Raw genomic sequence first — 56,045 nt, 5'->3', positions numbered from 1 at the left:
GCGACCGCGGAAGCGAAGGTCGCGGCGCGGAAAAACAGCGTCCCGGAGATCTCGTACCCGGCCGAGCTGCCGGTCAGCCAGAAGCGCGAGGACATCGCCGCCGCGATCCGCGACCACCAGGTCGTCATCGTGGCCGGGGAGACCGGTTCCGGGAAGACCACCCAACTGCCGAAGATCTGTCTCGAGCTGGGCCGGGGCATCAAGGGCCTGATCGGGCACACCCAGCCGCGCCGGCTCGCCGCCCGCACCGTGGCCGAGCGCATCGCCGACGAGCTGCACACCGACCTCGGCGACGCCGTCGGCTACACGGTCCGCTTCACCGACCAGGTCAGCGACGGCACGCTGGTCAAGCTGATGACCGACGGCATCCTGCTGGCCGAGATCCAGCGCGACCGGGACCTGCGCCGGTACGACACGATCATCATCGACGAGGCCCACGAGCGAAGCCTCAACATCGACTTCCTGCTCGGGTACCTCAAGCAGCTGCTGCCCCGCCGCCCGGACCTGAAGCTGATCATCACGTCGGCCACGATCGACCCGGAGCGGTTCGCCCAGCACTTCAACGACGCGCCGATCGTCGAGGTCTCCGGCCGCACCTACCCGGTCGAGGTCCGGTACCGCCCGGTGATCGACCCGGACGACGAGAACGCCGACAAGGAACGCGACGTCACGACCGCGATCATCGACGCGGTCCACGAGCTGTCCGGCGAAGGCCCCGGCGACATCCTGGTGTTCCTCTCCGGCGAGCGGGAGATCCGCGACACCGCCGACGCGCTCACCAAGGAGAACCTCCGCAACACCGAGATCGCGCCGCTCTACGCCCGGCTGGCCGCCGCCGAGCAGCACCGGGTGTTCCAGCCGCACACCGGCCGCCGCATCGTGCTCGCCACGAACGTCGCCGAGACGTCGTTGACCGTCCCCGGCATCAAGTACGTGATCGACCCGGGCACCGCCCGGATCTCCCGCTACAGCCTGCGCACGAAGGTGCAGCGGCTGCCGATCGAACCGGTGTCCCAGGCCAGCGCCAACCAGCGCAAAGGCCGATGCGGACGCTTGAGTGACGGGATCTGCGTCCGGCTCTACACCGAGGCCGACTTCGAGTCGCGCCCCGAGTTCACCGACCCCGAGATCCTCCGCACGAACCTCGCGTCGGTCATCCTGCAGATGGCGAACCTCGGGCTCGGCGACATCGCCGCCTTCCCGTTCGTCGAGCCGCCGGACAAGCGCAACATCACCGACGGCATCCAGCTCCTGTCGGAGCTCGGCGCGCTCAACAACGCGAAGTCCAAGTCCGACGGGGTGCAGCTCACCCCGGTCGGCAAGCAGCTGGCGCAGATCCCGATCGACCCCCGGCTGGCCCGGATGGTGCTCGAGGCCGACAAGAACGGCGTCGTACCCGAGGTGCTGGTCATCGCGGCCGCGCTCTCGATCCAGGACCCGCGCGAGCGCCCGACCGAGCATCAGCAGGCCGCCGACGAGAAGCACAAACGGTTCGCCGACCAGCACTCCGACTTCTCGTCGTACCTGATGCTCTGGAACTACCTGCGCGAGCAGCAGCGCGAGCTGTCCGGCTCGGCGTTCCGCCGGATGTGCAAGGCGGAGTTCCTGCACTACCTGCGCGTACGCGAGTGGCAGGACCTGCACGGGCAGCTGCGCCAGATCGTCCGCGGGCTCGGCATCACGGTCGACCGCCAGGCCGACCCGGGCGGCGACGGCCAGAAGGTCGTGAGCTCGCTGCTGGTCGGCCTGCTCTCGCACATCGGCATGCGTGACGACCGCACGACGACCAAGGACCAGCCCAAGGGCCGCCGCCCGCTCACCGAGTACTACGGCGCCCGCGGCGCGAAGTTCGCGATCTTCCCCGGCTCGACGCTGGCCAAGCGGCCACCGCGCTGGGTCGTCGCCGCCGAGCTCGTCGAGACCTCGCGGCTGTGGGGGCGAATCACCGGGCGCATCGAGCCGGAGTGGGTGGAGCCGCTCGCCGGTCACCTGGCCGTTCGGACCTACAGCGAACCGCATTGGGACGCCGAGCGCGGTGCCGTGCTGGCCACCGAGAAGGTCACGCTCTACGGCATCCCGCTGATCTCCGGCCGCACCGTCACCTACTCCAAGGTCGATCCGGAACTGTGCCGTGACCTGTTCATCCAGCACGCCCTGGTGGAAGGCGAGTGGCGCACCCACCACAAGTTCTTCGGACGCAACCGCAACCTGCTGAAGTCCGCGGCCGAGCTGGAGAACCGGGCGCGCCGCCGTGACCTGGTCGTCGACGACCAGACGCTCTTCGACTTCTACGACGAGCGGATCCCGGCCGAGGTCGTCTCCGCGCGGCACTTCGACGGCTGGTGGAAGAAGGAGTCGCGCGAGCAGCCCGACCTCCTCGACTTCTCCGCGTCGATGCTCGTCAACCGGGCTGCGGGTGAGCTCGACATCGCGACCGCGTACCCCGACTTCTGGGACGCGGACGGCGCGCGCCTGAAACTGACCTACCAGTTCCAGCCCGGCACCGCGGCCGACGGCGTCACCGTCCACATCCCGCTGGCCGTGCTCAACCAGATCACCCCGGACCAGTTCGGCTGGCAGGTGCCCGGGCTGCGTCAGGACCTGGTGACCGCGATGATCCGGTCGCTGCCCAAGGAGATCAGGCGCAACTTCGTGCCCGCACCGGACGTGGCGCGGGCGGCGCTGGCCGGCATCTCGCCGGCCGACGGGCCGTTGCCGGTGGCACTCGCCGCCGAACTGCGTCGGCTGACCGGTATCTCGCTCCCGGTCGACGCCTGGCAGGACGACCGGATCCCGGACCACCTCTCGATGACGTTCCGGGTCGAGGACGAACGGGGGCGCCGGGCCGCCGAGGGCAAAGACCTGGTCACGCTCCAGCGTCAGCTCGCGCCGCAGGTCCGCGACGCGATCGCGACCGCGTTGACGGCCCCCGAGGAGCCGCGGAGGTCCCGCCGGGGTCGCGGCCGCCGCGGTTCCGAAGGCGCGGCGCCGACCGCGGCCCGCCCCGACGGGCCGGGCGGAGAGGGTCACCGTGGCTCGGCGTCGGTAACCAAAGACGGAAGCGCTACGGCGGAGCCACCGAACATCGAGCGGACCGGGCTGAAAGCCTGGACTTTCGGGTCGTTGCCGGAGGTGGTCGAACGGCGACGCGGCGGGTTCCTGGTCAAGGCCTACCCGGCGTTGGTCGACGAGGGCGACAGCGTGGCCGTGCGTCTGCTGGGGAGTCCGGGCGAGCAGCAGCGGGCGATGTTGACCGGGACGCGGCGGTTGGTGCTGCTCACCGTGCCGTCGCCGAACAAGGCCGTGGTGTCGTCGCTGTCGAACAGCGCGAAGCTCGCGCTCGGGCGGAACCCGCACGGGAGTGTGGCCGCGCTGCTGGCCGACTGCGTCGCGGCCGCGGCGGACGAGTTGATCGCGGCCGCCGGCGGCCCGGTGCGCGACGAAGCCGGGTTCGCGGCGCTGCGTGACGCGGTGCGCGGATCGCTGGTGGGCACGACGCTCGATGTGCTCAAGACCGTGGAGAAGGTGCTGGCGGCGTTCCACGCCGCTTCGGCGCTGCTGCCGTCGGTGCCGCCGGCCGCCCGCGCGGACGTCCAGGCGCAGTTGGACGCGCTCGTCTACCCGGGATTCGTGGCGGCCACCGGGCGGCGGCGCATGGTCAACGTGCTGCGCTACGTGCAAGCCGTCCAGCGGCGGCTGGAGAACCTGCGTCGCGACCCGGCCCGCGACAAGGGCTGGCAAGACCGGATCGCCGCCGTCACCGAGGTGTACGCCGACTGGCTGCGGCGGCTGCCGCCGGAACGGCGCGAGGACGACGCCGTGCGCGAGATCCGCTGGATGATCGAGGAGCTGCGGGTGAGCCTGTTCGCGCAGTCGCTCGGCACCGCGTACGCGATCTCCGAGCAGCGGATCTACAAGGCGATGGACGCGGCCGGCGGCGGAGTGGTGGCCTGATGCTTGCCTTGACGTCCGCGTGAAGCTTTAGCGTCGGTAACCGAGGAGGTCGGGCGATGCGGATCGGTGAGTTGGCCGAGCGGGTCGGCACGAGCACCCGTGCGCTTCGGCACTACGAGTCGCTCGGGCTGCTGGCCGCGCGGCGCACGTCGAACGGTTACCGCGAGTACGACGAGGACGACGTCCGCGTGGTGCGCGAGATCCGGACGCTGGTCGGGATCGGGTTCGCGCTCGAGGAGACCAGGCCGTTCGTCGAGTGTCTGCGAGCGGGGTACGAGACCGGTGACTCGTGCCCGGCGTCGGTCGCCGTGTACCGGCGGAAGATCGCCGAGATCGACGACTGCGTGGCGAGCCTGGCCGCGGTGCGTGAGCGGTTGTCCTCGGCGGTTTCGGGCGGATCGCTCGACGGGGGCGTACCGGAACCGCTCTGTGCGTTCACACCGCTGCGCTGATCTCCTCCCGATGTGAGGGAGGTTCTTGTGGAAGCTGTTACCGATTCGACCTGGACTGCGGAGGTCTTGGCGTCGGAGATGCCGGTGCTCGTCGATTTCTGGGCGGACTGGTGCGGGCCGTGCCATCGCCTTCGTCCGACGCTGGAGGCGCTGGCCGAGGAGTGGGCCGGGCGGGTGCGGGTGGTGTCGCTGGACATCGACGCGAACCCGAACGTGGCCCGTGACTACGGGATCCTCAGCGCGCCGACGCTGACGCTGTTCCGGGGCGGGGAGCCGGTCCGGACCGTCGTCGGTGCCCAGCCGAAGTCGCGGCTGGTGGCGCAGCTGGAGCCCGCGCTCTGAGTGACGGAGCCGCCGCTCTCGGCGGCTCCGTTCTTCGTTGGCCTTACGGTCGGTCGAATTCCCCGAGCTTGACGCCGTGCAGGAACGCGGCCCAGCGGGCCACCGGGTAGGCCAGGACGGCACCTTCCGGGTTCTTCGAGTCACGGACGCCGATGAGGTCCGGGGTCTCGGCGATCTCGACGCAGTTGATCGTGGCGCTGCGTCGGCTCTTGCGCCATGACGCCGTAACGAATGCGGTGCTGTCCATATGGTTGTCCCTTGAGACGTGGTCGATGGTGGCTTTCGCGCCCTCGGGTCGGCCGGGCACGGCGGTGCTGCACCTTGTGGGACACGCGTTGTGGGCGGCCGGTCAGGAGTGCTCAGGTGGGCGGATCCGGTCGCGCACCGCAGCGATGAAATCCACTGAGTTCTTCGGCGAGAGAGCGATGGATCTGAGCTGGTCGAATATCCGCCGGAAGCGTTTGAGGTCCACGGACCCCTCCAGGTAGAAGTCCCCGTGGTGGCCCTCGACGAAAACGATGCTCGATGCCGGGCTCTCCTCGATCTCCACGATGCCGAAGCTGCCCGGTAAGCCCGGGTGGGCGCCGGCCTCGAAGTCGAGTACCTGCAAGCTGATGTGCGGCCGTTCACAGGCCGCGAGCAGGGCGTCCAGTTGTTCCGCCATGACCTCGCGACCGCCGACGAGGCGGCGGGTCGCTGCTTCGTCGAGGATGAACGACACGTACGGCGGATCAGGGCGATCGAGGATCCGCTGGCGGTTGATCCGCAGCTTCACTTGTTCGTCGATCTCCTGGGTCCGTCGCTCGCCTGCTCCTTCGATGAGCGCCCGGGCGTAAGCGGGCGTCTGGAGCAGGCCCGGTATCGCGGTCGGCTGGTAGTCGGAGATGGCGGTCGCCGCCGACTCCAGGCCGATCAAGGTTCGATAGGTCGCCCCGATGTCGTAGCCCTGCCACCACGCACGCTCTTTGCTGGCCCGCGCGAGCGACATCAGTTGCTCCTGCTCGGCGGGCGAGACGTCGTAGAGGCGGCAGAGATCACGGACATCGCGGAGAACCGCGCCGCGTCGACCGGTTTCGATTCGACTGATCTTCGTCGGGGAGCACAGTAACTCCCTGGCGACCTCCTCGATCGTCTTGCCCGACTCGTGCCGGAGAGCTCGCAGCCGGGCGGCGAGCTCGCGCCGACGCAGCGTCGGAGCGTGTTCCCCTACCACGGCTGGACCATGACAGTGAGTCGCCGTTTCGAGGAACCCCGAAATGGCACTTGCCACGGCCAGGCGGGGACGTTACCAGCCGACCGAACACAATGGTCACAGGCGTCGCACTGGGCAATTACGTGTCGGGGAAGAGATCGCCCCGGATGGGATGGGATTCCCGTTCCAGCAGGTAGAAGGGGTCTTTCTGGAAATTTCTTGCTGGTGGGGCCCGCGGGGCAGAAGTGGTTCGAGTGAGCTGGGCCAAGTGGGGTCTCTGTCGGCTCGACGACTGCCAATGGCACTTGCCCTCACGCTCCCGAGCGTGCCAGGATTTCACTAAACGTCATCAAGGGTAGCCAACGAGCGACCGGTACCGCTGGCCCGGGCATCGGGAGGGGACGGGCCCTTTCGTATCGCGAGCTTATTGGCTGCGTAAGTTTCGCTCGAAACGAGCGGCCATCGACGCACGTCGTTGTCCAGTGGGAACCCACCAGGTCACATTCCGAACCCCCGCGCTCACCGGCGCGCTCTTCGTCGCCGGACGGGTCCCGGCTTGGTGCTCTGCACAACCGGACACCACGGCATGGAGGGATGCCAGGATGAACACGGGGCCGAAAGGCTGGCATCAGGGTGGGGCGGACGAGGACTCGTTCGTACCGGCTGACTTATCCGAACTCGAGTGGCCGACGCGCACCGCGGTCGCGCGTCCGCTGCCCACCACCGTCCTCTGGCGGTGGCGCTACGAAACCGCGGTGCTCGGCGGTGCGCCGCTGCTCTGGTGGGCGAGCGTCCGATCCATCGGCGGGCTGGTGGGGCTGGGCCTCGTCACCGGCGTGGTGGCGGTGCTCGCGTCGATTCCGGCGTTGCGGCGCTGGCTCTCGGCGCTGCTCTGGACCGTCGTCACACCGCACCGGCTCCGGGTCGGCTGCGTCGAGGCCGGCGTCGTGTCGCCGCAGGGCAAATTACCCGCGGTGCTGTTCACACTGCGCAAGCCGTACGGGGAGCGCGTGTACCTGTGGTGTCCGGCCGGGCTGGGTCCGGCCGACGTAGCCGCAGCACGTCCGGCCATCGCCGCCGCGTGCTGGGCCGACGACGTCGTCTTCTACCAGACGAGCGGGCAGTACCCGCCGCTCGTCGCGGTGGACGTCGTCCGGTTACCCGGCACGGTGCTCGACACCGAGCCGCAGACCGTTTCCGCGGTGTGGAAGCGGTTCGTTCGTCACGACGGGCGCTTCGAGGGCTTCCCGCCGCACTGACCCGCTCGACAGCGAGGGCCCACCCCGTCGGGGTGGGCCCTTCGCGTTTCCGGGGCCGGTGATAACGTTCCGTGCAATTCTCTATTCGTATCGGTTCTCGCCGGGACAATTGTCCCGAGAGCTCGGGAATGAGTCCCGGGTGGGCGGGCATTTATCCGGGTCGATTACCGCAATTTCCCGAGCTCGACATCGGGTGCAAATCGCCTTTACTTTGTTACGGAAAGACAACGATCCCGAGCGGGTCTCGGAAAGCGACTTTTGGCCACTCTCCGGATGTTCCGGCCACCGTGGAGTTGCTGCTGGGGGAACGCGCTGACCAGCGGCATCATCGGGTCCAGAGGCTTGCCAGTTGACGGTGTGACGAGTGTCGCCGGTCGCCTCAGCTTCTGTTAAGGGACGACCGATCGGGCGTGCCTTCGAGTGGCTTTCAGTCACACCAGTAACAGCAGTCACTAAGCATCTATTAACGGCGAAATGAGTCGCCACTACGAGGCGAATTGGTGCGGCGGTGCCATGATCGGTTTATTCGCCGAAGCCGATTGTTGCCGGGTGAGTCGTCGACTCCCGGAGCGGCCGGAAGGTGAATGACTGAGCGAGTCCGTAGGCGAAGGACAGGGGTGCTGGCATGGCACGGAACATTCTCACCGACGAGGGCAGCCGCAGAGCGTTGGGTATCGTGCGGGTCGGGTCCACCGTGCCACCGGCATCAGCGCGGGCCGGGGCCGAGGCGGGCTCCGCCCGGGTCGAGGCGCCGGGCTGGGCGGTCTCGTGGACGCGGGTCGGGGTGTCCCGATGAGCGCGCGGCTCGAGCGCGCGGTCCTGGCCGCCGCGGCCCACGAATACCTGCGGGTCGGGTGGCCGGTCGCGCCCGGCGCGTGGTGGTCCCCGCAACTGCAGCGGTACCGCTGCGGACGCCCGCGCTGCCGGACGTCGAGCCCGCACGCGGTCGACCCCGGCATCGGGCCCTCCGGCGACCGGTGCCGCGCCACGGTCGCCGAGTGCGTCGTCACCAGCCCGACCGAGGTCGACCGCTGGTGGACCGGCCACCCGTACGCGCTGCTGATGCCGACCAGCACGGGCCCCGGGGTCGTGGACGGCACCCAGGACGTCATCGACCTGATCGACGAGCGGCTGCGCGCCGAGGGGTACCTGGCGCCGATCTCCAGCTCGAAAGTCGGGCAGGCCCAGCTGTTCTGCCAGCAGTTACGCCCCGGCCAGGAGCTGTGGCTGGCGGCGGCCGGCGCCGGTGTGCTGCTGCACGGCGAGGACTCCTGGGTCACGCTGCCGCCCTCCACGGTGCGGACGGGACAGGTGCGATGGCTCCGGTCCCCGCAGGAATGTGGGTGGAGGCTGCCACCGGCGGCCGTGGTCTGCGCCGCACTCCGGGTCGCGTTGACCTTTCGATCCCGGCCTGTGATCACCGGACGGCCGGGATGACCGGGAGCCACCGGCCGGACTCCGCGACGATGTCGATCATCCGGGAGTCCCGGACGGCGCTCGCGGCCCGGCCGGTGGACCTGGCGGCAGCGGTCTACCGGCACCTGCCGTCGTTCGCTCCGCGAACCAAGGAACTGCTCGCGGCGGACGTTCGGCTGCACGGCGACCGGCTCGTCCGTGACCTGCTCCGAGCGGCGGAGGTGCTGGATTCGCTGGCACTGCTCGAGGACGATCTGCGCCAGTTGGGTGCGGAGCACGCCTCGCACCCCGGGGTGCGGTCGGAGCTGGCCGAGCACCTCCCGTACCTGGGACAGGCGTTGGTGCGGGCGGTGCGTGAGCTCTTTCCGAACTCGGAGGGCGGGCCGCTCGGGTCGGCGTGGCTCGAGGTGTTCGAGTGGCTCGCGGACGAGATGATGCGGGGCGCTCGGCGTGGTGTGGAGGATTCGGCGCCCGCGTACTGGCGGTCTTACGTCGACGATATCGGCGTGGGGTCTGGGTCTGGGTCTGGGTCTGGACCCGGGTCTGGGCCTGGGTCTGGACCCGGGGCCGGGTCTGGGCCTGGGTCTGGGCCTGGGGCCGGGCCTGGGGCCGGGTCTGGGTCTGGGTCCGACCGGTCGGTGTGGGGTGATCCGGGGCTGCGGGGTGGGGCGGGGTTCGAGTACGAGGAATCGGGTTCCGGGGTCGAGGGGGCGCGTGAGCCGGCGGCGGGTGTTGATCCTGCGCGGGATCTGACGATTTCGTTCGACCGGGCTGAGCTGTTCGAGCGGTTGGCTCGCATCGAGGAGATCAAAGCCGCTCGGCCGGTGTCGCCGGCGGCACGACCGGTCTCGCCGGCCGGACCCCGCCCGAGCGGGACCGCATCGCCTTCGGTGGCTTCGCCTGCAGTGGTGCCTTCGGTGGCGCCTCCGGTGGCGCCGGTTCGGCCCGAGCGGGCGGATGTGGCGCCGGGGCCGTTGGTGGAGCGGTCGCCGGGGCCGTCGATGGTGCAGTCGCCGGAGCGGTTGCCGGTGCCGCCGGAGGGGGCGGCGGTGCGACCCGAGCGATCGGCGGTGCAGTCCGAGCGGTCGGCGGTGCAGTCTGCGGAGCGGTTGGCCGTGCTGCTGGGGTCGTCGGAGGCGCAGTCTCCGGAGCGGTTGGCCGTGCTGCTGGGGTCATCAGAGGCGCAGTCTCCGGAGCGGTTGGCTGGGTCGCACGGGCCGTCGGCGGCACAGTCATCGGAGCGGCCGCCCGTGTCGCCGGAGTCGTCGGTGGCGCAGTCACGGGAACGGTTGTCGGGGCCAGCGGTGGCGCAGTCTCCGGAGCGGTTGGCTGGGTCGCCGGGGCCGTCGGCCGCGCAGTCGTCGGAGCGGTTGCCGGTGCAGGCGGAGTTGTCGGCTCGGCGCCCGGAGCCGTCGGGGGCGTTGTCCGCCCGGTCCGAGTCGGCGCGGGTTCGCCCCGCCTCGCAGGCGGCGCGGGTTCGGCCGGTTTCCCCGGCGGGGCCGCGGGGCGGTGGGCCGGTGTCTCCTGCCGGGCCAGGGCATCGTGAGTCGGGCGTGGTGCGCCCGGTTTCACCTGCGGCACCGCGGGTCGGTGGACCGTTGCCGCGGCCGGTGTCTCCTGCTGGGTCCGGGTATGGCGAGCCGCCGGTGGTTCGGCCCGTTTCGCCGGCGGGGCCGCGGGGCGGTGGGCCGCTACCGCGGCCGGTGTCTCCCGCTGGGCCCGGGTATGGCGAGGCGCCCATGGTGCGCCCGGTCTCGCCAGCTGCGCCGCGGGGCGGTGGGCCGTTGCCGCGGCCGGTGTCTCCTGCTGGGCCGGGACATGGTGAGTCTCGGGCGGTGCGCCCGGTCTCGCCGGCTGGACCGGCGGTACCGGCTGGACGGGCTGCGGTGGTGCGGCCGATTTCTCCGGCGGGTGCGCACGCGGCGGGTTCGCACGTGACCGACCCGCACGCGACCGATCCGCATCTGGCGGGTTCGCATGCTGCGGGTGGGCACGTGCCTAGTTCGCACGTCGCCGGTGCGCATGGAGTCGGTGCGCATGCGGAGGGTGCGCGTGCGGTGGAGGAGCCGCGGCGGGGTGGGAGGCCGTGGCGGGCGCGGAATCCCTGGAGTTGGGCGTCGCGGGGGCGGAAAGTGGAACCCGAGCCGCAGCCGGAGCCCTGGCCACCACCGCCGCAGATCGATCCGTCGATGTACGACTCACCGCCGGAGGTGGCCCCGCCATCGGGTCGCCATCCCGAGCTGCCGGTTCCGGAGGCACCGCTCCAAGGGCCGCCGCTCCAGGGGCCGCCGGCTCCCGAGCTGCCGGTTCACGGTCCACCGCTCCAGAGCCAGCCGCTCCAGAGCCAGCCGCTCCAGCACCAGCCGCTTCAGCACCAGCCGCTTCAGGGGCAGCCGCTTCAAGGGCCTCCGGGTTCTGGGCCGGTGATGCCCGGTCACCCGGCGGCGCTACCGCGGGGCGGGGAAGGGGAGCACCCCGCACCAGGGGCAACGGAGGTGGGAGGCGCGGCCGTCGGGGAGTCGGTCGTGAGCCCGCATCCGGACATCGATGCCCTCACCGAATCGGGCGGAGCGTTGCGAGGGGTCGGCACCGGCTGGCCTCGGGCCTCCGCCGGCCGACCGGTTCGACCCGTGCCTCACACGGCGTCGAACCCACCGGACCTGGGCGACGCCCCCGCCCAGGAATAGGGGAGGGGGCGTTCCGGAGTGACGCACCGGGACGCCCCCTCCTCGCGGGGCGACGGCGAGGCTCAGGCGAAGATCGGGAGCGGTTTGAAGGTTCGCCCCGGGAACACCGCGGCCACGTCGGACGCCGACAGATCGAACTGTTGGCGGGCGATCGTGCCGAACACGTCGAACATGTTGTTGAACTCGGGCACGTCACCGTTGTCGAGCGACCCCAGCCCTCCCCACTCGCCGATCACCGAACTGCTCAGCTTCTTCCCCGACAGGATCGTCACGACATTTCCGTGGCCGTGGTCGGTTCCCGAGCCGTTCTGCGCCACCCGGCGGCCGAACTCCGAGGACAGCACCACGGTGACGTCCTTGCGGGCGTCGCCGAGGTCGTCGAAGAAGGCACGCAGCGCCTGGGCGATCTGGGTGAACTGGTTGAACAGGTGGCCACCGTTGGTGCCCGCGTTGCTGTGGGTGTCGAAGCCACCCATCGACACCGCGGCGGTTCGCACGTTCGCCCCGCCCTTGATGAGCTGCGCGAGCGTCTTGAATCCGTCGCCGAGCCCACCGGGGTACCGGGCGCCGTTCGCGGGGGCGTAGGCCACCGAACTGAGCTTCGACGCCGTGGCCAGTGCCCCGACGGCGGCCTTCACCGACTCGGCGGCCGGGTGGTCGAGCCCGGTGAACATGGTCTTGATCGCGTCCGCGGTCGGTTGCCGGAACTTCTCGTCCCCGTTGATCGCCAGCGCACCGACGTTGCGCAGCGCCAGCGCCCCCTGCGTTCCGACTAGTGATCGGCGCAGCGTGCTCCCGACGCCGATCGACCGGAACGCGGTTCCCGGTCCGAGCTTCTCGGTGAGCACGTCCAGCCAGCCGCGACCCGTGGTCTCGCTCGGCAACCCACCGAGCTCGCACGCGTCCTGGCACTGGAAATGGCTGCGTGACAGCCGGGGGTCGGAGACGCCGTGGACGAAGCCGAGCTGCCCGGCGTCCAAATAGGTTTTGAGTGGTTCGAACGCGCGGTTGAGCGCGAAGCCGCGGGCCAGCGCGATCGAGGAGCCGGTCGGCAGCGCCAGCGACGGGCGGACTTTCGTGAGCACCGGGTCGTTGCCGGGCGCCACCAGGCTGAGCCCGTCGAGCCCGCCGAACAGGAACACGTGGATGAGCGTGCCGGTCCCGGTGGCGCCGAACGAGGCCCGCACGTTGAGGAACTGGCTGGTGAGAAGCGTCGTGGCGCCGAGGCCGGCGCCCATGAGCACGGTGCGGCGAGTGACGCCGCGGCCGTCCTCGGCGGCCTCCTCGGCCTCGTTCAGGCGGGTCCACTCGTCGCGGACGGCGGCGTTCTCGGCCCGCACGGCGGCGGCCTCCGCGCGCAGCAGAGCGTCGGATAAGCGCATCGAAGACCTCACCGGAACGAGTGGTAGGGAGAAGCGAGGATCGTGCGGGCCAGCTCGATCACGGGGAGGTCGTCCTCGGCACCGCCGACGGACAGCACCGCGGCCCGGTCCTTCGCCGGGAGCTTCTGCCCGACCAGCCGGACGCTCAGCGCGTCCACGAACTCCCCGGCGGTTGCCGGCGCGTCCTCGAGCAGCTCGGCCGGTTTGACGAACGTGAAGCCCTTACGGCCACCGGCGACCAGCGCACGTGCCTCATTCCACTCCTCGATCATGGTTCCGGCCGACGCCCACGCGGTGAACACGCGCGGATAGCCGTTCGGCGACGGCTGGCCCATCGGGTACTGGCCGAGCTCACGCATGCGGTTGTGCACGCTCGCCAGGCCGTTGCGCAGGTCGTCGCCGGGGCGTACGCCGAGCGCGCGGTGCGTGGCGACGACGTACTCCATCGGCCGACGCACCTTCGCCCCGACCGACCCCCAGAACTCCGACGACGAGAACAGCGTCGTCAGCACCGGGACGATCGCCGACCGGTTGTCCAGGTAGGACTTCTTCAGCCGGGCGACGAGCGAGTCGGGCGGCGTGTCGGAGACGAAGTGCAGGCAGAGCTGGCGCGCGATGTGCTCGGCCGTCGACGGGTGCAGGGCCAGGTAGCTCAGGTACTCGTCGCCGGCTTCGAGCCCGCCGTCGGCGTCGTCGTTGGGATGGCTGAACCCCATCACCGTGATCGCGCCGACGTGGTGGGCGTTCGGGTCGTAGATGAACTCGTCGTCCTTGATCAGACGACCGGTCTGCAGGAGCGCGGCCTGCCGGACGTCGACCTCGGTGTAACCGCCGTCGACGCCGACCGTGTACAGCTCCATGTTCTCGCGGGCCAGGTTCTCGTTGACCCGGTCTTTGCGTGACTGGTCCTGGTTGAGGTAGCGCAGCAGCGCCGGATGCCGGTTGCCGGCCAGGAACATGTCCTTGTACGTGCCGAGCGCGTGTTTGCGGATGACGTCGGTGTCGAACGAGGCCCGCACCAGCTCCGAGCCGTCGAACGGGCTCGCGACGTGGAACAGGTCGTTCCAGAAGTCGACGACCACCTCGAAGAGCTGACGCTGCGACCAGATCTGGCGTGCGATCGTGAGCCGGACGTTCTCCTGGTCGGCGATCGGACGCTGGTCGCCGAGGCGCTCCTTGTCGGCGCGCAGCTGCTTGATCGTCCGGTCGTAGGTCGGGAAGGCCGCCTCGGCGGTGCGCACGTCGTCGGACTCCGGGACCGAGTCCGGCTGGAGCTGTCTGCTCAGCCACGCGTCGATGCCGGTCTTGCGTACCTCGGCGACCAGTTCCGGCGTCGCTCCGAACGTCGTGCGCCGGACGAGGTGCAGCACCGGGTCGTCGGTGAAGACGAGCGGCGAGTTGACCTTCGTGCCGGCCGCGGCCGCCCCCGGCCCGCTGTAGAGCTTCGCCGGCACGCTCGGCCGGCGTCGAGGCTTTCCGGCGGCGGCGTAGGACTGGTCGCGGTCGCTGTACGTGCGGACGGTTCGCGCCTGGCGTCCGGACGCGCGTTTGGAGTTTCCGCCGGTGGAGCGGTCGAGCGACTTCGTGGCGGTGTCACCACCGGTCGGTGACGTGCCACCGGTGGTGTCGATCGGTGTGCCGCTGCTGTCGGCCCCGTTCGTGCCGCCACCGACGGTGGTGGATTCCGGGGCGGCCCGCGACGACTTCGGTGGTGTCTCGTCGTCGTCGCTGCAGGCCGCGACGGCGAGGCCGGCGGCGGCGAGCACACCGGTGACGAGTCCGCGGCGACCCCAGTGCCGCGGCTCGGATTCGAGGGTGGATCTACCAGGCCGCTCAGACATGCGGCAGGGCTCCTTTGAAATTCGTGGCGATTTACCGCCGGAAGTTAGTAACGCCGAGAGCTGGTGCCAACGTTCTTGCGACGCTCTTAAGCCTGCAACGGAAGCTTTTAAAGTGACTGGTGGGTACTGATGGTCACTTTGTCGCGAAAGTAGACATCATCGTCATGTCCTCGTGTTCGAGGTTGTGGCAGTGCAGCAGGAACCGTCCGCGGTAGTCGGTGAAACGCACTGCTATCTCGACGGTCTCCGCCGGTCGCAGGTCGACGGTGTCCTTCCAGCCCGCGTCGAAGTCGCCGGGGGAGTGGCCGTTGCGGGAGAGCACCTGGAACGGCGACAGATGGACGTGCACCGGGTGGTGCAGGTCGGTGGAGAGCGTCCAGATCTCGACGTCGTCGAGGCGGGGCGTGGCGTCGATGCGGCCGGGGTCGAACGGCTTGCCGTTGATCACCCAGCCCTTGCGTTCCCCGCCGAGGCCGTCGGGAACGATGCCGCGGCTGAACGCGAAGCGCCTCCTCGGTGCGTCCGCCGGCGGGGTGAGCCGCGGGACCCGTGCGAGCACGGTCGGGATCGTCGTGTCGTCCCGGGCGCGGCGGACGACCCGGAACCGCATGATCCGGCCGGCTCCGCCCCGGCTGGGCGGGTTGCTCATCGTGATCACCGTGCCCGGCCGGAACGTGCTGAAGTCGACGATCACGTCGAAGCGTTCCGCCGGTGCGATCGTCAGAGCCGGGTGCTCGATCGGAGCCCCGAGCAGCCCGGCGTCGGATCCGATCTGGACGAACTTCGCGCCCTGATCGAGGGTGAGCTGGTACCGGCGGGCGTTCGAGGCGTTGAGGACGCGGAAGCGGTAGCGGGCGGCGTCGACCTCGAGTTCGGGCCAGGGTGCGCCGTTGACCAGCACGACGTCACCGAGGACACCTTCGATGAAGTCGCCGTGGGTGCCGGCCGAGTGTTCGGCGGCGGGGTATTTCAGTGCTCCGTCGGCGTCGAAGGCGCGGTCGGTGATCATCAGCGGCACGTCCCGATCGCCGGCCGGGAGCGGGAGCGCCTCCTCGACGTCGTCGCGGACCAGGTGGAAGCCGGCCAGGCCGCGGTAGACCTGCGGACCGGTGAAGTCCATCCGGTGGTCGTGGTACCAGAGCGTCGCGGCCGGTTGGGCCAGCGGGTAGACGTAGTCGCGCCGGCCCGTCGTGACGTGACCGACGTGGTGGTGGGTGTGGTGGCCACCGGAGCGGGGGAGCACGAGGTCGGTGGGCCAGCCGTCGTGCTCGGCCGGGGTGTGTCCACCGTGGAGGTGGACGACCGTGGGCACGTCGGTGTGGTTCAGGTGCCGCACCACCGTGCGACGGCCGCTGCGTGAGGAGATGGTGGGGCCGGGGAAGACGCCGTCGTAGCCGAGGATCCGCGTGCTGACGCCGGGCAGGAGCTCGACGTCGGCCCGGCGCTGGACGATCTCGTACCAGTCGGTGGTGGCGTCCCGGCGGACCGGGCGTTTGACCGGGGGAATCGGGAGCGGCAGCCGGAACGGGTCCGGGAGCGGCCGGTCGCTGCGGAGCTGCTCCCCGGTCGAGCCCTCCGCCGCGCAGCCTCCGACGGCGATCGCGCCGGCCGCCGCTCCGACCAGCCCCAGGAACCGGCGCCTCTTCACGACTGCTCCACCCGGTCGAGCGCGCTCCGCGGGGACTCGCGGCGTCGTCGGCGTCGGCGGGACGCCCGGGGGAGCCAGCTCCAGACGGTGAGCCAGATCGTCAGTGCCACGATCGTCACGCCCAGCGGGAGGTGGACCGCGAGCACGCGGGCGTACCCCATACCGATCTGGAAGCCCTCCGCGAGCCACAGCACCCCGTACGCGAGCAGCGGCCAGCCGGCGCCACCGGCGATCCAGAACGCGAGCCCGGCCGCGCCGACGACCATTCCGGTGGCCGGGAGGATCGACCCGTTCAGGCTGTGCACGCCGAGTGCGTCGTACGACCCGTCCAGGTACAGGCCGGCGAGGATCGGCTGAGCGAGCACGCACACGGCGTGCACGGTGAGGCTCAGCCGGAACAGCCAGAGCGTTGTCTTCATGACGACGACGCTATGAGTAGGCAGCCTACCTATGGATCCGGTGCGAGCCCGGATCCCGACCCTGAGCCGGTCCCGGGGTTGCCCCGGATAAGTAGGGTGCCTACTTGTGAAGGACAGTGTGCGCGGCCATCTGGACGCCATGCTGCTGGCCGTCCTCGAGCCCGGACCGCTGCACGGCTACGCGGTGATCGAGGCGCTCCGGCAGCGTTCCGGCGGCCGCTTCGACCTGCCGACCGGCACCGTGTACCCGGCGCTGCGCGCACTCGAGCGGGCCGGTTACCTGTCCGGCAGCTGGAGCACGGTCGGTGGCCGCAAGCGGCGCACCTACGCGCTCACCGGTTCCGGCCGGCACGCGCTGTCGGCCGAGCGGACCGACTGGCGGGATTTCAGCCGGGCCCTCGACGCGACGCTGGCGGGGGAAGCATGAGCACCCTGGTCGACGATCTGCGCGCCCGCCTCCGCGGTCCCCGTGGCGTCCGCCGAGAGCTGTTGCGCGAGGTGGAGGACGGCCTGCGTGACGCCGCCGAGGCCTACGAGAACGCTGGTCTCCCGCCGGCCGACGCGGCCAGGAAGGCCGCCGACGAGTTCGGCGATCCCGCCGCACTCGCACCGCTCTACCAGGCGGAACTCGACGCCAGTCGCGGACGGCGCGCCGCGCTGCTGATCGCGCTCGCCTATCCGACGCTGACGCTGGCCTGGGACGCGCTCTGGCGGTACACGAGCGTCGGCGACGGGGCGGCTCCGGACGGCGTGGCCACGGTGGCGGGCGCGCTCGACACCGGTAGTTACGGGGCGGCGATCGTCGCCGCGGCCACGATTCCGCTGTACGGGCGCGCTTCGGCGGCCACCGCGCGGCGGCTCACGGTCGCCGTCGGGCTCCTCGGCTGGCTCTCGCTCGTGCTCATCATGGCGACGTCGATCTGGATGGCTCAGGCGAGCGGCGACCACGCGGTGCGCGACTTCGAGTCGAACGTGCCGAGCATGCTCGTCGTGGGCCTGACCGTGACCGCGTCGCTGGCGATCGCGGGTACGGCGACCCTCGCGCTCAGCCGATGGTGGGAACCGCGCGCTGCCCGTTGAGCACCGCGCTCGTCGACCGCTCCGGCACCAGCGGCACCTCGATCGCGGCCGCGTCGAGCAACCCGGCCGATCGGTGCTTCTCCACCGCGAACGGATCACCCTGGGTGAACGCGAGCACGGCCGGATCCAGCGGGCGCAGCAACTCGACGTAGGCCTCGGGGTCCTTCACGTCGGGGCCGCCCTCGACGACGAACACACCGTCGACCGGGCGCAGCGCGGCGAGCATCTCGGCCCGCTCGACGTCGGTGTTGATCGGGCGACCCGGACCCTTCCAGGCCGCGACCCGGTTGTCGGCCTCCACGCCGACCAGCAGGCGGCTGCCCATGGCCCGGGCGGCCTGGAGAAAGCGCAGATGACCGACGTGGAGCACGTCGAAAGCGCCGGTGACGACGACCGGGCGGCCGGAGCCGGACGGGTGCGCGAACCAACTGAGATGGAGCCCCGCCCGGAACGAGTCGGGCATCCGTTCCCATCCTTTCCACGATGCTGCGGTCGCTCTCATTCTGGTGCGTCGCCGCCACCGCCGGGGCCGCTCCAAGATCGCTGTGATCGGAAACATTACCGGTTACGGGCTGTAACGATTCTGACCTCATTGACCCATAACGTCGTTTTTCATGGTCGAGTACGGAGAAGCACTCCTCGCGCAGGTCGCAGCCGAGCGTCACCCGGAGGCCCACGCCGCCGAGCTACCCGAGTTCTGGGACGCTCAGACCTGGCCGTGGGGTGCGGCCAGCGAGTCGACCCGCTCGATCAGGCCGTCGATGCCGGTCGTCGCCAGCACCGACTGAGCCGCGCGGGACGGCGCCGCGATCGCGAACGCCCCCGGTGACTCGCCGATCGTCCGCCAGAGCGTGACCAGCGCCCCGATGCCGGACGAATCCACGAACGTGATCTGCGACAGATCGACCACGACACGCCGTGCGCCGCCGGCGAACTCACGCTGAGCTGCCCGGATCAGGGACGGGGACGTCTCCATGTCGAGGTCGCCCTGCGGACGCAGCCAGGCCGTACCGTCTTCGACCGAGACGTCCAGCCGCCAGATACCGTCCTCGACCACTCCGCCCTCCCTACTGCTCGCCGCCGTAAGAATTGTTCCACCGCTGCGGCAACCCAACCGTTGACAGGTCGGTCAACCGACAAGCGGGTGCTTTTCACGCATCGGTCATGCGTCGTCTCCACCACTATTGATGACTCAGCGTCCTGCCTCTTTGTCGTACCGGTCGGTACAGTCGAAGGAGCCCGCCTGCGCAGGATCCCCACGGAAATGCGGTTTTGCTGATGTTCGAGCAGCCAGTGCGGTACGTGGCCCAGCCACCCCTGGGCCAGCTTGACGATTCCACCCTGCTGGCCACGGCGCGTGAGCGCGCCGCTTATCTGGCCGACGCGAGCAAGCAGCTCGCCGGGTCCCTCAACCCCGACCGGACGCTCCGCCGTGCACTGCACGTGACGGTCCCGGCCGTGGCCGACTGGGCCCAGATCCTGCTGCCGACGCGCACCGGCGTGCGTTACACCGCCGTGCGCGCGGACGAACCCGACCGGTTCGTGAGCGAAGAAGGCGTCCGCCCCCCGCTCGGCGACATCTCCGGCCACGGGCGCATCCTCACGACCGGCCGTCACGAACTGATGCACGTGCTCGCCGACGGGCACGTACCCGAAATCGTCGCCGCGACCGTGCCCGAGGGCCAGCTGCGTGACGGCCTGCTCGGGCTGCGCCCGGCCGACCTGCTGGTACTGCCGCTGACCGCCCGCGGCACGACGTTCGGCACGCTCACGCTGGCCCGCCGGGCCGGTCGCGGTTTCGAGAGCGAGGACGTGGCGGTCGCGGTCGAGATCACCGGCCGCATCGCGATCGCGCTGGACACCGCCCGGGTCTACGCCGAGCAGGCCCACGTGGCCGAGGTGCTCGCGGCCAGCCTTCGGGCGCCGGAGCTGCCTGACACGCCTGATCTGGCGATCGGGGCGCGGATGCGTGCCGCGATGCACGCCGCCGAGATCGGCGGGGACTTCTTCGACGTGTTCGGCGAGCCGGGCGACTGGTCGGTGCTCCTGGGCGACGTCGCGGGCAAGGGCGCCGAGGCGGCGATCCTCACCGGGCAGGCGCGTCACACCGTGCGTGGGGCCGCGTACTACGACCGGCGGCCGGCCGAACTGCTGCGTGTCCTCAACGCCGCGCTCTTCGCCGGTGCCGACCGCGCCCAGCCGGCCAGCCGGTTCCTCACCGCGCTCAGCGCCCGCGTCACCACGTCGCCGGACGGAAGCCTGTCGGTACGCATCGCGTCGGCCGGTCACCCGCGGCCGCTGGTGATCCGCACGTCGGGCGTCGTCGAAGAGGTGCCGGTGAAGGGGCTGCTCTGCGGAGCGCTCCGCACCGCGCGGTACACCGAGGTCGAGCAGGAACTGGCCCCGGGCGACATGATGCTGCTGTTCACCGACGGCGTGCCGGACGCGATCGGCTCCGGCGGCCGGTTCGGGCTCGGGCGCCTCTCCCAGCTCGCCGCCGGCTACGCCGGGAGCGGTCCGCACGCACTGGCCGAGGCCGTGGACATCGCGGTCGCCGAGTACAGCGGCGCCGGGCTCGCCCCCACCGACGACGTCGCCGTGCTGGCGTTCGGGGGAGTCCGGCAATGACGTACGTCAGCGACGAGGCCAGAGAGAATTTCATCAAGGCTCTCGACGCTGCCGACCGCCGCTTGGCCGTCGAGCTGGTCAGCGAACTGCTCGACGACGGGGTCGACCCGCTCGACCTGCTGCTCGACCTGATCGCGCCGGCCCAGCAGGTCGTCGGCGAACGCTGGCAGAGCGGCGAGTACTCGGTCGCTCAGGAGCACGCGGCCACCGCGGTGAGCGAGGCCGCCGTCGGAACCGTCGGCGCCTGGATCCCAGAACCGGAGCACCCTCTCGGGTACGCGGTCGTGGCCTGCGCCGAGCGGGAGTGGCACGCGCTCGCCGCACGCATCGTGACCGAGTCGCTGCGCCACCTCGGCTGGCGCACCACGTACCTCGGCGCCTCCACGCCGGCGCACCACCTCGCCGGGTACCTGCACCGCCTCGATCCCGACGTCGTCGCGGTGAGCTGCTCGATGCCGGCCGCGCTGCCGGCGGCCCGGCGCATCATCGAAGCCGCGTCCGAGGCCGGTATACCGACGCTGGCCGGTGGTCGCGCGTTCGGCACCGGACCGTCCCGGGCGCTCGCGCTGGGCGCCAGCGGCTGGGCGGCGTCCCCGCGTGACGCGGCCGGTGTGCTGGCCGAGCTCCGCCCGATCGTCGAGCCGGTGCCGGCGCTCGCCCACGCCGGCGCCGACGAGCAGGCCGAGCTGTTGCTGCGCAACCGTGAACTCGCGGCCCGGGTGTTGAAGGAGTGGCTGGCCGCGCTCGAGGGTATCGGCGCGGACTGCCTGGCCGGCCTGGACGCGGAGGCGGACTACGCCGTCGACCACGCACTGCACGCCCTCGCGGCCGCACTGCTCACCGACGACGTGACGGTTCTCGTCGAAGGGCGGGAGTGGTTGACGACGCTACTGGCGGCGCGTGGCTGTCACGCGGACGCCGTACCGCGGCTCTGGACGGTGCTCTCGCGGGTCGCGGGCAGCCAGTTGCCGGTCGCGTCGAAGCTGCTGGACCAGGCGGCGGCGTAGTCCCACGCGGTCAGCTGGCTCTGGCGGCCTTGCGACCGGAGGCCTGGTCGGCCGGGCGCGGGCGAGCGCAGTAGAGGGCATGAGCCCGATGCCGGTCTCGTCGACCGAAGGGTTGGACCGCGAGCACGTGCTCCGCGGGCGCAGGCCGCGGTGCCGGACGCTCGGGTCGGGGCCCTGGGATCCGGGAACAGTGGGAGCGCGGGGTCAGCACGCTTTGATCAACGAGAGCCGACTCGGGAAGTGACGGTCAATTGGGAATTGCGTCCTGATTTATGGGATTTTCACCCGGCCGCGACGTGACTCAGCGGAAGGTCGACGATCAGCGCGTCGTACACCGGGGCGTCCGGGAACGGCTGCAGGTGACCGAACAACTGCCAACCCCAGGAGAGGTACGCGGTTCGGGCCGGTGTGTTCCCCGGATCCACCAGGAGCGTCGCGCGCTGTTCCGGACGCTCGGCGAGCAACGCGTCGTGAAGCGTCCTGGCGATCCCCCGACGTCGCCAGTCCTGCGTCACCATGATCTCGTTCAGTGCGAACGTGCGCGTGCCGTCCTCGTCGGTCGCCCCGGCGGGCGCCGGCTCACGCAAGCCGTTCCACCACTGCGTCCGCGGCGGCAGCGGGCCTCCGTAGGCGTAGCCGATCAGCTCGCCGCCGATCCGGCCGGTCACCAGCTCGAAACCCGGACGACCGGAGTGGCCGGCGAAGCGGTCGGCGAATCTGTCGACCGAGTAGAACGGATCGCTGAGCTGGTCGGCGTAGATGCGCGCGTACAACGCGAAGAGCTCGTCTTGGATCGCCCGGGCGTCGTCGGTGTCGAGGGCGTGCAGATCCAGGGCGGATGGGATCATCGTCGGCCTTCCTGCTGGCCGGACGGTGAACCCCCGTCCGGACGAGCGGACGTGGAGTTACCACCTATCGTGGGAAGGTAATCGCCCTCCGTGGTGGCCCCGGAGGAGTTGGGACATCCGCCGCCGTCATCGGCGGCCGAAGTCACGCAACGACCGTCGAATCGAACCTCGCCATGAAGGTGCGAGCGGCGGTGGACGTGCTGACCTGGGCCAGCTGACGCCGGAACGCCCGGAGCTCGTTGAGGGTGCGGGTGCTCGTCACTTCGTTCACGACCATGCCCAGCGCCTCCTCACCGATTTCGATGGCGCGCGTCACGTCCCTGCGAGCGAGCGTAGCGAAGGCGAGCCGAACGGTATACAGAGACTTGTTCCGGACCATGCCCTCGCGCTGCTTGCCGCGCGCGAGTTCGAGGAACGACGCGGCCTTGTTGGCCCGGCCGGTGTCCAGTTCACACATGCCTTCGTTGCCGGCCAGCTCGATCTCGTCGAAGAAGGCGATCCAGACCGGCTTCTCTTCGTCGTCACTGCGCTTCTGGAAGGCGTCGTGGGCGCGGGCCATCGCTTTCCGGGCGGCCGGGCCGTCGTTGAGCTTCGCCCAGGCGCGGGCCTCCCGCATCGCGAGCAGGGAGTCCATCGTCGGCGTGGAGATCTTCGCGGCGACCCGCTGCGCGGCCTGGGCCATGTGCAGACCCTCGCGCGGCCGGTCGAGCGCCACCGCCTGCATGCTCATGTTGGCCAGCGCGTGGACCTCGAGATTCGCGTCGTTCGCCATCCGGGCCGCGGCCAGCGCCTCGGTGTAGCAGTAGCGGGCCTGGTCCTGGCGGCCGGCGTCGAACGCGAGCCAGCCGGCGCAGATGCCGAGTTCGCCGGTGGCGACCTGCAGACGCTGACCGACCTTCTCGCTGTACTGGCCACGGTTGAGGAGTTTGTTCGCGCGGCGTAGCTGTGCGGCGGCTTGATCACAGAGAGTGTCGCCGCCGTAGCGGTAGTCGAGGTTGTACAGATGTTTCGGAGCGTCTTCCAACTGCGCGGCGTGCGCTTCGCCGACGCGACCGAAATCGTCGTTCGCGAGTGCCTCTTCGTCTTCGTCACCCGCGAGCGAGAATCCCACCAGCGCGGCCGCGCCGGTTAGTCCTTTCAGCACACTTCTACGTCGCATGTTGTCTCCTACTTCATGCCCTGCATGAGTAGGGACGGTAGTTGGCAATTCGGGCGCCGTTGATCCGTCGAGGTATGGAGCGCCGATGGGGTCTACCAGGTGCGGCGGAATGCGCAGGCCCTGAACGAATCGCAACACGGTGTCGAGGCGGATTTCGCAGAGCCCGCGTTCGATACGCGAGATGTGGGCCTGCGAAAAGCCGACGAGTTCGGCGACCATGTGTTGGCGCCGGATCGGTGTGCGTGCGCGATAGAGCTGCGAGACCTTGCCGAGATCGTGATCGGCGAGTGCCGCGCGCATCTCCGGTTCGGCCCAGAAATCGAGCGGGAGCACGGGCGCGAGTAGCTCTACGGTGTGCGCGCTCCGCTGGCACGGGTCACACAGCGTGTTGGTGTTGTCGCGACGAAGTCGCCCCCCGCAGTGGGCGCACACCCGGGGAGCGGGGTTGTGCTCGGACGACTCACGGGCCATCGACGTGCTCCTGCCCTGCGCAGTGGACACTTCTCAAACACCCGGATGAGGCTGATGATAGCCGCGCCGAAAATGTGCGCAAGGCCACAATGGTAGGGCTAGCCCCCTGATACTTCGGAGTGTGATCGCAGGTCGGAGCCTTTTCGGACGGTTCCCAGGGAGGGCGGGTCCGCTTGTCGGGCCATCTTCTCGGACCCTTGGGCTGATCGGCAGTAGCCCGCTGGTACCGCTGGGGCGTCTGCTGGCTCTTCGTGCCGGATGGTTCGCTCTCACTCCACCAGAGTTGACGTATACCGACCTGGTTTGCTCATACGCCCGGGTATCAACATCAGTCCGTGACGGTTTGTGTACTCGTCGTTGAACGTTCACTCTCGAAATGCAACTTGCAAACGCACCAGAGGGGTGGACCTGATGTCGAAGCTGGGCGCGACCGATGTCTAGGCCGGCTACGGGAGGACGCGGCTCGGGCCCCAGATCACTCCGGAACCGGGGGATCCTCTCGTGTGGACGGGATACCGGTCTGACGCACGAACCTGCATCCGGTGGATTGCCACCGGTGGGCGCGCCGCCGCGAGTGTCGGCTGGGCGTTCGCGTCTTCGGTGCGCGCCGCAGTTCCGGTGCGCGCGGTGAGTCGGGGCCACCACACGAACGTCTGGGTGACCCTGCGGGACATCCGCGAACGAATTCGTACCGCCGACGACGTCGCGCTCCTCGCTCACGCGCCGCTCGACCTGTACGACCTGCTGCGTGCCGTCGAGGCGGTGCTCGCCCTCCACGACGGCGGTCAGCTCCCCGGCGACCCGGAGGGCCGCTTCTACTGCACCGGCTGCCCGGAGACCCCGCACGGGCGGGTGCCCTGGCCCTGCACGACCCGGTCCGTGCTCGAGCGAGCACTGACCGGCAGCGAAGAACGGGTCTGAAGAGACCCCTCGAACGTCGCCCGGATCGTCCACACGCGCCCCCGGACGGTCCTGGCGACCGGCGGAGCCGGTCGGACGGCGTGGACATGGCAGGCTCGGTGTGTGAGCAGCACCGAACCGCTTCGATCCACGCCGCCGACCGGCGACGTTCCCTCCCACTTCGCCCCCGACCAGCGCACCGTCGACTGGGTCGACGGTGCCGTCGAACTCGTCGACCAGACCGCGCTTCCTGCCGTCGAGCGGTTGCTCCGGCTGGAGACGGTCGAGGACGTCGTCGACGCGATCCAACGCCTCGCCGTGCGTGGAGCGCCGGCGATCGGCGTCGCCGGTGGGCTCGGCGTCGCGCTCGCGGTGCGCACGCTCCCCGAGCCGGGTGCGGCGATCCGGCTGCTGCGTGAGGCCCGGCCGACCGCGGTGAACCTCGCCAGGGCCGTGGACCGGGTCGCCGCGTTCATGCCCGACGGGCCGGATGCCGTGCTCGCCGAGGCGCTCGCGATCCGTGACGAGGAGATCGCCAGCAGCGACTCCATGGCGGCCTACGGCATCGACACGGTGCGCGAACTGTGCGGTCCGCAGCCCACGATGCTGACCCACTGCAACACCGGCGGGCTGGCCACGGTGACCGGCGGCACCGCGCTCGGCGTCGTGTTCGCGCTGCACCGGGCCGGGTTGCTCGGCGGGGTCGTGGCGAGCGAGACCCGACCGCTGCTGCAGGGAGCGCGGCTCACCACGTGGGAGCTCGCGCGGGCCGGCGTCCCGTTCCGGCTCGCGGTCGACGGCGCCGGTTCGTTCCTAATGGCGCGGGGCGAGATCGACGCGGTGATCATCGGCGCCGACCGGATCTGCGCCAACGGTGACGTCGTCAACAAGATCGGTTCCTACGCGCACGCGTTGGGCGCGGCCCGGGCCGGTATCCCGTTCATCGTGGTGGCGCCCGAGTCCACCGTGGACGTGGCGACCGCGTCCGGTGCCGACGTCGAGATCGAGGACCGCGGGGGCGCCGAAGTGTCGGGCTTCGGCGTGGCCGCGGCCAACCCGGCGTTCGACGTCACACCTTTCGACCTGGTCACCGCCGTGGTCACCGACCGCAGGGTGGTACGGTTCGCCGCCGGCCAGACCTGGGACGACGTACCGCTCGGACCGCTGCGGAGTTTCTCGTGATCCAGATTTTGACCCCGGACGGTGTGCGCCGGGACGACGACCGCTTCCCTCTCGACGTCACCCACGACGAGTTGCGGGGCATGTACCGCGAGATGGTGGTCACCCGCCGGGTGGACGCCGAGGCCACCGCGCTGCAGCGCCAGGGGGAGCTGGGGCTCTGGGCGCCGAGCCAGGGGCAGGAGGCCGCCCAGGTCGCGTCGGTCCGGGCGTTCGCCGCCTCCGACATGCTGTTCCCCTCGTACCGCGAGCACGGCGTCGCGCTGGCTCGTGGGGTGCGGCCGGCCGAGCTGCTCTCGCTGTTCCGCGGCGCGTCGCACGGCGGCTGGAACATCGCCGAGCGTCGTCTGAACACGTACACGATCGTGCTGGCGGCGCAGCTGCTGCACGCGGTCGGGTACGCGATGGGCGTCCAGCGTGACGACGCGCGCGAGGTCGTCGGCGTCTACTTCGGGGACGGCTCCACCAGCCAGGGCGACGCGAACGAGGCCTTCAACTGGGCCTCGGCGACGGACGCGCCAGTGGTGTTCTGTCTGCAGAACAACCAGTACGCGATCTCGGTGCCGGTCGGGAAACAGTCGCCGGTGCCACTCCATCGCCGGGCCGAGGGCTTCGGGTTCCCCGGCGTCCGGGTCGACGGCAACGACGTGCTCGCGGTGCTTGCCGTCACCCGCTGGGCGGTCGAGCGCGCTCGGGCCGGTGAGGGTCCGAGCCTGATCGAGTCGTTCACGTATCGGATGGGCCCGCACACGACGTCCGACGATCCGCGCCGCTATCGCGAGCCCGGTGAGCTGGAGCACTGGCGTGCGCTCGACCCGATCGAGCGGCTGCGCCGCCACCTGGACGCCGAACAGCTGGCCGACGAGTCGTTCTACGCCGCGGTCGAGGCGGACGCCACCGAGGTGGCCGCCGCGGTGCGGGAGGCGTGTCTGCGGCTCGAGCCGGTGGGGCCGTTCCCCGTGTTCACGGCCGGATAGCGCGCGCGAGGTCGGCGCCGATCGCGGTGAGGCGGCCGCCGGCGCGACCGAGGGCCAGCAGGGCGTCGCGGGTGAGCGGGAGCTCGGTCTCCACCCCGGGCGGTGGCCACTGCGCCCGGATCGCCCGCGGCCCCTCCAGCCACTCGGTCAGCGCCCCGATGGGGTCTTCCCCGGTGAGCAGGGCGCGGGCCTCCGCCAGCCGGGCCTGCAACGCGTCGATCTCGGACGTCAGGGCCGCGGCGTTCCCACCGCACATCGCCGCGGTGAGCGCGGCCCTGGTCGCCGCGACCCTGGTGGCGTCGCGGAACGAGCCGGCGCCCAGCCCCAGCGCGGCCGGGCCGATCGGCTCCGCGGCCGCACTCGCGGTCAGCGACGCGGCGACCAGGTGCGGCAGGTGGCTGATCCGGGCGACGGCCGTGTCGTGCTCGGCCGACGTCAGCGGCGCGACCTGCCCGCCGATCGCGAGCACCCAGCGGGCGACGTCCAGCCAGTCGGGGAGCGCGGTCCCGGCGTCCAGACAGAGCGCCCAGGCGCAGCCGACGAGCAGCTCGGCGTCGGCGGCGTCGAACCCCGAGGCCTCCTTGCCGGCCATCGGGTGCCCGCCCACGAAACGGGTGCCCTCGCCCACCAGGGCCCGCACCGGTTCCTTCACCGACGTGACGTCCGTGAGCAGACCGCGGTAGCCGACGTTCCGCAACGCACCCAGCACCGTCGGGACGGCCGGCAGCGGAACCGCCAGCACGACCAGATCCGCGCCGTCCACCGCGCTCGCCAGATCAGCGGCCACCGCGGCGGGGCCGAGTCGTTCGGTCGCCAGACCACGCGTCGCCGGGTCGGCGTCGTATCCCACCGCGCTCGGCGTGACCGCAGCGTCCACCGATCGGAGCAGCAGCGAGCCGCCGATCAGCCCGAGGCCGAGCACGGCCACCTTGTCCATCGCCACGCCGAGTAGCAAACCACGACACTTCCTCGTCTCTCCGCCCTGCCAACTTGCGGTGATCTGTCGTAATCAGCGAGGGTCAAGGCCGGAAAAGCCGGGAGGAATGGGATGAAGCGAACAAAGGGTCGGCGTAATGGGCGGCCTCCCCGTCCCGGTGTGACCCCACCGCCTGAACCCACCGACCCGGAACCCCGGCTGCTGTGGGGTGTCGACGCCGACGCGGTCGGAACCCTCTGCAGCATGCGGCTGGAGATCTCCTCCACCCTGCTGCGACGCTCGGCGGACCGGTTCACCGGGCACGACGCGGTCGCCGACACCGCGCTGGTCCACCGCCTGACGTCGATCACCCCGGAGGTCGGCCTGGAGCTACCGGCCGACCGGATCGAGAACGCCGAGGAACTCCTCGCCCACGCCACCGATGCCGACGTCCGGATCGGCGCCGTGCTCCCCGACGTCTCCGCCCGGCCGGGACGCCCGTTCCCCCTGTGCCACCCGGACGCCGAGCTCTCCGCACGCGCGCTCCGGACGCTGCACCGCGCCGCGGGCGTGGCCCTGGACGTGCGTGCCCGCCGACTCGTGATCCGGCTCCACGACACCGCGCCCTACCCCGGGTGGGCCGAGACCCAGCGGCGTCTCGACCAGCTCGCCGACGTGCTCACCGGGCTGCGCCGGCAACTGCCGCCCGACCTCGCGGTCGTCGTCGACTACGCGATCACCGACCCGCACCCGGTGCGCCGCGGGCGACCGGACTGGCAGACCGCACTGGCGCTCGCGACGGCCGCCGGGCCGGGAACCAAGGTGCTGCTCGACCCGGCTCCGGTCGTCGACGAGGACCCGGAGCTGAGCATCACGACATTGCGTGCCGGTGACCGCCTGGCCGGTGTCCTATTGGGACGGATGGTGGCGATCGACCGGCCGTTCGCGCTGTTCCTGGCGATGATCGACGCCGCCGAGGGCGGTGTGCTGGTGCGCGGACGCCGCTGCCCGGTGCCGTTCGTCGTCGCGCTGCCGCCGGGACGGGCACCGGGGATCGAGGCCGCGCTGCGAGCCGTCGGCGCGGTGCAGGAGGCGGCGGCCAAGGCCATGCTGCTGGACCGTTCCGCCTGGCGGGCCGCGCGCGCGGCCGGCGACGCCGAGGCCGCCACCGAACTACTGCTCACCGCCTACGAAACGGACGCCACGCCGCTGCTCACCGCGGTGCGTGCCGCGCTCGGCGTACCGGCCGACGCCATCGCGTCGTACCGCGAGCTGTGCCGGGACACCCACCGGGCGGTGGAGCGGCAGCGATCGCTGTTGCGTGCCGCTCTGCGCCAGGGCGAGATGTCAGTCGGCCTGGTCGGGGCCGGCCGGACGATCGGCGCCGGTGGGGGCGGCCGGGTCGGGCGCTGGGCGCTGCGGGGGGTCAGCTGACTCTTCCGGCGCATCCGGGACGGCGGTGAGGCCGGAGAGGACGTCGCCGGTGGTGGCGGCCTGGTCGAGCACGTCGGTGTCGGGCGGCACCAGGACCTTGGTGGTGGTCGTCTGGTCGGTCGCCGTCTCCGGCGAGGCGTTGTGGAGCTCCACCACGACGTTGCCGCTCACCTGCACCTGCAGCACCGACGCGGCGACCGCTTCGCCGGCGACGGCAGGCAGTTCGGTGCCCGGTGCCGACGGCGGTGCCGCGTTCAGCAGCGCCCGGATGAACTCGTCGACCTCGCTGCCGGCCAGGCGGAACGTCGCCCGGCACTCGCCCTGGCGCCAGATGCTCAGCACGACGGTGGCGGCGCCGCGGTGACCGCTGACGCGCAGGGATCTTCCTTCGCCACGGGGATCGAGAAAGACGTCGCCCCGGTGTGGCAGCGGTAACACCTCGCCCATGCCTACAGAATGCCTAACGTGTCCACTCTTGACCAGAGTGTGAGCGTCGTAGGCTCGTCGTCATGACGAGTGATTCCGTCGGCGCGTGGGATCCGGCTCCGCACCGGCAGCCGCCCGGTTACGTGCCGCAGCCGGCCCCGCCACCGGCGCCGCGTCGTCCGCGGTTCCGCGAGAGCGGGCCGGTGCGCTGGTGGGGCGTGCTCATCGGGGTGTGCGTCTCGCTCGTCTACTACGTGCTGGTCGGGCTCGTCTCGTGGAGCACGACGTCGCTGATCGGGCTGTTCCTGGCCGCCGTGCTGCTGGCCGGCTCGGCCGGTGCGGTGCTGCTGGTACGCGGCGACCGGGGGATGGGCGTCGGCGTCGCGGTCGTGTCCGGCGCCGCGCTCAGCGTCACGATGACCGTTCTGGCCTGGAGCACTTTTAACGTGGATCAGCTCTTCGTCTGAGTGCTCCAGGCCCACGGCGTGGTTACGACTCGTGCTCGGTCTTGTCAGAGCCCCAGAGGGTGTGGAACGACCCCTCGGCGTCGACGCGGCGGTACGTGTGCGCACCGAAGTTGTCGCGGAGGCCCTGGATGAGCGCGGCCGGGAGGCGCCGGCGACGCAGCCCGTCGAAGTAGGCCAGCGAACTCGAGAACGCCGGCGTCGGGACGCCCGCCTTCGCCGAGTCGGACACCACCCGGCGCCAACTGTCGACGCCGTCGGACACGGCCTTCACGAAGTACGGCGACGCCAGCAGCGTCGGCAGCTCCTTGTTCTCGTCGAACGCCTCCCGGATGCGGTCCAGGAAGCGGGCCCGGATGATGCAACCGCCCCGCCAGATCGACGCGATCGCGCCGCGGTCGACGTCCCAGCCGTACTCGTCGCTACCGGCCTTGATCTGGTCGAAGCCCTGGGCGTACGCGACCACCTTCGACGCGTACAGCGCCTTCCGGACGTCCTCGATGAACCCGTCGCGGTCGTTCGCGGCCCAGGCGAGCTCGTTGGTGCTCGGGAACACCTCGCGGGCGGCTTCGCGCTGCTCGGCGTGGCCCGACAGCGACCGCGCGAACGTCGCCTCCGCGATGCCCGTGATCGGCACGCCCAGGTCGAGCGCGCTCTGCACGGTCCAGCGTCCGGTGCCCTTCTGTTCGGCCTGGTCGAGGACGACGTCGACGAACGGCCGTCCGGTGCGCCCGTCGACGTGGGCGAGCACGTCGGCGGTGATCTCGATCAGGAACGACTCGAGGCTGCCCTTGTTCCACTCGCGGAAGATCTCGGCGATCTGGCCCGGCGTGGCGTCCAGACCGGAACGGAGCAGGTCGTAAGCCTCCGCGATCAGCTGCATGTCGGCGTACTCGATGCCGTTGTGCACCATTTTGACGAAGTGCCCGGCGCCGTCCGGCCCGACGTGGATGCAACACGGCACACCCTCGACGTTCGCCGCGATCGACTCGAAGATCGGGCCGAGCTTCTCGTACGAGTGCTTCGAGCCACCGGGCATGATGCTGGGGCCCTTGAGCGCGCCCTCCTCGCCGCCGGACACGCCGGTGCCGGAGAAGTGCAGGCCGTGCTGCTTCAGGTTCTCCTCGCGGCGACGGGTGTCGGCGTAGTGCGCGTTGCCGCAGTCGACGACGATGTCGCCTTCCTCCAGCAGCGGGATGAGTTCGTCGATGACCGCGTCGGTCGGCTGGCCGGCCTTCACCATGACGATCACCGCACGCGGGCGCTTCAACGAGGCGACGAAGTCGGCCAGCGATTCGCTCGCCACGAACGTGCCCTCGTAGCCGTGGTCGTTGACCAGGGCACGCGTCTTCTCCGGGGATCGGTTGTGGATGGCGACGGTGTGACCGTGCCGGGCGAGGTTGCGGGCGAGGTTCCGACCCATCACCGCCAAGCCGGTTACGCCGATGTCTGCCGTTGCTGTCATGTGGTCACCTCGTGCTCGTCTTTCACCGGTCTGTGGGCTCGGTGTGGACTACGTACACGGTCTACCTCGCGTTCAGGGAGTTCGGCAGGGGTGAACCGGTGAACACGTCGGACGTAACCGGACGTTGTACCCGCGGTTCTTGCATGAACGCCAGATTTTTGGGCATGGTCGAACCCATGAGCGGCGGCCAGGACATCGAGCGACTCGACCCCGACCGTCGACGTCGACGCCTCCAGCTACTCGCTGAGCTCGCCGAGGCGCGGGCACTGCGTAACCGGGTGGCCCCGCGGCGGGCCCGCCACGAGCGGCAGCGGGACTTCATCACCAATCGCCGCCGAATGGCGTGAGAATAGCCACCTGACCGGGTTTTGCGTCCTGGGATGGGCTGGCGTCCGGCGACGCCGGGACCGATGCTGTGGACGTGTCGTATTTTGCTGCTGCCTTGGCCCGTCCACGCCAGGGATGGGTCGCCACTGAGCTCGATCTGGACGAGATCGAAGACACGGACGACGCCGCGGATCTGTTGCGCGAAGTCGATCCGGACGCCACGCTGGCGCTGATGTTCGTCGAGGCCGACGACGAGTTCCTGGTCGTCTTCCGGTTGGACAACGGCGACGAGATGCGCATCTTCGCGTCGGATGCGTCGTTCGCGGAGGAGTCGCGGGTCGGCGCGGTGCTGCTCGAGGAACTCGACGAGATCGACGTGTCCTCGTCCTCCGACGATTCCGACGAACCGGAGCTGCTCGGCGTGCCGGTCGGCGAGGCGGACCTGCTCGCCGACCTCGGGGTGTCGGCGCGTGATCTGCTGGCGCTGTGCGCGCACGAGGGGATGCTGCCGTCGGACGTGATGCTGGCGATCTCGCGCAAGATCGGCAGCGCCGAGGCACTGACCCAGCTGCGCGGCGAGTGAACACGTCCCCTGCGGCCTCCATGCGTACGGCGCTGGAGGTCGCTGAGGGCGCGTTGGTGACCGGGGACGTGCCGGTTGGTGCACTGGTGCTGGATGCGTCCGGAGCGGAGCTCTCACGGGCCTGCAACGAGCGTGAGGCGTCGGGTGACCCCACTGCCCACGCCGAGGTGCTGGCCCTGCGGCGGGCCGCCGGAGCGCTCGGCACCTGGCGGCTGTCCGGTTGCACGCTCGTCGTGACGCTGGAGCCCTGCACGATGTGCGCCGGTGCGCTGGTGCTCGCGCGGGTCGACCGGGTCGTCTTCGGCGCCTGGGACCCCAAGGCCGGCGCGGCCGGCTCCCTGTGGGACGTCGTCCGCGACCGCCGCCTGAACCACCGCCCCGAGGTGCTCGGCGGCGTGTTGGAGCAGGAGTGCGCCGCCCTCCTCGACTCCTTCTTCGCCGCCCACCGCTAGCTGTCCCCCGGCGCCCGGGGCCGCGATTCGGACCGCCGGGCCGGATCCGGTATCGTCTTCGGCGGTGGCGTGTCCGAGCGGCCGAAGGAGCACGCCTCGAAAGCGTGTGAGGGGGCAACTCCTCCGTGGGTTCAAATCCCACCGCCACCGCCATTTACCTGGTCAAACGTGAGGGCCGGTTCCGTTGAGGAACCGGCCCTTCGTCGTGTTCAGTCTCAGTTTTCGGCGTGCTCATCGGTGACTCGCGGCCTCTGCAACGGCGCGAAGCCTCTCCAAGGCGGCTCATGCTCGTGTGAGCCGTCACTTCAGGCCAAGAACCAACTGGATCGTCTCCTCCACCCGTCGCAGCTCACTGGGAGCTACTAGTCCCAGTCTGCGCCGGAGCCGCGGCTTAGCGACGGTATGGATGTCGGAGCAGTTGACGAAGGATTCGTCGTAGCGGGTGACGCCAGACTCGGGTCCGATCCGGACGTGTGTGGACTCTGGTCCCGAAGTTCCTGTTATGAGGGCGACCGTCACCGCTGACAGCGGTGCGGCAATACGGTTGGCCGTCAGGATCAGAGCGGGGTGCGGTCCAAGTGGCTGCGGAAATGCGCACCCCCAGACCTCACCGCGAAAGGCGACATCGGAACTCACCATTCGATCTCGTCAGCAGCGGCGAGCTCCGCTTCGGTCGGTGGCGCAACACCGTCTGGCAGGGGCGCCGGCCCCTTGCCGTAGAAGGCGCGGATTTCCTTCGCTGCCTCTACCTCTGCGGCTTCGTGAGCGAGAAGCCGCAGGCCTTCACGGAGGGCGTCTGACGTCGATGCAAGACCCAGCGTGCGCATGACCAGTTGAAGGGCATCCATCTCGTCGGCACGGAGTCGAACTTGCGCAAGCTTGCTGGGACCGATGTCGGCCGAGGAACGACGCGCACGTGGTTGACTCGGGGTTCGTTTGCGCGTCGCTTCCGGTTGCTTGGCGATCCCCTCGCGTTGCTGTCGTACAGATGTCATACACCGAGTATGCGGGTCGTCGACTGAGCCGGGCAAGCCGCCACCGCCAGCGAGTCCCAACGCCCGGCAGGTCCCAGCGGACCCGGCCGGGCGTTCGTGTTTCTCAGCCCCCGTGGAGTTTTCGGCGGGCTAGGGAGAGGCCTTGGGTGGCCGGGGAGAGGGGGCCTGTTCCGGAGAGCACGCCGGCCAGGTAGCCGGCGGCGAAGGCGTCGCCCGCACCCGTCGGTGACGTTATCTCTTCGGGCGCCAACGGCTCGTGGCCGGTGAAACGAATCGTGCCGTTCCGGAACTCGCGAATTCCCTCCGGGCTTTTCACGACGGTCACGCCGTTGTTCGGGCCCAGTGCCGCGAATTCGGTCGGGTTCAGGAACAGGTAGTCGGCCTGGTCGATCAGATCCTGAACGGCGGGGGACGGGTTTGTCGCCCATTCATGGCCCGGATCGAGGCTGAGCAGTACACCCCGCGCCCGGGCTGCACGCAGCGCCGCGGCCAAGTGGATCGGTGTCTGCTCGTCGAGGAATGAGGTGACGTGCACGATCCGGGCCGACATCAGGTACTGCGTGGCCCGGTCGACGAAGCCGGCCATCGCGTCGTTCGCGCCGGGATGTACCAGCAACGTCCGGTCGGCAGCCTCCACCACGGAGACGCATGCGCCGGTCAGCCCCTCGGCCCGGAAGACGAAGCGGTGGTCGACGCCGAGGGAGGCGAGCCGGGAGACATGGGCTGCGTCCGACCCCACCACCCCCACGTACCCCAGCCGTAGGCCGAGCCCGGCCAGCGTCGACACCGTGTTGAACGCCGAGCCGCCCAGCGCCGGGTGCTCACCGAGCAGCGGCCTGACGACCTCGGCGGGAACGCGGCCCTCGGCGCCGCGCGCGACCGGCAGACCGACCGACGACGCACGGACCACGTGGTCGAGGTTCAGCGCCCCCAGCCCGATCAGATCCACGAACCCACCGTAGGTGGCACGTTTCGGGGAGAACCACGGGCGGCCGCGCCGAAAGGATTCAAGCAGTCCGCGGCGCTGCCAGTCCTCGATGTCAACGGGGGAGGGCTGACGGCGCCGCGGACGTATGACGTCTTGCCGGTAGGGGTATATGTCCCTTAGATACCGGTAAGGGGGTGTGGATGGTCGAGCCGCCGAAGTCTCAGTACCGGCAAATCGCCGACCTGCTCCGCGAACGCATTGAAACCGGCGTCTACCAGCCCGACGACCCCGTCCCCAGCGAGCCGGAGCTCGCCTCCGAGCTGGGTGTCTCGCGCGTCACCGTGAACAAGGCGATCAGCCTGCTCCGCACGGCCGGCCTGGTGCGCGTCCGACGCGGGTCCGGCACGTACGTCCGCAGCACCCCGCGGATCACCCGCGACGCCCGCTACCGCTACGCCAACCCGCGCGCCGCCGAGCTCGAGGGTCGGGCGCTCGGCCTCTCGCCCCGGGCCGAGTGCACCGAGGTGAGCAAGGTCGAGGCGTCCACCGAGGTCGCCGTCGCGCTCGGCATCGACGCGGGTGACCCGGTCGTGGTGCGCCACCGCCGGTTGTTCGCCGACGACGAGCCCACCCGGCTCGCCGACGCCTACCTTCCCTGGGACATCGCCGAGGACGCCGGGCTGCTCGAACCCGACGGCGCCGAACTGCTCGAGTCCGACGCCGGAAGCGGCGCCGTCTACGCGTACCTGGCCGAGCGGGGGCACGGCCCGGCGCGGTTCGACGAGGACGTGACGGTGCGGGTGGCGTCCGACGCCGAGGCCCGCGCCCTGGACCTGGAGGACGGCCAGCCGGTCATCCACATCACGCACGTCGCGCGGGACGCCGACGACCGCCCGGTGGAGGTCGCGCTGCACGTCATGCCGGCGCACCTGTGGCGGCTGCACTACGACTGGTCCGCCCTGTACGACGACGAATACGGGGCTGAAAGCGACGACTAATCCGGGTTATACGAACCGCGCAGAATAAACCCGGTACGCGGTCATCCGGGGGTTTATCGAATTACTGGCTGTGAAGCGGCTGTGGCTCCGCCAGGATCGGCACGGTCAGCAGTCGACCCTCGCTGAGCACGGAGGCTTTTTATGGGACGACGCTCAGCACTGGCTGTCGTCGGGATCGCCTTAGCCGGGCTGATCTCGCCGGCGCTGGTGTCACCGGCCGTCGCAGCGCCACTCACCGCGCCACAAGCGCAGGCACCCGCCCCGATCACCTGGACGGCGTGCGCCACCGAGACCTACCCCACGCTCCAGTGCGGCAAGGTCTCCGTCCCGCTCGATTACGACAACCCGAGCGGCCGCAAGATCACGCTCGCGGTCTCTCGCATACCGCACACCGCGGCCACGTCGCAGGGTGCCTTGCTCGTCAACCCCGGTGGTCCGGGCGGCTCCGGGCTCTCGCTCGCCGGTTTCGTCGCCAAGAACCTGCCGAAGGAGGTCGCCGCACAGTACGACGTCATCGGGTTCGACCCGCGTGGGGTCGGTAAGAGCGAACCCGCTCTCAACTGCGCGGAGGGCTTCTTCAAGCCGGTCCGGCCCGACTCGGTGCCGAAGACCAAGGCCGACATGGAGGCCAACCTCAAGCGGGTGAAGAGCCTCGCCGCGAACTGCGGGGCGAAGTACGGCAGCCTGCTGAAGTACATCGACACGCTCAGCGCCGTGAAGGACATGGACCAGATCCGGCTGGGCCTCGGCGCCAAGACGATCAACTACTTCGGGTACTCGTACGGCACCTACCTCGGTGCGGTCTACGCGAAGCTGTTCCCGAAGAACGTCCGGCGGATGGTGCTGGACAGCGTCGTCGACCCGACCGGTGTCTGGTACGAGGACAACCTCCAGCAGGACTACGCGTTCGACGCCCGCCACCAGGCATTCGCCACGTGGGTGGCCAAGCACGACGCGAACTACCACCTCGGCACGTCCGAGGACGTCGTCCTGGAGAAGTGGTACGCCACGCGGGCCGCGCTGAAGGCCAAGCCGGCCGGTGGGGTCGTCGGGCCGTCGGAGTTCGAGGACACCTACATCCCCGGCGGCTACTACAACGGCTACTGGCCCTTCCTGGCCGACGCGCTCGCGGCCTACGTCAACAACAAGGACGAGGCGGCGCTCGTCGACGTCTACGAGGCGTTCGGCGCGATCGACGCGAGCGGGGAGAACGGCTACAGCGTCTACGCCGCGGTGCAGTGCCGCGACGCGAAGTGGCCGAAGAACTGGTCGACGTGGGTCAACGACAACTGGGAGGTGTACAAGAAGGCGCCGTTCATGGCGTGGAACAACGCCTGGTACAACGCCCCCTGCGCGTTCTGGCCGGTCAAGAGCCTGCAGCCGATCGACGTCTCGAACTCGAAGGTCGAGTCGGTGCTGATCTTCCAGGCCACTGACGACGCCGCGACGCCGTACCCGGGCGCCGAGGTCGTGCGGCGGAAGATCAAGAACTCGCGGCTGGTCGTCGAGAAGGAGGGCGGCAACCACGGCATCACGCTGAGCGGCAACGCCTGCCTGGACAAGTACCTGGCCGACTACCTGGCGACCGGGGCGCGACCGGACGGCCCGGGCATCGTCGACGCGACGTGCGCCGCGCTGCCCGACCCGGAGCCGCCGGCGGCGACGACGCAGGCCGGTTCCACGGCCAAGGCGGCGTCCCGGGCCGGCCGCGGCACGATCCATGAATATGTTTCTGCTCGGGCAGTAGAGTAGAAGCTTCACTTTCCGGGCATTCTGGGCACGGGCGACAACGCAGTCGCCCGTGCTCAGGGGGTCCGAATGATCTCTCACATCAACTGTGTCGTCCTCTATGTCCGTGACCAGCAGCGGTCGCTCGAGTTCTACGTCGACACGCTGGGTTGGGACCTACGCACGGACGCATTGATGGCCGACGGCACGCGCTGGATCGACGTCGCGCCACCTCGCGCGCGCACCCGGGTCGCGCTCATCGCCCCGCCCGGGGGGTACGTGTTCCCCGACACGGCGGCCGCGCCGTGCACCCTGACCACGGAAGACGCCCAGGCGACGTTCCACGACCTCAAGGGTCGGGGCGTCGAGGTCACCGAGCCGGTGGTCGAGGCGTGGGCGACGTACCTGACGGTCACCGACCCGGACGGCTACATCTACGTGGTCGGCGAGAACCACGATTAGCGGGTAGCGCGCTTGTCCGGCAGGCGCAGGACGTGGTCGCGGATGTCGCCGCCGACGCCGGTCGACAGGGTCTTGCCGGCCGCGTGCAGCTCGCGCACCGCGGCCCTGATCTGCGCCGTGTCGGCGGTGCCGAACAGCCCGTCGAGCACCTCGCGCGGCCGGTCGGAGATGCGGAATTCGCCGACCCGGCGCCGGGTGGCCAGCAGGTTCTGCTTGAGGCTCTCGACGACGGCCCGCTCCTCGTGCTGCTCCGCGCCGACCGCGAGCCGTTCGGCGCTCTGCAGTCCTTCGACCACCAACTGCGCTTTCGGCTTCTTCGTCGCACCGGCCTGACGTAACGTCCGGCGCCAGCCGCGGCGTGCGCGTGCCACCGCGTCGGCGAAGGCCCAGGCCCCGTGCGGCTGCTTGGTGACGAGGATCAGCCAGAACACCGGTTCGTCGTTCGGGTTCACCCGCACGGCGGCCGGCCAGGCGCGCCCGGGCAGCGCCGCCTCGAGCCGACGCAGGTACCCGCGCACCGCCGCGCCGGGGCCACCGGAGTGGAACTCGGTGCGCCACTCCGGCCCGAGGGCGCGATCGAGCTTGTCGAGCGCGGTCTGCGAACGTCCGTTGCCGACGAGGTTCGCGGCCGCGCGCTTGATCGCGTCCGCGCGGATGAACGCGATGACGTCGCTGCTCGGCCACCGCCCGGCGCGTGGTCCGGAGAGCAGCGCGGTGAGGTCGCCGAGCGGGAGCGTGCCCGACGTGACGTCGAGGATCAGGAGCAGCGCGGCCTGCTCGGCCTCGGTGAGGAGCTCGGGGAGCGCGCCGACGACGGTGCCGCGCCGGGCGTCGAGATCGGCGGCCAGCAACGGTTTCAGCGCGGCCGGACTTTCGTCGAAATGAATCAGTTTCGCCTCGGGCAGGTCGCCGACGGCAAATGCGCCGGCGGGCGCCGTGATCACGACCGGCGGAGCAGTGACGCGACCTTTTGTGGCGGTACGTAACCAAGAGTTCAGATAAGTGCCGAAGAACTGCTGCAGCAACAATGCCGACGACTGCCGCGAGGCCACGAGCACGTCACTACTTTCCCATGGTTCACGGCAGCTGTGCTGCTCGACTCAGCGGTATTGACGGTGGGACATCGAGCCTGCAATCTCTACCGAGCAACTAGGTCTTATCTGGCCACCATATTCTGGGGAGATGCCGTGATTACGCGCCGCCAACTGTTGGCAGGCTCTGCTTCGCTCGGGCTGCTGGGTGCGCTCGCGGCTTGCGGTGACGACGACTCGGAGGCCAGTGGCACCGACGGCGTCGCCGGCACGCTCCGGCTCGGCCACTTCCCGAACCTCACCCACGCCACCGCGCTCGTCGGGATCCAGAACGGCCTGTTCACCAAGGCGCTCGGCAGCCAGACCAAGCTGGAGACCAAGCAGTTCAACGCCGGCCCGGCCGCGATCGAGCAGATCTTCGCCGAGGGTCTGGACGCGACTTACATCGGTCCCAACCCGACGGTGAACGCGTTCGCGAAGAGCAAGGGCGAGGTCATCCGGGTCATCGCCGGTGCCGCGTCCGGCGGTGTGGCCTTCGTCGTGAAGAAGGGCATCACCGAGGCCAACCTCAAGGGCAAGAAGATCGGCACGCCGCAGCTGGGCAACACCCAGGACGTCGCGCTGCGGTACTGGCTCAAGGAGAAGGGCCTGACCGCGACGAAGGACGGCGGCGGCGACGTCAAGATCCAGCCGCAGGAGAACGCCCAGATCCTGGAGAAGTTCACCGCCGGTCAGCTCGACGGCGCGTGGGTGCCGGAGCCGTGGGTGAGCCGCCTGGTCTCCGCAGGCGGCGAGATCCTGATCGACGAGCGCGACCTCTGGCCGGACAAGCGCTTCGTCATCACGAACCTGATCGTCCGCACCGAGTTCCTCAAGAAGTACCCGAAGACGGTCAAAGCGCTCCTGCAGGGACACGTCGACGCGAACGACTCGATCAAGAGCGACGCCGCCGGCGCGCAGAAGGCCGTGTCCGAGCAGATCGGCAAGCTCACCGGCAAGCCGCTCAAGCTCGACGTCATCACCAAGGCGTGGCCGACGCTGGAGTTCCTCAACGACCCGATCGCGTCCTCGCTAACCACCGGCGCGAAGCACGCCGAGGAGATCGGCCTGCTCGACAAGGTCGACCTGAACGGCCTCTACGACCTGAAGCTGCTCAACGAGGTGCTCGCCGCGAAGGGCGAGACCGCGGTGACACAGCCGTGACCGTCGCCGTCGATCTCCGTGGCGTCTCCAAGCGCTACCCGGGCGGAACGGTTGCGTTGTCCGGCGTCGACCTCGCAGTGCGGCCGGGTGAGTTCGTCTGCCTCGTCGGAGCGTCGGGCTGTGGCAAATCGACGCTCCTGAACCTGGTCGCCGGGCTCGACTCGGTGACCGACGGTTCGATCGAGGTCGACGGTGGACGGGCCGCGTTCATGTTCCAGGAGCCGGCGCTGTTCCCCTGGCTCAAGGTCGGACAGAACGTGGAAGTGCCGCTCAAGCTGCGCGGGGTGGGGCGGGCTTCGCGGCGAGCCAGGGCCCGGGAGCTGCTGGAGACCGTGCGGCTCGGCGACGTGGTGGACAAGCGTCCGCACGAGCTCTCCGGCGGGATGCGTCAGCGGGTGGCGCTGGCCCGCACCCTGGCGCACGACGCCGGGGTGCTGCTGATGGACGAGCCGTTCGCGGCCCTGGACGCGATGACGCGCGACGCGCTGCACGACGAGCTCGAGCGGGTGTGGCTGGAGCGCAACCTCACGGTGCTGTTCGTCACCCACAACGTGAGCGAGGCCGTGCGGCTCGGTGACCGGATCATCCTGCTGGCCAGCCGGCCCGGTCGGGTGATCGAGGAGTTCGAGGTCGAAGCGCCCCGGCCGCGGCGGCTGGATTCACCGGACGTCGCCGCGCTGGCCGGCCGGGTGACCGAGCGGTTGAAGGAAGAGGTGCGACGCCATGTCGGCTGATGTCTCCGCCGGCCGGACCGGCGGCGAGCCGGACGCGATAGCCGAGGAACTCGCCGGGCTCGACGCGCTGGAGGCCGCGCCGGAGCGCAGTGACCGCGGCCGACGTCTCTGGCGGAGCACCTGGCCGAAGGTGCTCGCGATCGCCATCGGGATCGCGGCCTGGCAGATCGTCGTGGAGACCGGATGGCGCCCGCGCAGCATCCTCGCGCCGCCGACCGAGGTGTTCCCGTCGCTGTGGGAGATGATCCAAACCGGCACGTTCTGGGGCCAGGTCGCCACGACGATGCAGCGGGCGATCCTCGGGTTCGCCGTCGCGGTCGCGATCGGTCTGGTCATCGGGTTCGCGGTGGCCCGATTCACGGTGCTGCGCGCGGCGTTCGGGTCGCTGATCACCGGTCTGCAGACGATGCCGTCGATCGCCTGGTTCCCGCTGGCGATCGTGCTGTTCCAGGGCGGCGACTCGGCGATCTTCTTCGTGATCGTGCTCGGCGCCGCGCCGTCGGTCGCCAACGGCGTCCTGGCCGGCGTCGACTACGTGCCGCCGTTGCTCGTCCGCGCCGGACGCAACATGGGCGCGAGCGGGTTCGGGTTGTACCGGACGGTCATCGGCCCGGCGTCGTTCCCGGCGATCCTGGCCGGACTCAAGCAGGGCTGGGCGTTCTCCTGGCGCAGCCTGATGGCCGGTGAGCTGATCGTCCCGATCGGCGAGGCCGGCGGGCTCGGCACCCTGCTCACGGTGACCCGTGAGTTGTCGGAGTACGCCCAGATGCTCGGCGTCATGATCGTCATCCTGATCATCGGGATCATCGCCGACGGCGTGTTCGGGTGGGCGAACAATTCGCTCCGGCGGCGCTGGGGACTGGACTCCGACCGCACCTGAGCAGTGCCGATCGCGCTGGGTAGCCGGAATCATTCCGGAGTGTTCCGGCAAATCCCATGCATTCGGTCGGGGGTGAGTGGGACGCGCGGCCCGCGAACCGGCATGATGGGTTGGTGCAGATATCGGCTCGGGCGGAGTACGCGGTACGCGCGATGTTGGCGCTGGCCGCGAACGATCCCACGACGTCAACTGCCCAGGCTCTCGCGGACGAACAGGGGCTACCGCGGAAGTTCCTCGAGGCAATCCTTTCCGACCTTCGTCGGGGTGGACTGGTGCGCAGCCAACGCGGCGCCGAAGGCGGGTACCGGCTGGCGCGTCCGTCCGACTCCATCGCCATCGGTGAAGTGCTCCGAGTGGTCGACGGACCGCTGGCCGGCGTCCGCGGTGAGCGGCCGGAAGCCGCGGTCTACGCGGGTGCGGCGCAGAACCTGCAGACCGTCTGGGTGGCGGTGCGTGCCGCGGTCCGCAACGTGCTGGACGAGGTGACGCTGGCCGACGTGTTGTCGGGCACCTTCCCGTCGCACGTGAGCGAGATGGTGGCGGCCCCGGGGGCGTGGGCGCCGCGCTGAGCGCTTTCAGGCTCCGGCGTGGTCGGCGCCGGCGAGCGCGTAAGCCGCCGCGGTCTCGACGGAACGCGGGCGCTCGACCGAGCCCTGCTCTTCCCATTCGATCCGCGCGGCCAGCTCCAGGTACCGGTCGACCTCGTACGCGCTGTCGATCGAGTTGCCGTACATGGTGACCTCCGCCGTTGGGGGTGTTCGTCGTCTGCGTCACACTTAACGGCCGCGAAAGTGCTCAAACGGGTTCGACCGGGTTGCGTACCGGTAGCAGTGATCTTTTGTCGTGAGGCGAACACTCGCTGCGTGCCCGCGACGAACGACGCGCACCGACGAACGGCGCACGCTGGTGGCAGCCGACGGGCCGGGGCCCACCCCGACCCGACGGTGCGTCAGGGGTGGCGCAGGGTCCGGCCTTGATGCCCGGGGCCGGACCCGGCTTCCTGTCGTACCCGGGTCCTACCGTGGCGAGATGCTGGTGGACGTCGAGGGTGATCTGCTCGAGACCCGCGCGGATGCGCTGGTCAACGCCGTCAACACGGTCGGCGTCATGGGCAAGGGAATCGCGCTGGACTTCAAGCGCGCGTTCCCGTCCAACTTCCGCGCCTACGCCGACTCCCGGTACGTGGTCAACTTCCCCACCAAGGCCCACTGGCGGAGCAAATCAACACTGGCCGACGTCGAAGCCGGCCTCCGCGACCTCCGCCGCGTCGTCCTCGAACTCGGCGTCCAGTCGGTCGCGGTTCCCGCACTGGGGTGCGGAAACGGCGGCTTGCCGTGGTCACGGGTCCGTCCGTTGATCGACGAGGCCCTGGGAGATCTCCCGGGCGTCGAGGTCCTGCTGTTCGCGCCCGGCAAGTAGGCGGGAAACGGCGAAGGCCTGGCACCCCGTCCGTGGGTCCGGGCTTTCTCGTACGGGTTGCTGCGGCCGCGCCTCGGCTCAGGTCGGGGCTGCCGCATCCGATGCCTCGATGGATCGACATCGCCGTCGGGGGAGGCAGTGGGCGCGGACGGGTGCCACCGGGCAGAAAATAGGCCAGGCCTTTTTCTCCGCGAATAAACTGCTAATCTCTACAAAGACAGCGCGGCCCGGCGCATCACTTGTCCAGAGCGCTCGCCGGGCCGCATCGCGCGAACGCCTCGTTCGCACTACTTGGAGGTTAACCCTTGACCACCCCGGCCAACACCGCGCCGCTCGACGTCTCCGACCTGCGCGGCCTGGACATCCCCTCGGGGATCAAGTTCCAGAAGCTCGCCTTCATGACCTACGCCGGGGTCATGAAGAAGGTGACCTTCCCGGTGACCTTCCAGGAGGTCGCGGAGCAGTTCACTTTCAACCGACTGCTCAACCGGCACGACTACGACCTCGACAGCACCGACGTGCCGGGCAACCGGGACATCACCGAGTCCCACTGGAAGAAGATCATCGAGGGGATCAAGTCGACCGACCGGCCCTACCTCGGAACGCTCACGGTGGCTCTCGACGAGCAGCACTGCCACATCGAGAGCCTGAAGAAGATCTCCGACTACGTCGAGCTGGTCATGGTGACCGTCTACGAGAACGCGCCGAACCCGCTGATCGAGGACGGTCAGCACCGCATCAAGATGGCCACGGAGCTGTGGCCGCTGGTCAAGAACGCGGTCGAGGGACACGACGCCGAGGTGCGTCACTTCCTGGAGAAGACGTCGCTCGAGATGACGGTTCTCCTCGAGGACGACGCCGATGCGCTGGGAACGATCTTCGTCCGGATGGGGTCGACGAAGCCGATCTCGCCGAACCTGATCGCGGTCATGGACCGGAGCACGATCCAGAACCGGCTCGGGCTCTACGTCACGCGGAACTCCCGGCTGCTCAGCGACCGGGTGTCCTACCTCTCGACCACGGCCTCGAAGAAGCTCGCCGCTGAGAAGGGGCGAAAGTTCGAGGACCTGTACCCCGCCGCCGCGGTTCGGTCCGCTGCCGCCTCAATGGCCGGTGTCGGTGTCCGCGACCGGTCGCCCGAGCAGCGCGAGAACATCCTCAAGGCGATCGTCGAGGAGAAGGCCCGGATCGAAGGGCTCGACGAGAACGGCGCGATCGACGCCATCGGCAAGGAAATCATCGCCACGCTCGACTACGCCTACGAGCGCATCCCGGGCTGGCGGCAGCTGCACGCCCGCACGATCGACGTCGCCCAGTTCAAGAAGCAGTACGTGCACTCGTCGGCGGCCGGACTGCACGTCATCGCGAACGTCATCGCGGCTGGGCGCTCACAGGGGCTCAGCCCGCACCTCGTCGTCGACGGGCTGGCGAAGCTGCCCTGGGACCGGACCGCCCTCCGCGCCGCGAAGGACGAGAACGGTCAGAAGGTCGAGGTGCACGAGTTCTTCGAGGGCACCCTGGCGTCCACGTCGTACGACACCAAGATCGGCGCGTGGCGTGCCGGTACCGGCGGTGCGACGCGGTCGAACTACGAACCGGCCATCGACAAGGTGCTCCGTCACCTGGCGAGCCAGGACAAGGCGCTCGCTGCGCTCGGTACCCGCCCGGCCGCGGTGGCGATCGGTCTCGTCAGCGACCGGCCCGGCCGGGGTCGCCCCCGTAAGGCGGGCTGACACCCCGGCTAGCACGAAGGCCCGGTCCATCCGTGGACCGGGCCTTTCGTTGTGCCTGGTCAGCCAGGCTGGCGGAGGATACGAGATTCGAACTCGTGAGGGGTTGCCCCCAACACGCTTTCCAAGCGTGCGCCCTAGGCCTCTAGGCGAATCCTCCGCCGGACAGGTTACCGGACGCGCGGCCGTGGTTCGTACGCCGGTGTCCCCGGCGCACAGCTCGCTCTTGCCCGGACCCGCCACGATCGGTGTCGACAAGGCCGATGACCCCAGGTCTCCGTCCGTGCTCGCTCGATGACACGATGACGCCGGCGGGCTTGGGCAGCCCGGGTAGCGCCCGGCAGTGGCAGGAGGACTCGTGGCGAGGGGCCAGCGGAGGCGGAACGAAAACGGCCGGTGGGTGCTGATCGGGGTCGCGGTCGTCGCGATTCTCGCGGCCGCGGCCACGGCGGTCGTCTTCTTGCGCAACGGGGACGACGACAAGAGCGGCACCGTCACGGCGAAGACCGAGTTGGGCACGGTCTACGCGCCCTACGTCTACGTCACGCTGGCCGACCGGCCGTCGCTCAGCGAGATCGCCCAGAAGACCGGTGCGAACGGCCTGCACCTCGGGTTCGCGATCACCAAGGGCGACGAGTGCGACCTCACCTGGGACGGCACGACCGCGCTCGACAAGTACCAGGACGAGATCGCCGCGGCGGTGAACAAGGGCATCGAGGTGATCGTGTCCACCGGCGGTGCCAGCGGAGGTGACGTCGCCCAGGCCTGTGGAGACGCCGAGACCACGCAGGAGCAGCTGCAGAAGCTGGTCGACCTCGGCGTCCGGTACCTGGACTTCGACGTCGAAGGCGAGGAACGGGTGGCCGACGCCGAGGCCAACGAGGTGCGCGCCAAGGCGATCCTCGCGCTGCAGCAGAAGAACCCCGACCTGAAGGTGTCGTTCACGCTCGCCGCGGCGTCGCCCACCGACGCGACCACGGCCGCCGGTGCGGCGAACACCGCCCCGTGGGTCGCGGCCGTCGACGCCGGCGTGGCGATCGACCGCATCAACCTGATGACGATGAACTTCGGTGGCACCGTCGCGCCCCAGGACATGGCGGCGGCGGCCACCGCGGCCGCCACCGGTCTGCACTCGCAGATCGAGACCATCCAGGGCATCGACTCCGCGGACGCCTGGGGCATGGTCGGTATCACGCCGATGATCGGTGTGAACGACCTCACCACCGAGACGTTCTCGCTGGACAACGCGAAGACCGTCACCGAGTTCGCGACCAAGAACAGCGTCGGGATGCTCAGCTACTGGTCGGCCGGGCGCGACACGCAATGCGGTGCCGACGTCACGAAGCAGCCGGTCGCGAACTGCAGCGGCGTCGACCAGGACGAGTACGCGTTCGCGTCGATCTTCCAGGGCGTGCTCCAGTGAGGGGCCGTCCCGGGTAGCCGACCCGCTACGGGTAGACTCCAACCCAGCCCCTCGTGCGGCGCGTAACCTGTGAACCTCCCCAGGGCCGGAAGGCAGCAAGGATAAGCGGGCTCTGGCGGGTGCACGAGGGGTCCTTCATTTGTCGGACCCGCGTGGGAGGCTTGCTCCGTGGCCAACCGCGCTCTCTACCGCAAGTACCGGCCTCGCACGTTTGCCGAGGTCATCGGTCAGGAACACGTCACCGCACCGCTCATCCAGGCGCTGAAGAACGGCAAGCTCAACCACGCCTACCTCTTCTCCGGCCCGCGCGGCTGCGGCAAGACGTCCAGTGCCCGGATTCTCGCCCGGTCGCTCAACTGCGTTAACGGTCCCACGCCGGATCCCTGCGGGGTCTGCGATTCCTGCCTCGCGCTGGCGCCCGACGGCCCGGGCTCGCTCGACGTCGTCGAGATCGACGCGGCCAGCCACGGCGGTGTGGACGACGCCCGTGATCTGCGCGAGCGCGCGTTCTTCGCGCCGGTCAACAGCCGGTTCAAGGTCTACGTGATCGACGAGGCCCACATGGTCTCGTCGCAGGGCTTCAACGCGCTGCTCAAGCTCGTCGAAGAGCCGCCCGATTTCGTCAAGTTCGTGTTCGCGACCACCGAACCCGACAAGGTGCTGCAGACCATCCGGTCGCGCACTCACCACTACCCGTTCCGGCTGATCCCACCGAGCACGATGGTCGGGCTGCTCGATCGCATCTGCACCGACGAGAAGGTGCAGATCGAGAAGAGCGTGCTGCCGCTCGTCGTCCGGGCCGGTGGTGGGTCGGCGCGTGATTCGCTGTCGATCCTCGACCAGCTGCTCGCCGGCGCCGGCACCGACGGCGTCACCTACCAGCACGCGGTCGCGCTGCTGGGGGTCACCGATTCGGGCCTGCTCGACGAGGCCACCGGCGCGCTGGCCGCCGACGACGGCGCCGCGCTCTACGGCGTCGTCGACCGGGTGGTCGAGGCCGGGCACGATCCCCGGCGGTTCGCGTCCGATCTGCTCGAGCGGCTCCGTGACCTGGTGATCCTCGCCACCGTGCCCGACGCCGCCGCGAAGGGCCTGGTCGACGCACCCGCCGACGAACTGGAGCGGATGACGCTCGTGGCCAACCAGCTCGGGGTGGCCACCGCGTCCCGGATGGCCGACGTCGTGCACAACGGGCTGGTCGAGATGCGTGGCACCACGTCGCCGCGGCTGCTGCTCGAGCTCGTCTGCGCGCGGATGATCCTGCCGGCCGCCGACGAGAGCCACGCCGCGTTGCTGCAGCGGCTCGAGCGCCTGGAGCGGCGGCTCGCGATCGGGGCCGAGGGTGGATTCCCGCCGGCGGCGGTGGCCACGGTTCGCGCCCCGATGCCGACGTCGGGTGAGTCGGCGCCGGTCGCTGAGCCTCCGCGTCCCACGCCGCCCCCGGTCACGCCACCGCGGCCCGCCGCGGAGAGCGGCTCGGCGCCGATGGCGGTGGTGCCCACGCAGACTCCGGCTCCGATCTCCCGGCCCGCCCCGGCTGCTCCTGGCGCGGGTGAGGCGGTCGCCGATGCGGTGTCGGCCAGCCCGGTGTCGCCGGCTCCGGCGGCGGCTCCGGTGTCCGGTGGCCCGGCGGCTGGTTCGGTCTCGGCCGGTTCGGGGCCCGGTGGCCACGCCGCTGCCGGTGGCCCAGCGGCAAGTGGCCCAGCGGCAAGTGGCCCGGCGGCAAGTGGCCCGGCGGCTGGTGGCTCGGCGGCTGGTGGCTCGGCGGCTGGTGGCTCCGCGGTTGCGGCCGGTCCCGCGGCGGGCTCGGCGGGTGGCCCCGCGGTGGCGGCGAGCCAGCCCGCGCCGGCTAGTCAGCCGGTAGCAGCGAGCCGGCCGGTAGCAGCGGGCCAGCCGGTGGCGCCGCACGGGGCGGCTCCGCGGCCCGGGGTGGCCGGGCCGGCGGTCGCGGCTGCGGCGGCGGCCACCAGCGGGATGGATGCGGCGCAGGTGCGTCAGGTCTGGCCGCAGATCGTCGACCAGACCAAACAGCACAGCCGCATGGTCTGGGCGCTCGTGCAGAACGCCACCCCGCGCGAGGTGCGGGGGGACGAACTCGTCGTCGGGGTGAAGCACCAGGGTGAGGTGCGGCGCCTGTCGGACGACAAGTGCACATCGGTGCTGCAGAAGGTGCTGCTCGACGTGCTCGGGGTGCGGTGGCGGATCAAGGCCGAGGTCGACGGTGGCTCCGGTGGGGGTGGCGCTGGTCGGCGCGGGCCCGCTCCGCCGCCGGGGCCGGTACCGATGCCGGCGATGCCGCCGATGCCCACCGCTGCGTCCGCGCCCGCGGGTGCGTCCGGCGGTAGCGACTGGCCGACGATCGCTCCGGTCGGCGGCCAGCCCGTGGCCCCCGCGTCGAACGCCCCGACGAGCGCCTCTCCCGCCACACACGGCTCCGGCGACACCGGCTACGGCGCCGGCGGCGCCGCGCCCGGCGGTTCCGCGCCCGCTGGTTCCGCGCCCGGCGGTTACGGCACCGGTGGCTCCGCACCGGGCGGCTCCGCCTACGGCCCCAACGGCTCCGGCCAAAGCGGCTATGGCCAAAGCGGCTATGGCCAAAGCGCCTCCGGTCAGAGCGGCGCCGGCCAGAGCGGCTATGGCCAAAGCGGCTACGGCGGTCCGGCCGGTGGTCACGGCGGTCCGGCCGGTGGTCACGGCGGCTCCGGTGCCACCGCCCCGGCCTCCCGCGGCGCGAACACCCCGCCCAGAGGCTCGGTCGGCGTCATGGTCGAGGACGACGACGTGCCGCTCCCGCCGGAACCCAGCGACCCCATGTACGACGGGTTCGACCCCGGCGACGAGCCGCTCGACGACGAGGACGAGGCCGGCACCGCGAAGGCCGTCGACTCCGAGAAGGACGCCATCGCGCTGCTCGAACAGCACCTGGGTGCGCGTCAGATCGACTGAAGTACGGGGCCGCTGGCCCCAGCAAGTAGTCTGGAAAACGTCGTCCGTCGCCGAAGAGGGAGTCCGTCGTGCAACCCGGTGGTCAGCTCGACATGCAGGCGATTCTCGCCCAGGCGCAGCAGATGCAGCAGCACATCATGGAAGCCCAGGCCCAGCTGGCCGAGGCCGAGTTCACCGGCGTCGCCGGTGGCGGCCTGGTCACCGCGACCGTGACGGGCACCGGTGAGCTCACCGGGCTGGCCATCCAGCCCGCCGCGGTCGACCCGGAGGACACCGAGACCCTCGCCGACCTGGTGGTCGCGGCGGTCCGGGCCGCCAACGCCGAGGCGCAGAAAGCCGCCGCCGATTCGATGGGGCCGTTGGCGGGCGGGTTGCCCGGCCTGCCCGGCCTGGGGATGTAGAGGTACCCGTTGTACGAAGGGGCCGTTCAGGACCTCATCGACGAGCTGGGTCGGCTGCCCGGCGTCGGCCCGAAGAGCGCCCAGCGGATCGCGTTCCACATCCTCAACGCCGACCCGGTCGACGTGAAGCGGCTCGCCGAGGTGCTCAACCGGGTCAAAGTGGAGGTCCGGTTCTGCCGGATCTGCTTCAACATCGCCGAGTCCGACGAGTGTCGGGTGTGTCGTGACGCGCGCCGGGGCGACGACGTGATCTGCGTCGTCGAGGAGCCGAAGGACGTCGTCGCGGTCGAGCGCACCCGCGAGTTCCGCGGGAAGTACCACGTGCTCGGCGGCGCGATCAATCCGCTCGAGGGTGTCGGGCCCGATCAGCTGCGCATCCGGGAGCTGATGACGCGGCTGCAGTCGGGGTTGGTCAAGGAGCTGATCCTGGCGACCGACCCGAACACCGAGGGTGAGGCGACGGCGACGTACCTGGCGCTGCTCGTCAAGCCGATGGGTCTGCGCGTGACGCGGCTCGCCAGCGGCCTGCCGGTCGGCGGTGACCTCGAGTACGCCGACGAGGTCACTCTGGGTCGCGCGTTCTCCGGTCGTCGTTCGCTCGACATCTGACGACATTCCAACGAGCGACCGCTCGAATCGCCCACTCGGCTCGTACTGGCAGGTGCCTACCACGAGCGGAGAAATGCGACTCTCGGTGACGGAACCGTTCCAGATGGATTTGCGACCTGCGCAGTTGCACGCGTCACGTCAAGGATAAGTTCCGCTGTTGCCAATACGTGACATTACGAGGCAGGCACAACCATCCTCGATGCTCCTTTTCGACGGTAGCGTCCCCGCACGTCAAAGGATGTTGAGGGAGGGTTACGTGTACCGAGTCCGACGGGCACTCGCCGCCGCAGTGAGCGTGGGCTTAGCGGTCTCGCTGGCGGCTTGTGCGGACAGCGAGCGAGGTGAAGGCGGGGACGGCAAGAGCGATGCCACCCTGACCATCGCCGGAACCGGGAAGCCGAAAAACTTCGACCCGATCTTCAACGACGACGGCGAAAGCTTCCGGCCGGCTCGTCAGATCTACGACACGCTGATCCAGAACAAGGCGGGCTCCGCCGAGCTGGAGCCGGCGTTGGCGACGAAGTGGGACGTCAGCCCGGACGGTAAGCAGATCACCTTCACTCTCCGCGAGGGTGTGAAGTTCCAGGACGGCACGGACTTCAACGCCGAGGCCGCCTGCTTCAACCTGGACCGCTGGTTCAACATGAAGGGCGCTGCCGCCCAGAGCCAGATGATCTACTACACGGACGTTTTCGGCGGCTTCGCCAAGAACGAGACCGACGCCGCCGGCGACCCGTACTACAAGAGCTGCCAGGCGACGAACCCGACGACCGCGGTCATGAGCCTGAACAAGTTCCGGGGCGCTCTCCCCGCGGCTCTCACGCTCACCGCGTTCTCGATCTCCAGCCCCACCGCGCTGAAGAAGTACGACGCGGACAAGGTCACGCAGTCCGGCGACAGCTTCACCTACGCCGCCTACGCGACCGAGCACCCGGTCGGCACCGGCCCGTACAAGTTCCAGTCGTACGACGCCTCGAACGGCACCACGACGCTGGTCCGCAACGAGGACTACTGGGGCGAGAAGGCCAAGACGGCCAAGCTCGTCATCCGCACCATCGAGCAGGAGTCCGCGCGTAAGCAGGAGCTCGAGTCCGGTGCGGTCGACATCATCGACTTCCCGGCCGCGCAGGACTGGAAGGCGCTCGAGGGCAAGGGCATGAAGGTCGAGGTCCGCCCGGCGTTCAACGTCCTCTACCTCGGTATGAACGAGAAGAACCCGAAGCTGAAGGACCTCCGGGTCCGGCAGGCCATCGCCTACGCGGTCAACCGCGAGCAGCTGGTGAAGACCAAGCTGCCCGAGGGTGCCGAGGTGGCCAAGGAGTTCATGCCCAAGACGCTCACCGGGTACGCCGACGACGTCACCGAGTACAAGTACGACCCGGCCAAGGCCAAGCAGCTGCTCGCCGCCGCCGGTGCGTCGAACCTGTCGCTGAAGTTCTACTACCCGACCGAGGTCACCCGGCCCTACATGCCGGACCCCAAGGCGATCTACACCTCGATCGCCGCGGACCTGACCGCGGTGGGCATCAAGGTCGAGCCGGTCGCTCGCCCGTGGAACGGTGGCTACAAGGACGACATCCAGCAGGCCGGTAAGCACGACCTGCACCTGCTCGGCTGGACCGGCGACTTCAACGACGCCTACAACTTCGTCGGTACGTTCTTCGGCCGGGAGAAGCCGGAGTTCGGCTTCACCGACAAGACCGCGTTCGCCGCGATCGCGGCCGCGGACGCCGAGCCGGACGCCACGAAGCGCGAGGAGGCCTACAAGCAGGTCAACCGTGACCTGCTGGGCAAGTACCTGCCGGCGCTGCCCATCTCGCACTCGCCGCCGGCGATCGCGACCGCGGGCAACATCGACGGTCTCGTCGCGAGCCCGCTGACCGACGAGCGGTTCTACACGGTCTCGAAGAGCTGAGTTCCATCGTCCCCCGGGTCGGGTGTGGGCTGATCCAGCCCGACTCGGGGGACGCTCCCGTTTAAGGACCTAAATGCTTCGGTACGTCGTGCGCCGATTGGTCGGCGTTATCCCGACGCTGTTCGTGCTGTCGTTCCTGCTCTACATCTGGCTGCGTTCGCTGCCGGGCGGGCCGGCGACAGCACTCCTCGGCGACAAGGCCACCCCGGAGAAGATCGCTTCTCTGAACCACACGCTGGGGCTGGATCAGCCCATCTGGGTTCAGTACGCCAAGTTCATCGGGCGCGTGTTCACCGGTGACTTCGGGTCGTCGCTGGCCAGTTCGCGCCCGGTGGGCGCCGAGCTCGCCGACGCGCTGCCGGCCACGATCGAGCTGAGCTTCGCCGCGCTGCTGTTCGCGGTGGCGCTGGGTATCCCGCTGGGTTATCTGTCGGCCAAGCTCCGCGGTGGCTTCTTCGACAACGCGACGGTGATCGCGACGTTGATCGGCGTCGCCGTGCCGGTGTTCTTCCTCGGCTACATGCTCAAGTCGTGGTTCGCGGTGGACCTGGGCTGGCTGCCGCCGTCCGGGCGGGTCACCGCCGGCCTCGATCAGACGAGAATCACCGGCTTCCTCATCCTCGACGGGATCATGACCCGCGAGTGGGACGTCGTCTGGGATGCGCTCAAGCACCTGATCCTGCCGGCGATCACGCTGGGCACGATCCCGCTGGCGGTCATCGTCCGGATCACCCGCGCCTCCGTGCTGGACGTCCTGAACGAGGACTACGTCCGCACCGCCGAGGCGAAGGGCCTCCGGTCACGCACGATCCGTAACCGGCACGTGCTGCGTAACGGTCTGCTGCCGGTGTCGACGACGATCGGTCTGCAGGCCGGCCTGCTGCTCGCGGGCGCGGTGCTCACCGAGAAGGTGTTCGTCTGGGGCGGGATCGGCTCGCTGCTCGCCGAAGGCATCGAGAAACGTGACTACCCGCGGTTGCAGGCGCTGATCCTCGTCGCCGCGTTGACGTACGTGCTGGTCAACCTGCTGGTCGACCTCTCCTACGCACTGATCGACCCCCGGGTGCGTGTGCGATGACGAGTCTGCTGACCCGCAAGAAGGACCGCATCGACGAGCTCGCCGAGCACGGCGACAGCCTCAGCCGGGACGCGTTCCGCCGGCTCTCACGCAACCCGGTGGCGATCCTGGGCGCGGTGATCGTGCTCCTGTTCGTCCTGGTCGCGATCTTCGCTCCGCTGCTGGCGCCGAAGGACCCCTACGTCCGCTACCTGATCGACGAGGTGCGCCAGAACTCGCCGCTGCCGGCGCGGGACGGGTTCCCGCTCGGCGCCGACCAGAACGGCCGGGACGTGCTCAGCCGCCTGATCGTCGGCGCACGTCAGTCGCTGATCGTCGGTGTCGTGGCCACGCTGGCCGGGCTGATCATCGGCATGCTGCTCGGTGGCGTCGCCGGTGCGGTCGGCGGCTGGGTCGACACCGTGCTGATGCGTTTCGTCGACATCCTGCTGTCGGTGCCGAGCCTGCTGCTCGCGATCTCGATCGCCGCGGTCTTCAAGAGCGCCAACCAGTGGACGGTCATCGCCGCGGTCTCGATCGTGTCGGTGCCGATCTTCGCGCGGTTGTTGCGCGGCGCGATGCTGGCCCAACGACATGCCGACCACGTGCTGGCCGCCAGAGCGCTCGGCGTCCCGGAACGGTCGATCGTGTTGCGGCACATGCTGCCCAACTCGCTGTCCTCGGTGATCGTCCAGGCCACGCTGACGCTGGCCACCTCGATCATCGACGCCGCCGCGCTGTCGTTCCTGGGCCTCGGCGACGCCGACCCCAACCGCGCCGAGTGGGGCGCGATGCTGGGTGACGCCCAGACCTACTTCGACATCCAGCCGTCGTTGGCGATCTGGCCGGCGCTCTGCATCATCGTGGTAGCGCTCGGCTTCACCCTGTTCGGTGAGTCGCTCCGTGAGGCTCTCGATCCCAAGAACCGGCGGTAACTCCATGGCTCTCCTCGAGGTCAAGGACCTGACCGTCACGTTCGGACGCCGCGGCGAAAAGCCCGTGCGTGCCGTCGACGGTGTCAGTTTCAGCGTCGAACCGGGCCAGACCGTCGGCCTGGTCGGCGAGTCCGGCTGCGGTAAGTCGGTCACGTCGCTGGCGATCATGGGCCTGCTGCCCAAGCGCGGTGTCGAGGTCGGCGGATCGGCCCAGTTCGAAGACGTCGACCTGTTGAAGTTGTCGACGAACCAGATGCGCGACCGGCGCGGCCGCGACATCGGAATGGTCTTCCAGGACCCGCTGAGCTCGCTCAACCCGGTGCTGCCGATCGGCAAGCAGGTCACCGAGGTGCTCGAGCGGCACCGCAAGATGCACAAGGGCGAGGCGAAGGCCGAGGCCACCGACCTGCTCACCGCGGTCGGCATCCCCGACCCGCAGCGGCGCCTCAAGGACTACCCGCACCACCTGTCCGGCGGTATGCGTCAGCGCGCGTTGATCGCGATCGCGCTCGCCTGTCGTCCGCGTCTGCTGATCGCGGACGAGCCGACCACGGCGCTGGACGTCACCGTGCAGGCCCAGATCCTGGCTCTGCTCGAGCGTCTGGTCGACGAGGTCGGCAGCGCGTTGATCCTGATCACGCACGACCTCGGGGTGGTCGCCGGGCTCTGCGACACGGTGAACGTGCTGTACGCGGGCAAGGTCGTCGAGAACACCGACCGGTACCGGCTGTTCGCCCAGCCCCGGCACCCCTACACGTCGGGCCTGCTCGGGTCGGTGCCGCGGCTGGACGCCCCCCGGGGCCAGGCGCTCACCCCGATCCGCGGTTCGGTGGCCGACGCGCTGCCGTGGGCGGAGGGATGCGCGTTCGCTCCGCGCTGCGACAACAAGATCGACACCTGCGTGTCGTCGACGCCCCAGCTGGAGCCGGACGCCGAGAGCCGTCGGCTGCTGCGGTGCTTCAACCCGGTCGAGAAGCCGGCCGTCGTCGAGGAGGTAACTCAGTGAGCGTCCTTCTAGACGTCAAAGACCTGCAGGTGCACTTCCCGATCAAGCGCGGAGTGTTCTTCGACCGCACGGTGGGGCACGTGCACGCCGTGGACGGTGTCTCGCTGTCGATCGAGCGTGGTGAGACCTACGGCCTGGTCGGCGAGTCCGGCTGCGGCAAGACGACGTTCGGCCGGGGTCTGCTCCGGCTGGTCGAGCCCACCGGCGGTTCCGCGCTGTTCGAGGGCGAGGACCTCCGGGAGCTGAAGGGCGAAGAGCTGCGCAAGGCGCGGCGTCGCATGCAGATGGTCTTCCAGGACCCGCTGTCCAGCCTGGACCCGCGGCAGAACGTCGAGTCGACGCTGTCGGAGGGGCTCAAGGCGCACGGTCTGTGGGGCAAGGACAGCCACCAGACCCTCAAGGAGATCCTGGACGCCGTCGGTCTGCCGGCCAGCGCGCTCCGGCGGTACCCGCACGAATTCTCCGGCGGTCAGCGTCAGCGCATCGGTATCGCGCGGGCCCTGGTGCTCAAGCCCGACCTGATCGTCGCCGACGAGCCGGTCTCCGCGCTCGACGTGTCGGTGCAGGCGCAGGTGCTCAACCTCCTGGAGGACCTCCAGGAGCGCTACGGCCTCACCTACCTGCTGATCGCGCACGACCTCGCGGTCGTGCGGCACACGTCCGACCGGGTCGGCGTGATGTACCTCGGTGGCCTGGTCGAAGAGGCGACGAGCACCGAGCTGTACGAGGAGCCGCTG

At 70.0% G+C, this 56,045-nt stretch carries 55 protein-coding genes, 2 tRNA genes and 1 other RNA gene (2 of these 58 cut by a window edge); 38 read left to right on the top strand and 20 right to left on the bottom strand.

Annotated features, from left to right (window positions below; all coding sequences use genetic code 11):
• The 3 genes in view from hrpA to trxA are tightly spaced (at most 56 nt apart) and all read left to right on the top strand, a layout consistent with a single transcriptional unit that may run on beyond the window.
• On the top strand, nt 1-3,954 hold the 3' portion of the coding sequence (gene hrpA / locus ABD437_RS29185) for an ATP-dependent RNA helicase HrpA (RefSeq protein WP_344652135.1). The gene continues 144 nt to the left of window position 1, outside the view; 3,954 of the gene's 4,098 nt are visible here — the last part of the coding sequence; the start codon falls outside the window, past its left edge; its stop codon occupies nt 3,952-3,954.
• Nucleotides 3,955-4,010: 56 nt separating this feature from the next.
• Nucleotides 4,011-4,406 (top strand): MerR family transcriptional regulator, encoded by a 396-nt coding sequence (locus ABD437_RS29180; protein ID WP_344652134.1) that lies wholly within the window; start codon nt 4,011-4,013, stop codon nt 4,404-4,406.
• A gap of 27 nt (nt 4,407-4,433) precedes the next feature.
• On the top strand, nt 4,434-4,748 hold the full coding sequence (gene trxA, locus ABD437_RS29175; protein ID WP_344652133.1) for a thioredoxin: 315 nt from the start codon (nt 4,434-4,436) through the stop codon (nt 4,746-4,748).
• A gap of 43 nt (nt 4,749-4,791) precedes the next feature.
• On the opposite strand, the gene ABD437_RS29170 is transcribed toward trxA, so the two are convergent.
• The gene (locus ABD437_RS29170) at nt 4,792-4,995 is read right to left on the bottom strand and encodes a DUF397 domain-containing protein (protein ID WP_035847565.1); all 204 of its coding nucleotides are present in this window, start codon (nt 4,993-4,995) and stop codon (nt 4,792-4,794) included.
• 102 nt (nt 4,996-5,097) lie between these two features.
• Complete coding sequence (locus ABD437_RS29165; protein WP_344652132.1) at nt 5,098-5,961, bottom strand: helix-turn-helix domain-containing protein; 864 nt, start codon at nt 5,959-5,961, stop codon at nt 5,098-5,100.
• Between the two features lie 581 nt (nt 5,962-6,542).
• On the opposite strand from ABD437_RS29165, the gene ABD437_RS29160 reads away from it, so the two are divergent.
• The 3 genes from ABD437_RS29160 to ABD437_RS29150 all read left to right on the top strand — a co-directional run bounded on the left by ABD437_RS29160 (nt 6,543) and on the right by ABD437_RS29150 (nt 8,636).
• Nucleotides 6,543-7,199: a hypothetical protein gene (locus ABD437_RS29160; RefSeq protein WP_344652131.1), complete on the top strand. Its 657-nt coding sequence runs from the start codon at nt 6,543-6,545 to the stop codon at nt 7,197-7,199.
• Between the two features lie 625 nt (nt 7,200-7,824).
• Complete coding sequence (locus tag ABD437_RS29155; RefSeq protein ID WP_344652130.1) at nt 7,825-7,995, top strand: hypothetical protein; 171 nt, start codon at nt 7,825-7,827, stop codon at nt 7,993-7,995.
• The gene (locus ABD437_RS29150; protein ID WP_344652129.1) at nt 7,992-8,636 is read left to right on the top strand and encodes a bifunctional DNA primase/polymerase; all 645 of its coding nucleotides are present in this window, start codon (nt 7,992-7,994) and stop codon (nt 8,634-8,636) included. Before ABD437_RS29155 ends, ABD437_RS29150 begins: the two co-directional genes overlap by 4 nt.
• 2,177 nt (nt 8,637-10,813) lie before the next feature.
• Here the strand turns inward: ABD437_RS29150 and ABD437_RS29145 are convergent.
• The 5 genes from ABD437_RS29145 to ABD437_RS29125 form a co-directional block, all read right to left on the bottom strand.
• Nucleotides 10,814-11,017, bottom strand: coding sequence for a hypothetical protein (locus ABD437_RS29145; RefSeq protein WP_344652128.1), 204 nt, complete (start codon nt 11,015-11,017; stop codon nt 10,814-10,816).
• 347 nt (nt 11,018-11,364) lie between these two features.
• On the bottom strand, nt 11,365-12,684 hold the full coding sequence (locus ABD437_RS29140; protein WP_344652127.1) for a DUF1501 domain-containing protein: 1,320 nt from the start codon (nt 12,682-12,684) through the stop codon (nt 11,365-11,367).
• Between the two features lie 8 nt (nt 12,685-12,692).
• On the bottom strand, nt 12,693-14,525 hold the full coding sequence (locus tag ABD437_RS29135) for a DUF1800 domain-containing protein (RefSeq protein WP_344652126.1): 1,833 nt from the start codon (nt 14,523-14,525) through the stop codon (nt 12,693-12,695).
• Nucleotides 14,526-14,658: 133 nt separating this feature from the next.
• A complete protein-coding gene (locus tag ABD437_RS29130; protein WP_344652125.1) occupies nt 14,659-16,173 on the bottom strand; it encodes a multicopper oxidase family protein in 1,515 nt (504 codons plus the stop codon).
• The gene (locus ABD437_RS29125; RefSeq protein WP_344652124.1) at nt 16,170-16,592 is read right to left on the bottom strand and encodes a hypothetical protein; all 423 of its coding nucleotides are present in this window, start codon (nt 16,590-16,592) and stop codon (nt 16,170-16,172) included. Before ABD437_RS29125 ends, ABD437_RS29130 begins: the two co-directional genes overlap by 4 nt.
• A 139-nt stretch (nt 16,593-16,731) precedes the next feature.
• Between ABD437_RS29125 and ABD437_RS29120 the strand changes: the two genes are divergently transcribed.
• Complete coding sequence (locus ABD437_RS29120; protein ID WP_344652235.1) at nt 16,732-17,019, top strand: PadR family transcriptional regulator; 288 nt, start codon at nt 16,732-16,734, stop codon at nt 17,017-17,019.
• A complete protein-coding gene (locus ABD437_RS29115) occupies nt 17,016-17,672 on the top strand; it encodes a permease prefix domain 1-containing protein (RefSeq protein ID WP_344652123.1) in 657 nt (218 codons plus the stop codon). The genes ABD437_RS29120 and ABD437_RS29115 overlap by 4 nt, the downstream gene beginning before the upstream one ends.
• Here ABD437_RS29115 and ABD437_RS29110 read toward each other — a convergent pair.
• Nucleotides 17,638-18,135 (bottom strand): adenylyltransferase/cytidyltransferase family protein, encoded by a 498-nt coding sequence (locus ABD437_RS29110; protein WP_344652122.1) that lies wholly within the window; start codon nt 18,133-18,135, stop codon nt 17,638-17,640. The genes ABD437_RS29115 and ABD437_RS29110 overlap by 35 nt on opposite strands.
• A gap of 243 nt (nt 18,136-18,378) precedes the next feature.
• Entirely contained in the window at nt 18,379-18,729 is a 351-nt protein-coding gene (locus tag ABD437_RS29105) for an STAS domain-containing protein (protein ID WP_344652121.1), read from the bottom strand.
• A gap of 221 nt (nt 18,730-18,950) precedes the next feature.
• Here ABD437_RS29105 and ABD437_RS29100 point away from each other — a divergent pair, with 221 nt between their 5' ends.
• Both ABD437_RS29100 and ABD437_RS29095 read left to right on the top strand, forming a co-directional pair.
• Complete coding sequence (locus ABD437_RS29100) at nt 18,951-20,300, top strand: PP2C family protein-serine/threonine phosphatase (protein WP_344652120.1); 1,350 nt, start codon at nt 18,951-18,953, stop codon at nt 20,298-20,300.
• Complete coding sequence (locus ABD437_RS29095; protein ID WP_344652119.1) at nt 20,297-21,307, top strand: cobalamin B12-binding domain-containing protein; 1,011 nt, start codon at nt 20,297-20,299, stop codon at nt 21,305-21,307. The genes ABD437_RS29100 and ABD437_RS29095 overlap by 4 nt, the downstream gene beginning before the upstream one ends.
• A gap of 281 nt (nt 21,308-21,588) precedes the next feature.
• Here the strand turns inward: ABD437_RS29095 and ABD437_RS29090 are convergent, their stop codons facing one another.
• Both ABD437_RS29090 and ABD437_RS29085 read right to left on the bottom strand, forming a co-directional pair.
• The gene (locus ABD437_RS29090; protein ID WP_344652118.1) at nt 21,589-22,155 is read right to left on the bottom strand and encodes a GNAT family N-acetyltransferase; all 567 of its coding nucleotides are present in this window, start codon (nt 22,153-22,155) and stop codon (nt 21,589-21,591) included.
• Nucleotides 22,156-22,297: 142 nt separating this feature from the next.
• Complete coding sequence (locus tag ABD437_RS29085) at nt 22,298-23,785, bottom strand: helix-turn-helix domain-containing protein (RefSeq protein WP_344652117.1); 1,488 nt, start codon at nt 23,783-23,785, stop codon at nt 22,298-22,300.
• 657 nt (nt 23,786-24,442) lie between these two features.
• On the opposite strand from ABD437_RS29085, the gene ABD437_RS29080 reads away from it, so the two are divergent.
• From ABD437_RS29080 to ABD437_RS29070, 3 genes are all read left to right on the top strand, one after another.
• Entirely contained in the window at nt 24,443-24,706 is a 264-nt protein-coding gene (locus ABD437_RS29080) for a hypothetical protein (protein ID WP_344652116.1), read from the top strand.
• Between the two features lie 102 nt (nt 24,707-24,808).
• Nucleotides 24,809-25,867 carry an S-methyl-5-thioribose-1-phosphate isomerase gene (mtnA, locus tag ABD437_RS29075; protein ID WP_344652115.1) on the top strand — a complete coding sequence of 353 codons (1,059 nt, stop codon included), beginning with the start codon at nt 24,809-24,811 and terminating at the stop codon, nt 25,865-25,867.
• Nucleotides 25,864-26,841 carry a thiamine pyrophosphate-dependent dehydrogenase E1 component subunit alpha gene (locus tag ABD437_RS29070; protein ID WP_344652114.1) on the top strand — a complete coding sequence of 326 codons (978 nt, stop codon included), beginning with the start codon at nt 25,864-25,866 and terminating at the stop codon, nt 26,839-26,841. Before mtnA ends, ABD437_RS29070 begins: the two co-directional genes overlap by 4 nt.
• On the opposite strand, the gene ABD437_RS29065 is transcribed toward ABD437_RS29070, so the two are convergent.
• A complete protein-coding gene (locus ABD437_RS29065) occupies nt 26,828-27,778 on the bottom strand; it encodes a prephenate dehydrogenase (protein WP_344652234.1) in 951 nt (316 codons plus the stop codon). The genes ABD437_RS29070 and ABD437_RS29065 overlap by 14 nt on opposite strands.
• A 159-nt stretch (nt 27,779-27,937) precedes the next feature.
• On the opposite strand from ABD437_RS29065, the gene ABD437_RS29060 reads away from it, so the two are divergent.
• Complete coding sequence (locus ABD437_RS29060; RefSeq protein WP_344652113.1) at nt 27,938-29,191, top strand: hypothetical protein; 1,254 nt, start codon at nt 27,938-27,940, stop codon at nt 29,189-29,191.
• Here ABD437_RS29060 and ABD437_RS29055 read toward each other — a convergent pair.
• Nucleotides 29,105-29,638 carry a hypothetical protein gene (locus ABD437_RS29055; protein WP_344652112.1) on the bottom strand — a complete coding sequence of 178 codons (534 nt, stop codon included), beginning with the start codon at nt 29,636-29,638 and terminating at the stop codon, nt 29,105-29,107. The genes ABD437_RS29060 and ABD437_RS29055 overlap by 87 nt on opposite strands.
• Before the next feature lie 62 nt (nt 29,639-29,700).
• On the opposite strand from ABD437_RS29055, the gene ABD437_RS29050 reads away from it, so the two are divergent.
• Nucleotides 29,701-30,084, top strand: coding sequence for a hypothetical protein (locus ABD437_RS29050; RefSeq protein ID WP_344652111.1), 384 nt, complete (start codon nt 29,701-29,703; stop codon nt 30,082-30,084).
• Nucleotides 30,085-30,106: 22 nt separating this feature from the next.
• Here ABD437_RS29050 and gndA read toward each other — a convergent pair whose 3' ends face one another.
• On the bottom strand, nt 30,107-31,546 hold the full coding sequence (gene gndA, locus ABD437_RS29045) for an NADP-dependent phosphogluconate dehydrogenase (protein ID WP_344652110.1): 1,440 nt from the start codon (nt 31,544-31,546) through the stop codon (nt 30,107-30,109).
• A gap of 164 nt (nt 31,547-31,710) precedes the next feature.
• Here gndA and ABD437_RS29040 point away from each other — a divergent pair, with 164 nt between their 5' ends.
• From ABD437_RS29040 to ABD437_RS29025, 4 genes are all read left to right on the top strand, one after another.
• Complete coding sequence (locus ABD437_RS29040; RefSeq protein WP_344652109.1) at nt 31,711-31,893, top strand: hypothetical protein; 183 nt, start codon at nt 31,711-31,713, stop codon at nt 31,891-31,893.
• Nucleotides 31,894-31,967: 74 nt separating this feature from the next.
• Entirely contained in the window at nt 31,968-32,456 is a 489-nt protein-coding gene (locus ABD437_RS29035) for a tRNA adenosine deaminase-associated protein (RefSeq protein ID WP_425558273.1), read from the top strand.
• 20 nt (nt 32,457-32,476) lie between these two features.
• Nucleotides 32,477-32,908, top strand: a complete 432-nt coding sequence (locus ABD437_RS29030) for a nucleoside deaminase (RefSeq protein WP_344652107.1) — start codon at nt 32,477-32,479, stop codon at nt 32,906-32,908.
• A 63-nt stretch (nt 32,909-32,971) separates the two neighbouring features.
• Nucleotides 32,972-33,061, top strand: a tRNA-Ser gene (locus tag ABD437_RS29025).
• 147 nt (nt 33,062-33,208) lie between these two features.
• On the opposite strand, the gene ABD437_RS29020 is transcribed toward ABD437_RS29025, so the two are convergent.
• The 3 genes from ABD437_RS29020 to ABD437_RS29010 form a co-directional block, all read right to left on the bottom strand.
• Complete coding sequence (locus tag ABD437_RS29020) at nt 33,209-33,547, bottom strand: type II toxin-antitoxin system PemK/MazF family toxin (RefSeq protein ID WP_344652106.1); 339 nt, start codon at nt 33,545-33,547, stop codon at nt 33,209-33,211.
• Nucleotides 33,541-33,903, bottom strand: coding sequence for a hypothetical protein (locus ABD437_RS29015; RefSeq protein WP_344652105.1), 363 nt, complete (start codon nt 33,901-33,903; stop codon nt 33,541-33,543). Before ABD437_RS29015 ends, ABD437_RS29020 begins: the two co-directional genes overlap by 7 nt.
• 103 nt (nt 33,904-34,006) lie before the next feature.
• Nucleotides 34,007-34,852 carry a carbohydrate kinase family protein gene (locus ABD437_RS29010; RefSeq protein ID WP_344652104.1) on the bottom strand — a complete coding sequence of 282 codons (846 nt, stop codon included), beginning with the start codon at nt 34,850-34,852 and terminating at the stop codon, nt 34,007-34,009.
• Between the two features lie 179 nt (nt 34,853-35,031).
• Between ABD437_RS29010 and ABD437_RS29005 the strand changes: the two genes are divergently transcribed.
• The 3 genes from ABD437_RS29005 to ABD437_RS28995 all read left to right on the top strand — a co-directional run bounded on the left by ABD437_RS29005 (nt 35,032) and on the right by ABD437_RS28995 (nt 38,019).
• On the top strand, nt 35,032-35,829 hold the full coding sequence (locus tag ABD437_RS29005; RefSeq protein ID WP_344652103.1) for a GntR family transcriptional regulator: 798 nt from the start codon (nt 35,032-35,034) through the stop codon (nt 35,827-35,829).
• A gap of 141 nt (nt 35,830-35,970) precedes the next feature.
• Entirely contained in the window at nt 35,971-37,581 is a 1,611-nt protein-coding gene (locus tag ABD437_RS29000) for an alpha/beta hydrolase (protein ID WP_344652102.1), read from the top strand.
• Between the two features lie 66 nt (nt 37,582-37,647).
• Nucleotides 37,648-38,019, top strand: a complete 372-nt coding sequence (locus tag ABD437_RS28995) for a VOC family protein (protein WP_344652101.1) — start codon at nt 37,648-37,650, stop codon at nt 38,017-38,019.
• On the opposite strand, the gene ABD437_RS28990 is transcribed toward ABD437_RS28995, so the two are convergent.
• Nucleotides 38,016-39,077 carry a class I SAM-dependent methyltransferase gene (locus tag ABD437_RS28990; protein WP_344652100.1) on the bottom strand — a complete coding sequence of 354 codons (1,062 nt, stop codon included), beginning with the start codon at nt 39,075-39,077 and terminating at the stop codon, nt 38,016-38,018. The two genes, ABD437_RS28995 and ABD437_RS28990, sit on opposite strands and share 4 nt — an antisense overlap.
• A gap of 147 nt (nt 39,078-39,224) precedes the next feature.
• On the opposite strand from ABD437_RS28990, the gene ABD437_RS28985 reads away from it, so the two are divergent.
• From ABD437_RS28985 to ABD437_RS28970, 4 genes are all read left to right on the top strand, one after another.
• A complete protein-coding gene (locus ABD437_RS28985; protein WP_344652233.1) occupies nt 39,225-40,253 on the top strand; it encodes an ABC transporter substrate-binding protein in 1,029 nt (342 codons plus the stop codon).
• The gene (locus tag ABD437_RS28980; RefSeq protein WP_344652099.1) at nt 40,250-40,987 is read left to right on the top strand and encodes an ABC transporter ATP-binding protein; all 738 of its coding nucleotides are present in this window, start codon (nt 40,250-40,252) and stop codon (nt 40,985-40,987) included. The genes ABD437_RS28985 and ABD437_RS28980 overlap by 4 nt, the downstream gene beginning before the upstream one ends.
• Nucleotides 40,977-41,867, top strand: a complete 891-nt coding sequence (locus ABD437_RS28975) for an ABC transporter permease (protein WP_344652098.1) — start codon at nt 40,977-40,979, stop codon at nt 41,865-41,867. The genes ABD437_RS28980 and ABD437_RS28975 overlap by 11 nt, the downstream gene beginning before the upstream one ends.
• A 113-nt stretch (nt 41,868-41,980) precedes the next feature.
• Nucleotides 41,981-42,436 carry an RrF2 family transcriptional regulator gene (locus tag ABD437_RS28970; RefSeq protein ID WP_344652097.1) on the top strand — a complete coding sequence of 152 codons (456 nt, stop codon included), beginning with the start codon at nt 41,981-41,983 and terminating at the stop codon, nt 42,434-42,436.
• Between the two features lie 6 nt (nt 42,437-42,442).
• Here the strand turns inward: ABD437_RS28970 and ABD437_RS28965 are convergent, their stop codons facing one another.
• Complete coding sequence (locus ABD437_RS28965) at nt 42,443-42,601, bottom strand: hypothetical protein (protein ID WP_344652096.1); 159 nt, start codon at nt 42,599-42,601, stop codon at nt 42,443-42,445.
• A 295-nt stretch (nt 42,602-42,896) separates the two neighbouring features.
• On the opposite strand from ABD437_RS28965, the gene ABD437_RS28960 reads away from it, so the two are divergent.
• Entirely contained in the window at nt 42,897-43,286 is a 390-nt protein-coding gene (locus tag ABD437_RS28960) for a macro domain-containing protein (protein ID WP_344652095.1), read from the top strand.
• A gap of 305 nt (nt 43,287-43,591) precedes the next feature.
• Nucleotides 43,592-45,019 (top strand): DNA sulfur modification protein DndB, encoded by a 1,428-nt coding sequence (locus ABD437_RS28955; protein ID WP_344652094.1) that lies wholly within the window; start codon nt 43,592-43,594, stop codon nt 45,017-45,019.
• Between the two features lie 69 nt (nt 45,020-45,088).
• On the opposite strand, the gene ABD437_RS28950 is transcribed toward ABD437_RS28955, so the two are convergent.
• A tRNA-Ser gene (locus ABD437_RS28950) sits at nt 45,089-45,176 on the bottom strand.
• Nucleotides 45,177-45,416: 240 nt separating this feature from the next.
• Between ABD437_RS28950 and ABD437_RS28945 the strand changes: the two genes are divergently transcribed.
• The 10 genes from ABD437_RS28945 to ABD437_RS28900 all read left to right on the top strand — a co-directional run.
• Nucleotides 45,417-46,439, top strand: a complete 1,023-nt coding sequence (locus ABD437_RS28945; RefSeq protein WP_344652093.1) for a glycoside hydrolase family 18 protein — start codon at nt 45,417-45,419, stop codon at nt 46,437-46,439.
• Nucleotides 46,440-46,481: 42 nt separating this feature from the next.
• Nucleotides 46,482-46,578, top strand: an RNA gene (gene ffs / locus ABD437_RS28940) — signal recognition particle sRNA small type.
• A gap of 29 nt (nt 46,579-46,607) precedes the next feature.
• Nucleotides 46,608-49,385 carry a DNA polymerase III subunit gamma and tau gene (locus ABD437_RS28935; protein ID WP_344652092.1) on the top strand — a complete coding sequence of 926 codons (2,778 nt, stop codon included), beginning with the start codon at nt 46,608-46,610 and terminating at the stop codon, nt 49,383-49,385.
• Between the two features lie 68 nt (nt 49,386-49,453).
• Nucleotides 49,454-49,786: a YbaB/EbfC family nucleoid-associated protein gene (locus ABD437_RS28930; protein WP_035847661.1), complete on the top strand. Its 333-nt coding sequence runs from the start codon at nt 49,454-49,456 to the stop codon at nt 49,784-49,786.
• Between the two features lie 9 nt (nt 49,787-49,795).
• Nucleotides 49,796-50,395, top strand: a complete 600-nt coding sequence (recR, locus tag ABD437_RS28925; RefSeq protein ID WP_035847663.1) for a recombination mediator RecR — start codon at nt 49,796-49,798, stop codon at nt 50,393-50,395.
• Nucleotides 50,396-50,633: 238 nt separating this feature from the next.
• Nucleotides 50,634-52,310: an ABC transporter substrate-binding protein gene (locus ABD437_RS28920; protein WP_344652091.1), complete on the top strand. Its 1,677-nt coding sequence runs from the start codon at nt 50,634-50,636 to the stop codon at nt 52,308-52,310.
• Nucleotides 52,311-52,383: 73 nt separating this feature from the next.
• Entirely contained in the window at nt 52,384-53,388 is a 1,005-nt protein-coding gene (locus tag ABD437_RS28915) for an ABC transporter permease (RefSeq protein ID WP_344652090.1), read from the top strand.
• Nucleotides 53,385-54,302: an ABC transporter permease gene (locus ABD437_RS28910; RefSeq protein ID WP_344652089.1), complete on the top strand. Its 918-nt coding sequence runs from the start codon at nt 53,385-53,387 to the stop codon at nt 54,300-54,302. Before ABD437_RS28915 ends, ABD437_RS28910 begins: the two co-directional genes overlap by 4 nt.
• A 4-nt stretch (nt 54,303-54,306) precedes the next feature.
• Nucleotides 54,307-55,308, top strand: coding sequence for an ABC transporter ATP-binding protein (locus ABD437_RS28905; protein ID WP_344652088.1), 1,002 nt, complete (start codon nt 54,307-54,309; stop codon nt 55,306-55,308).
• Nucleotides 55,305-56,045, top strand: partial view of an ABC transporter ATP-binding protein gene (locus ABD437_RS28900; protein WP_344652087.1) — the 5' portion only. 363 nt of this gene lie beyond the right edge of the window; only the first 741 of its 1,104 coding nucleotides appear in the window; it begins with the start codon at nt 55,305-55,307; its stop codon lies off the right edge, out of view. The genes ABD437_RS28905 and ABD437_RS28900 overlap by 4 nt, the downstream gene beginning before the upstream one ends.

This window comes from Cryptosporangium japonicum (assembly GCF_039524755.1).
Taxonomy (GTDB): domain Bacteria; phylum Actinomycetota; class Actinomycetes; order Mycobacteriales; family Cryptosporangiaceae; genus Cryptosporangium; species Cryptosporangium japonicum.
The sequence above is the reverse complement of the archived record's forward strand: the minus strand, read 5'-3'. Positions and strand labels throughout refer to the sequence as shown.

Coding starts and splice junctions, on each gene's coding strand:
- ABD437_RS29180 (WP_344652134.1), top strand. CDS start 4,011: ATGCGGATCGGTGAGTTGGCCGAGCGGGTCGGCACGAGCACCCGTGCG.
- ABD437_RS29170 (WP_035847565.1), bottom strand. CDS start 4,995: ATGGACAGCACCGCATTCGTTACGGCGTCATGGCGCAAGAGCCGACGC.
- ABD437_RS29160 (WP_344652131.1), top strand. CDS start 6,543: ATGAACACGGGGCCGAAAGGCTGGCATCAGGGTGGGGCGGACGAGGAC.
- ABD437_RS29155 (WP_344652130.1), top strand. CDS start 7,825: ATGGCACGGAACATTCTCACCGACGAGGGCAGCCGCAGAGCGTTGGGT.
- ABD437_RS29150 (WP_344652129.1), top strand. CDS start 7,992: ATGAGCGCGCGGCTCGAGCGCGCGGTCCTGGCCGCCGCGGCCCACGAA.
- ABD437_RS29140 (WP_344652127.1), bottom strand. CDS start 12,684: ATGCGCTTATCCGACGCTCTGCTGCGCGCGGAGGCCGCCGCCGTGCGG.
- ABD437_RS29135 (WP_344652126.1), bottom strand. CDS start 14,525: ATGTCTGAGCGGCCTGGTAGATCCACCCTCGAATCCGAGCCGCGGCAC.
- ABD437_RS29125 (WP_344652124.1), bottom strand. CDS start 16,592: ATGAAGACAACGCTCTGGCTGTTCCGGCTGAGCCTCACCGTGCACGCC.
- ABD437_RS29120 (WP_344652235.1), top strand. CDS start 16,732: ATGCTGCTGGCCGTCCTCGAGCCCGGACCGCTGCACGGCTACGCGGTG.
- ABD437_RS29115 (WP_344652123.1), top strand. CDS start 17,016: ATGAGCACCCTGGTCGACGATCTGCGCGCCCGCCTCCGCGGTCCCCGT.
- ABD437_RS29110 (WP_344652122.1), bottom strand. CDS start 18,135: ATGCCCGACTCGTTCCGGGCGGGGCTCCATCTCAGTTGGTTCGCGCAC.
- ABD437_RS29100 (WP_344652120.1), top strand. CDS start 18,951: ATGTTCGAGCAGCCAGTGCGGTACGTGGCCCAGCCACCCCTGGGCCAG.
- ABD437_RS29095 (WP_344652119.1), top strand. CDS start 20,297: ATGACGTACGTCAGCGACGAGGCCAGAGAGAATTTCATCAAGGCTCTC.
- ABD437_RS29090 (WP_344652118.1), bottom strand. CDS start 22,155: ATGATCCCATCCGCCCTGGATCTGCACGCCCTCGACACCGACGACGCC.
- ABD437_RS29085 (WP_344652117.1), bottom strand. CDS start 23,785: ATGGCCCGTGAGTCGTCCGAGCACAACCCCGCTCCCCGGGTGTGCGCC.
- ABD437_RS29065 (WP_344652234.1), bottom strand. CDS start 27,778: ATGGACAAGGTGGCCGTGCTCGGCCTCGGGCTGATCGGCGGCTCGCTG.
- ABD437_RS29055 (WP_344652112.1), bottom strand. CDS start 29,638: ATGGGCGAGGTGTTACCGCTGCCACACCGGGGCGACGTCTTTCTCGAT.
- ABD437_RS29050 (WP_344652111.1), top strand. CDS start 29,701: ATGACGAGTGATTCCGTCGGCGCGTGGGATCCGGCTCCGCACCGGCAG.
- gndA (WP_344652110.1), bottom strand. CDS start 31,546: ATGACAGCAACGGCAGACATCGGCGTAACCGGCTTGGCGGTGATGGGT.
- ABD437_RS29040 (WP_344652109.1), top strand. CDS start 31,711: ATGGTCGAACCCATGAGCGGCGGCCAGGACATCGAGCGACTCGACCCC.
- ABD437_RS29030 (WP_344652107.1), top strand. CDS start 32,477: ATGCGTACGGCGCTGGAGGTCGCTGAGGGCGCGTTGGTGACCGGGGAC.
- ABD437_RS29020 (WP_344652106.1), bottom strand. CDS start 33,547: ATGGTGAGTTCCGATGTCGCCTTTCGCGGTGAGGTCTGGGGGTGCGCA.
- ABD437_RS29015 (WP_344652105.1), bottom strand. CDS start 33,903: ATGACATCTGTACGACAGCAACGCGAGGGGATCGCCAAGCAACCGGAA.
- ABD437_RS29005 (WP_344652103.1), top strand. CDS start 35,032: ATGGTCGAGCCGCCGAAGTCTCAGTACCGGCAAATCGCCGACCTGCTC.
- ABD437_RS29000 (WP_344652102.1), top strand. CDS start 35,971: ATGGGACGACGCTCAGCACTGGCTGTCGTCGGGATCGCCTTAGCCGGG.
- ABD437_RS28995 (WP_344652101.1), top strand. CDS start 37,648: ATGATCTCTCACATCAACTGTGTCGTCCTCTATGTCCGTGACCAGCAG.
- ABD437_RS28975 (WP_344652098.1), top strand. CDS start 40,977: ATGTCGGCTGATGTCTCCGCCGGCCGGACCGGCGGCGAGCCGGACGCG.
- ABD437_RS28965 (WP_344652096.1), bottom strand. CDS start 42,601: ATGTACGGCAACTCGATCGACAGCGCGTACGAGGTCGACCGGTACCTG.
- ABD437_RS28960 (WP_344652095.1), top strand. CDS start 42,897: ATGCTGGTGGACGTCGAGGGTGATCTGCTCGAGACCCGCGCGGATGCG.
- ABD437_RS28920 (WP_344652091.1), top strand. CDS start 50,634: ATGTTGAGGGAGGGTTACGTGTACCGAGTCCGACGGGCACTCGCCGCC.
- ABD437_RS28915 (WP_344652090.1), top strand. CDS start 52,384: ATGCTTCGGTACGTCGTGCGCCGATTGGTCGGCGTTATCCCGACGCTG.
- ABD437_RS28910 (WP_344652089.1), top strand. CDS start 53,385: ATGACGAGTCTGCTGACCCGCAAGAAGGACCGCATCGACGAGCTCGCC.
- ABD437_RS28905 (WP_344652088.1), top strand. CDS start 54,307: ATGGCTCTCCTCGAGGTCAAGGACCTGACCGTCACGTTCGGACGCCGC.